Origin of the sequence: Faecalibacterium sp. Marseille-P9312 (assembly GCF_902497445.1) — a bacterium.
Classification (GTDB): Bacteria; Bacillota; Clostridia; order Oscillospirales; family Ruminococcaceae; genus Faecalibacterium; species Faecalibacterium longum.
This window is the reverse complement of record NZ_CABVEW010000004.1, coordinates 168,730-209,994: the sequence shown is the minus strand read 5'-3', so window position 1 is coordinate 209,994 and position 41,265 is coordinate 168,730. Positions and strand designations below refer to the sequence as shown.

33 protein-coding genes, 3 tRNA genes and 1 rRNA gene are annotated in these 41,265 nt (G+C 59.3%); 22 read left to right on the top strand and 15 right to left on the bottom strand.

All coding sequences use genetic code 11. From position 1 onward, the window contains the following. The first annotated feature begins 173 nt into the window (after positions 1-173). The 14 genes from rrf (at position 174) to F3G95_RS04735 (ending at position 17,595) form a co-directional block, all read left to right on the top strand. Positions 174-290 (top strand): 5S ribosomal RNA (rrf, locus tag F3G95_RS04800). A gap of 39 nt (positions 291-329) precedes the next feature. Beyond that, positions 330-405: transfer RNA gene (locus F3G95_RS04795), tRNA-Lys, on the top strand. Positions 406-894: 489 nt separating this feature from the next. Beyond that, positions 895-2,541 carry an efflux RND transporter periplasmic adaptor subunit gene (locus F3G95_RS04790; RefSeq protein ID WP_149794052.1) on the top strand — a complete coding sequence of 549 codons (1,647 nt, stop codon included), beginning with the start codon at positions 895-897 and terminating at the stop codon, positions 2,539-2,541. Continuing rightward, entirely contained in the window at positions 2,538-3,296 is a 759-nt protein-coding gene (locus tag F3G95_RS04785) for an ABC transporter ATP-binding protein (protein ID WP_149794051.1), read from the top strand. The genes F3G95_RS04790 and F3G95_RS04785 overlap by 4 nt, the downstream gene beginning before the upstream one ends. Next, entirely contained in the window at positions 3,293-4,495 is a 1,203-nt protein-coding gene (locus F3G95_RS04780; protein WP_015564573.1) for an ABC transporter permease, read from the top strand. The genes F3G95_RS04785 and F3G95_RS04780 overlap by 4 nt, the downstream gene beginning before the upstream one ends. Positions 4,496-4,505: 10 nt before the next feature. Beyond that, positions 4,506-6,647 (top strand): S-layer homology domain-containing protein, encoded by a 2,142-nt coding sequence (locus tag F3G95_RS04775; RefSeq protein WP_149794050.1) that lies wholly within the window; start codon positions 4,506-4,508, stop codon positions 6,645-6,647. A 132-nt stretch (positions 6,648-6,779) separates the two neighbouring features. Next, positions 6,780-7,034, top strand: coding sequence for a type II toxin-antitoxin system prevent-host-death family antitoxin (locus F3G95_RS04770; protein ID WP_149794049.1), 255 nt, complete (start codon positions 6,780-6,782; stop codon positions 7,032-7,034). Next, positions 7,027-7,359, top strand: coding sequence for a type II toxin-antitoxin system RelE/ParE family toxin (locus F3G95_RS04765; protein ID WP_149794048.1), 333 nt, complete (start codon positions 7,027-7,029; stop codon positions 7,357-7,359). The genes F3G95_RS04770 and F3G95_RS04765 overlap by 8 nt, the downstream gene beginning before the upstream one ends. A 112-nt stretch (positions 7,360-7,471) precedes the next feature. Further along, entirely contained in the window at positions 7,472-8,182 is a 711-nt protein-coding gene (locus tag F3G95_RS04760) for a LytTR family DNA-binding domain-containing protein (RefSeq protein WP_149794047.1), read from the top strand. After that, entirely contained in the window at positions 8,179-9,462 is a 1,284-nt protein-coding gene (locus tag F3G95_RS04755) for an ATP-binding protein (RefSeq protein WP_149794046.1), read from the top strand. Before F3G95_RS04760 ends, F3G95_RS04755 begins: the two co-directional genes overlap by 4 nt. A 345-nt stretch (positions 9,463-9,807) precedes the next feature. Beyond that, positions 9,808-12,756, top strand: a complete 2,949-nt coding sequence (locus F3G95_RS04750; RefSeq protein WP_149794045.1) for a glycoside hydrolase family 3 N-terminal domain-containing protein — start codon at positions 9,808-9,810, stop codon at positions 12,754-12,756. 105 nt (positions 12,757-12,861) lie between these two features. Further along, positions 12,862-15,285 carry a glycoside hydrolase family 3 C-terminal domain-containing protein gene (locus tag F3G95_RS04745; RefSeq protein WP_149794044.1) on the top strand — a complete coding sequence of 808 codons (2,424 nt, stop codon included), beginning with the start codon at positions 12,862-12,864 and terminating at the stop codon, positions 15,283-15,285. Between the two features lie 13 nt (positions 15,286-15,298). Further along, positions 15,299-15,850, top strand: coding sequence for a GtrA family protein (locus tag F3G95_RS04740; protein WP_149794043.1), 552 nt, complete (start codon positions 15,299-15,301; stop codon positions 15,848-15,850). Positions 15,851-16,077: 227 nt separating this feature from the next. Beyond that, the gene (locus F3G95_RS04735; protein WP_149794042.1) at positions 16,078-17,595 is read left to right on the top strand and encodes a sodium/proline symporter; all 1,518 of its coding nucleotides are present in this window, start codon (positions 16,078-16,080) and stop codon (positions 17,593-17,595) included. A 430-nt stretch (positions 17,596-18,025) separates the two neighbouring features. On the opposite strand, the gene F3G95_RS04730 is transcribed toward F3G95_RS04735, so the two are convergent. Further along, entirely contained in the window at positions 18,026-19,654 is a 1,629-nt protein-coding gene (locus tag F3G95_RS04730; RefSeq protein WP_149794041.1) for an ABC transporter ATP-binding protein, read from the bottom strand. Between the two features lie 188 nt (positions 19,655-19,842). After that, positions 19,843-21,447, bottom strand: coding sequence for a phosphoenolpyruvate carboxykinase (ATP) (gene pckA, locus F3G95_RS04725; protein ID WP_149794040.1), 1,605 nt, complete (start codon positions 21,445-21,447; stop codon positions 19,843-19,845). A 491-nt stretch (positions 21,448-21,938) separates the two neighbouring features. On the opposite strand from pckA, the gene F3G95_RS04720 reads away from it, so the two are divergent. From F3G95_RS04720 to F3G95_RS04700, 5 genes are all read left to right on the top strand, one after another. After that, complete coding sequence (locus F3G95_RS04720) at positions 21,939-22,562, top strand: hypothetical protein (RefSeq protein ID WP_149794039.1); 624 nt, start codon at positions 21,939-21,941, stop codon at positions 22,560-22,562. 105 nt (positions 22,563-22,667) lie between these two features. Beyond that, positions 22,668-22,742 (top strand) — tRNA-Glu (locus F3G95_RS04715). 39 nt (positions 22,743-22,781) lie between these two features. After that, positions 22,782-22,858, top strand: a tRNA-Asn gene (locus F3G95_RS04710). A 267-nt stretch (positions 22,859-23,125) separates the two neighbouring features. Continuing rightward, complete coding sequence (trpS, locus tag F3G95_RS04705; RefSeq protein ID WP_149794038.1) at positions 23,126-24,187, top strand: tryptophan--tRNA ligase; 1,062 nt, start codon at positions 23,126-23,128, stop codon at positions 24,185-24,187. 89 nt (positions 24,188-24,276) lie between these two features. Next, positions 24,277-24,819 carry a hypothetical protein gene (locus F3G95_RS04700; protein WP_149794037.1) on the top strand — a complete coding sequence of 181 codons (543 nt, stop codon included), beginning with the start codon at positions 24,277-24,279 and terminating at the stop codon, positions 24,817-24,819. 50 nt (positions 24,820-24,869) lie between these two features. On the opposite strand, the gene F3G95_RS13740 is transcribed toward F3G95_RS04700, so the two are convergent. Both F3G95_RS13740 and thrS read right to left on the bottom strand, forming a co-directional pair. Continuing rightward, complete coding sequence (locus tag F3G95_RS13740; RefSeq protein WP_188117509.1) at positions 24,870-25,013, bottom strand: hypothetical protein; 144 nt, start codon at positions 25,011-25,013, stop codon at positions 24,870-24,872. Between the two features lie 5 nt (positions 25,014-25,018). Further along, positions 25,019-26,803 carry a threonine--tRNA ligase gene (thrS, locus tag F3G95_RS04695; protein WP_149794036.1) on the bottom strand — a complete coding sequence of 595 codons (1,785 nt, stop codon included), beginning with the start codon at positions 26,801-26,803 and terminating at the stop codon, positions 25,019-25,021. Positions 26,804-27,366: 563 nt separating this feature from the next. On the opposite strand from thrS, the gene F3G95_RS14040 reads away from it, so the two are divergent. Beyond that, a complete protein-coding gene (locus F3G95_RS14040; protein ID WP_256276003.1) occupies positions 27,367-27,489 on the top strand; it encodes a hypothetical protein in 123 nt (40 codons plus the stop codon). A 143-nt stretch (positions 27,490-27,632) separates the two neighbouring features. Here the strand turns inward: F3G95_RS14040 and F3G95_RS04690 are convergent, their stop codons facing one another. The 7 genes from F3G95_RS04690 to F3G95_RS04660 all read right to left on the bottom strand — a co-directional run bounded on the left by F3G95_RS04690 (position 27,633) and on the right by F3G95_RS04660 (position 34,970). Continuing rightward, positions 27,633-28,901: a chloride channel protein gene (locus F3G95_RS04690; protein WP_149794035.1), complete on the bottom strand. Its 1,269-nt coding sequence runs from the start codon at positions 28,899-28,901 to the stop codon at positions 27,633-27,635. A 198-nt stretch (positions 28,902-29,099) separates the two neighbouring features. After that, positions 29,100-30,842, bottom strand: a complete 1,743-nt coding sequence (locus tag F3G95_RS04685) for an ammonium transporter (RefSeq protein WP_149794034.1) — start codon at positions 30,840-30,842, stop codon at positions 29,100-29,102. A 314-nt stretch (positions 30,843-31,156) separates the two neighbouring features. Further along, positions 31,157-31,543 carry a DUF1622 domain-containing protein gene (locus F3G95_RS04680; RefSeq protein ID WP_243130267.1) on the bottom strand — a complete coding sequence of 129 codons (387 nt, stop codon included), beginning with the start codon at positions 31,541-31,543 and terminating at the stop codon, positions 31,157-31,159. Next, positions 31,540-32,178, bottom strand: a complete 639-nt coding sequence (locus tag F3G95_RS04675; RefSeq protein WP_149794033.1) for an RpiB/LacA/LacB family sugar-phosphate isomerase — start codon at positions 32,176-32,178, stop codon at positions 31,540-31,542. The genes F3G95_RS04680 and F3G95_RS04675 overlap by 4 nt, the downstream gene beginning before the upstream one ends. Before the next feature lie 139 nt (positions 32,179-32,317). Then, entirely contained in the window at positions 32,318-33,127 is an 810-nt protein-coding gene (locus tag F3G95_RS04670; RefSeq protein WP_149794032.1) for a gluconate 5-dehydrogenase, read from the bottom strand. 273 nt (positions 33,128-33,400) lie between these two features. After that, positions 33,401-34,174, bottom strand: coding sequence for an SDR family oxidoreductase (locus F3G95_RS04665; RefSeq protein ID WP_149794031.1), 774 nt, complete (start codon positions 34,172-34,174; stop codon positions 33,401-33,403). A gap of 265 nt (positions 34,175-34,439) precedes the next feature. Then, positions 34,440-34,970 (bottom strand): hypothetical protein, encoded by a 531-nt coding sequence (locus F3G95_RS04660; protein ID WP_149794030.1) that lies wholly within the window; start codon positions 34,968-34,970, stop codon positions 34,440-34,442. A 279-nt stretch (positions 34,971-35,249) separates the two neighbouring features. Between F3G95_RS04660 and F3G95_RS04655 the strand changes: the two genes are divergently transcribed. Beyond that, a complete protein-coding gene (locus F3G95_RS04655) occupies positions 35,250-36,170 on the top strand; it encodes a sugar phosphate nucleotidyltransferase (RefSeq protein ID WP_149794029.1) in 921 nt (306 codons plus the stop codon). A 51-nt stretch (positions 36,171-36,221) separates the two neighbouring features. On the opposite strand, the gene F3G95_RS04650 is transcribed toward F3G95_RS04655, so the two are convergent. Genes F3G95_RS04650 through F3G95_RS04635 form a run of 4 tightly spaced genes read right to left on the bottom strand, consistent with a single transcriptional unit; the run spans position 36,222 to position 39,474 of the window. Further along, on the bottom strand, positions 36,222-37,298 hold the full coding sequence (locus F3G95_RS04650; RefSeq protein WP_149794028.1) for a putative ABC transporter permease: 1,077 nt from the start codon (positions 37,296-37,298) through the stop codon (positions 36,222-36,224). A gap of 14 nt (positions 37,299-37,312) precedes the next feature. Beyond that, entirely contained in the window at positions 37,313-37,492 is a 180-nt protein-coding gene (locus tag F3G95_RS04645; RefSeq protein ID WP_015564550.1) for a DUF6472 family protein, read from the bottom strand. Further along, positions 37,485-38,252 (bottom strand): tRNA (guanosine(46)-N7)-methyltransferase TrmB, encoded by a 768-nt coding sequence (trmB, locus tag F3G95_RS04640; RefSeq protein ID WP_149794027.1) that lies wholly within the window; start codon positions 38,250-38,252, stop codon positions 37,485-37,487. Before trmB ends, F3G95_RS04645 begins: the two co-directional genes overlap by 8 nt. A gap of 37 nt (positions 38,253-38,289) precedes the next feature. After that, positions 38,290-39,474 (bottom strand): alanine--tRNA ligase-related protein, encoded by a 1,185-nt coding sequence (locus tag F3G95_RS04635; RefSeq protein ID WP_149794026.1) that lies wholly within the window; start codon positions 39,472-39,474, stop codon positions 38,290-38,292. 149 nt (positions 39,475-39,623) lie between these two features. Here F3G95_RS04635 and malQ point away from each other — a divergent pair, with 149 nt between their 5' ends. Further along, positions 39,624-41,201, top strand: coding sequence for a 4-alpha-glucanotransferase (gene malQ / locus F3G95_RS04630; RefSeq protein WP_149794025.1), 1,578 nt, complete (start codon positions 39,624-39,626; stop codon positions 41,199-41,201). The last annotated feature ends 64 nt before the right edge of the window (positions 41,202-41,265 follow it).

Genomic DNA, 41,265 nt, shown 5'->3' with positions numbered 1-41,265 from the left:
AAGTGGAGTGATCCATTCAGCAAGCGTGTACTAATAGGTCGAGGGCTTGACCACAATTCGCTTGAGTATCTCAAGTCAACGAGAAGTAGCAGTGATTATTCAGTTTTGAAGGCACGTCCTTCTGAAACACTAGACAAAGTAAATCAGAAATGATATACTTAGCTAGTCATATGGTCGGTGACGATGACGGTGAGGTTCCACCTGTTCCCATTCCGAACACAGCAGTTAAGCTCACTCGTGCCCAAGATAGTTAGCTGGAAACGGCTTGTGAAAATAGGTAGTCGCCGACTCATAGTTGTCAGGATGAAGAAACCGCATCTTGACAATATGCACCTCTAGCTCAGTTGGTAGAGCAACTGACTCTTAATCAGTGGGCCCAGGGTTCGAGTCCCTGGAGGTGCACCACAAAGAGCACCAGGCAGAAATGCTTGGTGCTTTTTCTTTTGTTTTTTCAGAAAGTAAAAAGACTTCCGCCTGAGGGTCATTCTCAAAGCGGAAGTCTTTTTCTGTTTGTTGCTCCATCGTGCCGTCACCGCCCATCAGAGCCGGCATCTCACGGAGCGTCAGGTTATTTCTGACGGTATCCCAAAAGCCGCTGCACAAAGGGCCGGAGCGAGTGGATGAGCTCTTCATCCGAAAGCTCTGTCTGATGTTCCGGCTTCCAGACACAGAGATGATGGAAAAATTTTCAAAAAAGTTGCAAATTTTGCAGGAAAAATTTCTTGTAGTCCGTTTTGTTAGGTGGTATCATTATAACGGTTTGCGCCGCTAACCCGGGGCAGCATCTCGCAGACAGGACGTTTTTGGCGGATGCTGTGGGGGAAAGCGCAGAACGAATGAAAACAGGCAGAAAGAACTTTTCTTTTTCATGAAACACAGGAGGTCAGGCTTTTCATGCTAGGTTTCAACAAGAAGACACAGGACGCTTCTCCGCAGGAGAATACCGGCGGAGAAAATAAGGTGCTCCACTTTATCAAGACCCACAAAAAGCGCTGCATCGCGGTGGTCGCAGCCGCAGCGGTGCTGGTGGCGGTCATCGTGCCGCGCAGGAGCCGCAGTGCGTCGGCAGACCTTGCCTACACGCAGGAGAAGCTGGGACGCCGCGACATCGTGAACGTCTACGACGGCAACGGCACCATCAACGCCGCCGATTCCTACACCGTCAAGTCCCTCGTCACCGGCACGGTGCTCACCGCCGACTTTGAGCTGGGCGACAGCATCGAGAAGGGCGATATTCTTTACACCATCGACATTTCGGATGTGGAAAACAACCTCGCGAGCGCACAGCTCTCGGTGGAGCAGGCACAGCGCAATTACGATGACGCTGCGGATATGCAGAACGTCCGCACCAGGATCAGCGGCGAGGTCAGCTCCTTTGCAGTCGCCGCAGGCGACGCCGTGCAGGCTGGTCAGACTGTGGCCACCATCCGCGACACCTCCGTGATGCTGCTGGCCGTGGATTTCCCTGCCGCAGAGGCCCAGAGCTTTGTCGCCGGTCAGGCCGCACAGGTCATGCCGGACACCACCTTTGAGACGCTGAACGGCACCATCCGCTCCGTTTCCGGTGCAGACCCTGCCGGCGACGCCAGCCTGATGACCTGCACCGTCACCATCGCTGTTCCCAACGCGGGCAGCCTGACCACCGCACAGGCCGCTGTGGCACAGGTGAACGGCGTCAGCTCCCTCAACTCCGCACACTTTACTTACCAGCGCGAGGAGACTGTCGCGGCAGCTGCCTCCGGCACCGTGTCTGAACTCTGCGTCAAGGAGGGCAGCACCGTCCGTCAGGATGACGTCATCCTCCGCATTACCGGCAAGGATCTGGACAAGCAGACCAAAAACGCCGCTGACAACCTGCGCTCTGCCGAGCTGCAGATGTCTTCTGCCGAGAAGACCATCAGCCACTATACCATCGACGCCCCGATCAGCGGCACCATCGTGGATAAGAAGGTCAAGGCCGGCGACAAGCTCAGCGCCAACGACACCGCCATGCAGAACCTCTGCACCATCTACGATATGAGCCATCTGGAAATGAAGCTCAACGTGGACGAGCTGAAGATCCGCTCCCTCAAGGTCGGCCAGGAGGTGGACATCACCGCCGACGCCGTCCCGGGTGAGACTTACAAGGGCGTCATCAGCAGCATCCTCGTGGCGGGCACTACCGCCAACGGCTCCACCAGCTACCCCGTCACCGTCCGCATCGACGACATGGGCGAGCTGCTGCCTGGAATGAACGCCACTGCGAAGATCACCACCGCCAGCGTCAAGAATGTTCTGGCCCTGCCCAACGCCGCCCTCGTCCGGGGCAGCTATGTGCTGGTGACCAAGGATTCGCCCAGCGCTGCCAATGCTGAGACTTCCATGACCGCTCCCGACGGCTTCGTCTACGTCAAGGTGACCACCGGCATCAGCGATGACGATTACATCGAAGTGAAGAGCGGCCTGCAGGAGGGCGATACCATCGCTTACGACAACTCCAGCGTCAGCGCGACCGACTTCTACAGCAACACGATGGCCTCCGCCGAAGGAGATGACGAATGAGCACGCTGATAGAATTTGATGAGGTCTGCAAGTATTACCAGATGGGTGATACCCTCGTAAAGGCCGCCGACCACGTCTCTTTCAAAATCAACAAGGGCGAGTTCGTGGCCATCGTCGGCCAGTCCGGTTCTGGTAAATCCACTTGTATGAACATCATCGGCTGTCTGGACGTGCCTACCGAAGGCACTTATCTGCTGGACGGCAGGGATGTCGGCAAGATGAGCCGCCGTGAGCTGGCAAGCATCCGGAACGAGAAGCTGGGCTTCATCTTCCAGCAGTACAACCTGCTGCCGAAGCTGACCCTTCTGGAGAACGTGGAAGTTCCCCTTGTGTATGCGGGCATCCCCGCCGCACAGCGCCACGCGACGGCAAAGGCTGCCCTTGAGCGGGTGGGTCTGGGCAATAAGCTCAAAAACCTGCCCAACCAGCTTTCCGGCGGTCAGCAGCAGCGTGTGTCCATTGCCCGTGCGCTGGCCCGCGGCCCGGCGGTCATCCTGGCCGACGAGCCGACCGGTGCATTGGACTCCCACACCAGCCGCGAAGTTCTGGGAATGCTCCAGGAACTGCACAAGCAGGGCAATACCGTCGTCCTCATCACCCACGACAACTCCATTGCTGTGCAGGCCGAGCGCATCATCCGCCTCGAAGATGGCCGCGTCGTCTACGACGGCGACGCCCACGCACCCGAGGCAGTCGTTCAGCCGAACTTCATGATGGCAGAGCTGAAAGCCGGAGAGGAGGGGACGCAGGCATGATAAAGGAGACCTTCAAACAGGCCGTCCAGAACGTCTTGAGCAACAAAGTCCGCACCTTCCTCACCATGCTGGGCATCATCATCGGCGTCATGGCCGTCATCGTCATCGTCGGCCTCGGCAACGGCATGACCCACATGATGCAGGACTTCTACTCCGACATGGGCAGCGATATTCTGGCCGTCAACATCATGACCGCCAGCACCCGCTCGGTGGAAGTGAACGATGTGTACAGGATCATCAATGAAAAGCCCGAGTATTATAAGGGTCTTTCGCCGATTGCCAGCGCCGGCAGCGACACGCTGCGGGTGGCGGGCGAGAAGTACCGCCGCACCTACATCAGCGGCGTCAACGAAGATTACACGACCATCAACAACTACAAGGTGGCCAAGGGCCGGGGCATCCAGTACACCGATTTGATAGACAACAAGAATATCTGTGTCATCGGCGACTATGTGGACCGCAGGATCTTCGGCGGCAACGGCCTCGGCAGCACCCTCAAGGTAGGCGCCAGCGAGTACCGCATCGTGGGCGTGCTGGAGGGCCGCTCCAGACCCGCCGCCCAGTACGAGGGCGGCAACGACGACATTGTTCTTATCCCCTATACCACCCTGATGAGCGTCAACAACACCAGCAGTGTCAGCCAGTACTATGTGGTCCTGCAGGACGCGGACCACTCGGATGAGGCACAGGAGTATATGCAAAAAAGCATCAAGAAGCTGGTCAGCAAGGACGACTATGTCTACGTCCAGAGCCTGAGTGCGGCAATGGCGCAGATGTCCTCCATGATCAACGTCATGGTGGGCGTCCTGACGGCCATTGCAGGCATCTCGCTGCTGGTCGGCGGCATCGGCATCATGAACATCATGCTGGTGTCCGTCACCGAGCGCACCCGTGAGATCGGTATCCGCAAGGCACTGGGCGCACAGGAGAGCACCATCCTGACCCAGTTCGTCGTGGAGGCCGGCGTCACGTCGGCGCTGGGCGGCTGCCTCGGCATCGTGCTGGGCTATGTCGTGTCGGCCATTATCAACCAGATCCTTCCGTATATCCTGACGGATATTACCCTGAACGTCACCCCCTCGGCGGGCGCAGCAGCCATCGCCGTGGGCATCTCCTGCGGCATCGGTGTCCTGTTCGGCTTCCTGCCGGCCCGCCGTGCCGCCAGCCTGAACCCCATCGAAGCACTCAGATATGATTAAGGAGTTTACCATGAAAAAACGATTCCTCGCATTCCTGCTGGCTGTCTGCGTGGCTGTTTCTATGCTGGTGCTGCCCGCCTCTGCGGTCGGCTCCAACGCGGCAGTCCAGACGGCGACGGCACTGGGCGGTCTGACCGCCGAGCAGGCCGGTTCTCTGGGTGCGCCCCTCACTCGTGGGCAGGCGGCCCGCCTCCTCACCGCATTCTCTGCTTACCGCGATACCACCACGGCACAGGGCCGCACCGGCCGCCTCTACAGCGATGTAGACAGCGACTCTCCCTATGCGGTCTACATCCGCACCGCTGTCCAGAACGGCTGGATGACCGGCTACTCCGACGGCAGCTTCCGCCCGGATAACACTGTCACGCTGGAAGAAGCCTGCACCATGGCGCTGCGCCTGCTGGGCTATGATGTGGCAAAGCTGGGCGGTACCTTCCCCACAGCTCAGCTCAGCAAGGCCGGCGCGCTGGGCCTGCGCAATGAGATCAATGCCCGTCAGGGCGAGACTCTGACCCTCGAGCAGGGTACCATGCTCTTCTACAACGCCCTCACCGCCATGAACGGCAGCGGTCAGGTCTACGCTTCCACCCTGGGCTTTGCCGTGAACAATGGCCAGGTGGACATCTCTTCGGTCCTGCTGGACAACGTCAAGGGTCCCTTCGTGGCAGATGCCTCCACCGTCCTGCCCTTCGCCCCGGCGGCCATCTACCGCAACGACGAAGTCACCACCTCTGCGGCCCTCTCTCCCTATGATGTCTACTATTATAACGAGAGCGCCCGCACCGTCTGGCTCTACAACAAGCGCGCCGCAGGCCGCGTGACGGCTGTCTCGCCCTCGGCCAGCGCTCCGACCTCTGTGACCGTGGCCGGCGTCACCTACACCATCGCCTCGCCCTCTGTGGCCTACCAGCTGTCCTCCCTGTCCGGCGGCGGCGTGGGTCAGGTGGTCACTCTGCTGCTGGGCATGAACGATGCAGCCGTCTCCGTCCTCACCGGCGACGCGGCAGACGCTGTGTTCTACGGCGTGGTCCAGTCCTCATCCCGCACCCTCGTGGAGACGAACAGCGCTGAGGTGCAGCAGGCTGTCTCGGTCATGTGTACCGACGGCACCGCCCGCACCGTCAATGTGAACAATAAGCTCAATTTCCCGGCCGGCAAGCTGGTGGAGATCAGCGTGGACGGTGACGGCGAACGCGTCCAGTCCATCTCGCCCCGCTCGACCAGCGGCACCGTCAGCGCCGACGGCACCGCGCTGGGCGACACCCCGTTTGCAGACAACGTGCAGATCATCGATACGACGTCGGAGGGTGTGGCTGGGGCAGTTCGCCCCAGCCGCCTATCGGGGGTAACTCTGAGCGAAAGCGACGTCCGCTACTACACCACCAATTCTGCGGGCCAGATCGACCGGGTCATCCTCGACGATGTGACCGGTGACCTGTGGGAGTACGCTGCGCTGGATTCTGTCCGCCGCCTGACGGACGAAGCCGCCAAGAAGATCGACAAAAAGATCAGCGACAAGGCACAGGACGCCGCAAGAGAGGCCGCAGGCCTCCCCGCTGGGACCACCACCAAGGCAGCCAAGACCGATGAGGAGACCTTCCAGGATGTGAAGAACATCCTTTTCCCCAGCACCAGCGATGTGCTCTACGGCCTCATCGACGGCAGCGTCGTCAGCTCTACCTGGAACACCCTTACCGGCAAGACGGACCAGCTGTTCAGCTATGTGCTCCGCCGCACCGGCGACAGCGTGGGCGGTACACTGGGCGACTTCCTCAACTATCTGGGCGAGGGCGCGACCTACGTCTGCTACTCCGGCGGCAAGCAGGTGGCCTACAGCACCGCCACCAAGTACCCCATTATCGCAGGCGGCATCGCCATCGGCCGTTCTGCCGACGGCAAGACCATCAACCGGATGCTCCAGCTCTCGCCGGTAGTCATCGATAAGCTGGGCGCAGCTTCGGTCATGAGCGGCGACAAGCGCTATGAGACCGCCGACGATATGCAGGTGTATCTGTGGTCGAACGGCCAGTATTTCGCCACCTCGCTGCCCAAGATCAACACCGAGGATTATAAGCTCATCGGCTGGTACGACAACTTCGGCTGCTCCGGCGGCAGGAAGATCCGTATCCTTGTGGCCGTCAAGACGAACTGAGCCTGAAATTTTCCAATCACAGAACAGCAGCCTCGCGGCAGATGAAGCGGGGCTGCTGTTTTATTACGCTGCAAATTTGCTGTTGAATTTTACAGCGCATCTGTTATACTAGACTTGAAAGGAGCTGATCTTATGCCGAACATCAAACCTATTTCCGATTTGAGAAACTATACCGAGGTGCTGCGGGATGTCGAGGAAGGGGCACCGGTCTTTCTGACCAAGAATGGCCGCGGCCGGTACGCTATCGTGGATATGCACGATTATGAAAAGGCACAGGCTACCATCCGGCTCATGAACGAAATTGCCAAGGGCCGCCGTTCAGGGGAGACGGAAGGTTGGCTGACGCTGGAGGCCGTAGAGAAAAATCTCGGAATTGCCGATGAATAAAGTGATAGTAGCACCGAAAGCACAAGGTGATCTTTTAGAGATTCGGGATTATATTTCGGATGAGTTGCAAAATACAGCTGCGGCTAAAAAGGCAGTGGCTAAAATTACAAAGAAAATTCGGATATTGCAGGAACATGCATTGATGGGAGCACCGTTAGCCTCCGTCTCCGACGCAAACAGTGACGAGAGGTTTCTGGTCAGCGGAAGCTATCTGATCTTCTACCATGTGAATGGCAGTGATGTGTTCATCGACCGTGTGCTTTACGGGTGCAGAGACTATCTGCGGGTGCTGTTTGGAGACAGCATCAAAGAGGAAACCGAATAAGCTGTCGGGAGGCCCCGCTTTGCGGGGCCTCCTTTCGTTCTCCTATTTGCCACACGCCCTATTTCGTGTTACAATAAAAACCAGAAAAATTGCGGAAAAAGGAGGTGCGGCAATGATACGCATTGCTCTGGTCGAGGACGAGGCAGAGGTGCGGGCGCAGCTGCAGGGCTATGTGCAGCGGCACACCCGGCAGTACGGCACCGAGTTCGCGGTGACGGAGTTCGCCGACGGCATGGAGCTGCTGGATGATTACCGCCCGGTGTACGACATCCTGTTTCTGGACGTGGAGATGAAGCATCTGGACGGAATGGAGACGGCCCGGCGGGTGCGGGAGCTGGACAAGGACGTCATCATCGTTTTTATCACGAATATGGCGCAGTACGCCATCGGCGGGTACGCCGTGGGCGCGCTGGACTATGTGCTCAAGCCGGTGCCTTATTTTGCGTTTTCGCAGCAGCTGCGCAAGGCCGAAGAACAGCTGCGCCGCCGCGCACGGCATTATCTGGCTCTGCCGGTGGAGGGCGGGATGCGGCGGCTGGATTCGTCCCTCATCTATTATCTGGAAAGCGAGGGGCACCGCGTCCATTTTTATACCGAAGAGGGCGATTTCGTGGCGGCAGGCACCCTGAAAGCCTTTGAAGAAAAGCTGGCCGAGAGGCCCTTTGCCCGCTGCAACAGCGGCTACCTTGTCAATCTGGCACAGGTGAAGAGCGTGCAGCAGGGGATGGTGCAGGTGGGAGCCTACGAATTGCAGGTCAGCCGCCCCCGGCGGAAAGCCTTCCTCGCGGCGCTGGCCGACCACATCGGGGGTGAGGGTGCATGACGGCACTGCCCAACATCCCGCGCCTGTATACGGCGCTGGCCGAGTGTCTGGCCGTGGGCATCTACGCCCTGCCGCTGGGCATCCGCTTCGGCAAAACGGCCACCATCGCTGCCAGTGCGGCATGGGCGCTGGCCCTGAGTGCTTTTTTGCAGGCCACGGGCAGAGTTCCGCTGGCGTGGTGGATCCCCTGCATGGCGGCAGCTGTGGGGATACAGTATTTATACCTCTGGGTCACCCGCACCATCTCCCTGCTGGAAGCGGGCTATGTCTGCGCCCGGGCCTTCGTTCTGGCAGAGCTGGCGGCCAGCGCCGAGTGGCAGCTGCACTGCTTCCTCTGGCCTCAGCGCAGCGGGGCCGACGGCCTGTCACTGCTGCTTCTGGTGGTGGTCTATGGCGGCGTTTTCGGCTGCATCTGGGTGCTGGAGCATAAGCACAAAAGTCCCAAGGGCCATATCGTCATCAGCGGAAAAGCGGCCCTCGTGGCCGTCGTCATGGCGGCGATGGTCTTCGCGGTGAGCAACCTGCTGTTCTTGGGCGACCGCGAGGTGGACATGAGCGTCTACTACATCCGCACGCTGGTGGACATCTGCGGCGTGCTCATCCTGACGGTCCAGCACGAACAGCTGCGGGAGGCGGCGCTCCACAGCGAGCTTGCCGCCATGGACGAGGTGCTCCACCGCCAGTACGAGCAGTACAAGCGGAGCAAGGAGGGCATCCGGCTCATCAACAGCCGCTATCATGAGTTGAAAATTCAAATCGCGGACATCCGCGCCGAGCGCGACCGGGCCAAGCAGGACGCGGCTCTGGCCCGGATGGAGAGCGGCCTCCGGCAGTATGAAGCCGAGAACAAGACCGGCAACCCGGTATTGGATACCCTATTGACCGCCAAAAGCATGGACTGCCAGCAGCGCGGCATCAACATGACCAGCGTGGCCGACGGCAGCCAGCTGGGCTTTCTGAGCACGCGGGAGCTGTGTACCCTCGTGGGCGCGCCGCTGGACAACGCCATCGAGAGCGTGCTGGCCGAGCCTGACCCCGAAAAGCGTCTGCTGCGGGTGGCCATCTATAACCAGAGCGGCTGCGTGATGCTCCGCTTCGAGAACTACTGCGCCCAGCCCGTGGAGCTGGGCGCGGACGGTCTGCCCGTCCACAACGCCCACGGCGGCTACGACCTGCAGGGCGTGCAGGCGGCCGCCCGGCGCCACGACGGCACCATGACCCTTCATTGGGCCGACGGCTGGTTCACCCTGCGGATCTTGCTGCCGGTCCCGGAAAAGTAAAGGGACTCCTTCAGTCACCTGCGATGACAGCTCCCTCAGGGAGGGAGCCTTTGGTAGAGAGCGAAACATTGTCCTCTTTGCCAAGGGCCGCCTCTTTGAGGGGGCTGCCGCGTCAGCGGCTGGGGGAGTTTTTGCTTTTGGCATGATGCACAATAAAACCGCGCTCGAAATTGTGGATTAGCACAATAAAATTTGAAACCAAATTGAAACTTCTGCAAAACATGCCTCCAAAATGACAGATTGTGAAGATGTTTGTGAATTTTCTTTGAATCCATTTATAATAGTGGCAATGCTCCGGGAGCTGTACCCGGAAAATATGGATTCAGAATAAGGAGGAAGAAAATTATGTTGTCCATCAATATGGATGATGTAATGCAGGTAGTTTCGAACATTCAGAACTATCTGATTGCATTCGGCGTCGTCCTCGTACTCGCGCTCCTCGTGATGTTCGCGGTGCGGAAGATGCCCAAAGCGAAAAAGAAGATGATCCGTGCGCAGTCCGGCCTCGCCATTCTGCTGGCGCTGGCGATTGTCGTCAACCTCATCTGCACCGGCCCCATGTCCACCATGCTGGACCTGGTCTCCGGCGAAGGTTCCATCAGTGAGGAGACTTCCGCAGAGGCCACCGAGCTGGTCAATGAGATCACCCAGGAAGGCGTCGTTCTGGCTCAGAACGATGACAACATCCTGCCTGTGGCTTCCGGCTCCAAGCTGAACGTCTTCGGCTGGGCTTCCACCAGCCCCTGCTACGGCGGCACCGGTTCCGGCGCTCTGAACGACGCTTACCCTGTCACCGACCTGCTCACCGGTCTGCATGATGCAGGCATCGAGACCAACGACGAGCTGAGCAAGTTCTACACCGATTACTGCTCCACCCGCCCCAGCGTCGGCATGGCACAGCAGGACTGGACCCTGCCCGAGCCGAATGTCAGCCTGTACACCGACGAGATGATGGCAAACGCCAAGGCATACTCTGACACTGCCATGGTGGTCATCACCCGCGTCGGCGGCGAGGGCGCAGACCTTCCCACCGATATGTCTGCTGTCGTGGACGGCAGCTGGGTCCGTCGTGTGGCAGATTACCGTGGTTCTCAGCGCGGTACCGGCTACTACAACGGCACTTACGATGACACCCTGAACGAGGGCAATGACTGGGATAAGGGCGACCACTTCCTGCAGCTGTCCAACCGCGAGGAAGAGCTCATCGACCTCGTCACTTCCAACTTCGACAACGTCATCGTCGTTTACAACGGCGCAAACGCTTTCGAGATGGACTGGGTCAAGAACTACCCCCAGATCAAGGGCGTCCTGCTCTGCCCCGGCACCGGTCAGTCCGGCTTTGAGGGCTTTGGCCGCGTGGTCGCCGGTGAGGTCAACCCCTCCGGCCGTACCGCTGACACCTATGCTGCTGACCTGACCGCTTCTCCGTGGTGGAACAACTTCGGTGACTTCAAGTACACCAACGCCACCGAGCTGGATTCCGATTCCAGCTTCTTCGACCCCGCAGGCGCTACTGCATCCTTCGTCAACTACGCTGAGGGCATCTATGTCGGCTACAAGTTCTATGAGACTGCTGCCGATGAAGGCCTCATCGACTACGACAAGGAAGTTGTCTATCCCTTTGGCTACGGCCTGAGCTACACCACCTTCACCCAGAAGATGAGCGACATCACCAGCGACGGCAGCAGCCTGAAGTTCTCTGTCACCGTCACCAATACCGGCTCTGCTGCCGGCAAGGATGTCGTGGAGATCTATAACGATCCTCCGTACACCAACGGCGGCATTGAGAAGGCTTCCGCAAACCTGCTGGACTTCGCCAAGACCAGCGAGCTTGCCCCCGGCGAGAGCGAGACCATCGACTTCACCATCCCGGTCGAGGATCTGGCTTCCTACGATTACAAGAACAACGGCTGCTATGTGCTGGAGGCTGGCGATTACATCATCAGCACCAACTCTGACTCCCACAATGTTCTGGATTCCAAGACCTACACTGTCGCCTCCGACATCGTTTACAACGAGTCCAACAAGCGCGAGAGCGACGCTGTTGCAGCGACCAATCAGTTCGATTTCGCAGAGGGCGAGATCACCTATCTGTCCCGTGCGGACGGTTTTGCAAACTATGCTGAGGCCACTGCCGCTCCTGCTGATTACAACATGAGCGATGAGGTCAAGGCTGTCTTCGACAACGCACACACCTACACTGAGGTCAACTACGAGAAGGACGATGACCCCAACGCAGAGGACATCACCACCGGCGCAAAGAACGGCCTCAAGCTGGCTGACCTGCGCGGCGTGGATTACAACGATTCCAAGTGGGATGACCTGCTGGATGAGATGAGCATCGACGACCTGCAGCAGACCATCGGCTTCGGCGGCTATCAGACTGCAGCTGTGGACAGCATCGGCAAGGTGCGCACCAACGACTGTGACGGCCCTGCGTCCATCAACAACAACTTCACTGGCGTCGGCTCTGTCGGTTTCCCGGCTGCTACCCTCATCGGCATGACTTGGAGCAAAGATCTGGCACACGACTTCGGCGACAGCATCGGCAAGATGGCCAACGAGATGAACACTTCCGGCTGGTATGGCCCGGCAATGAACATCCACCGCACCGCTTTTGCAGGCCGTAACTTCGAGTACTACTCGGAGGACGGTGTCCTGTCCGGTGCTATGGCCGCAAACGCCATCGCAGGCGCACAGGAGCACGGCGTCTACGCTTACATGAAGCACTTCGCCCTGAACGATCAGGAAGGCAACCGTACTTCTATGCTGGCTACCTGGTCCAACGAGCAGGCTATCCGCGAGATCTACCTCAAGCCCTTCGAGATGTCTGTCAAGGATGCTGACTGCCACGCTGTCATGTCTTCCTTCAACTACATCGGCAGCCGCTGGGCTGGCGGCTGCAAGGAGCTGCTGCAGAACGTCCTGCGCGGTGAGTGGGGCTTCCTCGGCTTCGTCGAGACCGACTACTTCGGTGTCTACGGCTACATGACCGCTGATCAGGGCGTCCGCAACGGCAGCGACCTGATGCTCTGCACCACCGGCAACGATTACAACAAGATGACTGTTCTGACCAACAGCAGCAAGCAGGCAATGCGCACCTCTGCCAAGAACATCCTCTACACCGTGGTCAACAGCCGCGCTTATGAGGCTGAGAACCTGAACCCCGGCATGGCAAAGTGGAAGATCGTCCTGATCGGCGCTGACGTCGTGGCCGCGCTGCTCATCGTTGGCCTGGAGTACACCGCCATCAAGAACTACAAGAAGCGCAAGGAAGAGGAAGAAGAAGTCTAAACCGGATCCTCTCTCCATGCAGCACCTGAACTGAACCAACGGCAAAGGCCCGCTGCACCAGACAGCGGGCCTTTGCCCTGCTCAGGATAAAATGAGGAAAATGCGATGAAGCATACCGACATCATCCAGAAACTGAACTTAGAGCAAAAATGCGCTCTGCTCTCGGGCGAGACTGTCTTTACCACCCGCGCTCTGCCGGGCAAGGGCATCCCGGCCATCACCCTTTCGGACGGCCCCAATGGTGTCCGCAAGCAGGCCGGCGCCGCCGACCATCTGGGCCTCAACCCCAGCGTTCCGGCAACCTGCTTCCCGACCTCTTCCGCCACGGCGTGCAGCTGGGATGAGAAGCTGGGCGAAGCCGTGGGTGAGGCACTGGGCGAGGAAGCCGCCGCACAGGAAGTGGCTGTCCTGCTCGGCCCCGGCCTGAACATCCAGCGCAGCCCCCTCTGCGGCCGCGACTTCGAGTATTTCTCGGAAGACCCCATCCTCGCGGGCAGGATGGCCGCTGCCTATGTGCGCGGCATCCAGAAAAACGGCATCTCTGCCTGCCCCAAGCACTTTGCGGTCAACAGTCAGGAGCTGCGCCGCATGGCCAGCGACTCGGTGCTCGATGAGCGCACCCTGCGGGAGCTGTATCTGACCGGCTTCGAGATCGTGGTGAAAGAGGCAAAGCCCAAGACCATCATGACCTCCTACAACCTCATCAACGGCACCTATGCCAACGAGAATGCCCACCTGCTGCAGGACATTCTGCGGAAGGACTGGGGCTTCGACGGGGCCGTCGTCACCGACTGGGGCGGCTCCAATGACCACGCCCTCGGCGTGAAGAACGGCTCCACCCTCGAAATGCCCTGTCCCGGCGGCGACTCCATCCGGGAGCTGATGAAGGCCGTACAGGACGGCAAAATTTCCGAGGCCGACGTGGACGCCCGCCTCGACGAGATGCTGGAACTGGTGCTCTCCACCCACGCTGCGGTGGAAAAAGCGCCCCGCACCTTCGACGCTGCCGCGCACCATAAGCTTGCCCGCCGCGCGGCCGCAGAGAGCATCGTCCTGCTCAGGAACGAGGGCGGCATCCTGCCGCTCAAGCCCAATGAGAAGCTGGCCGTCATCGGCGACTTTGCCGAGACGCCCCGCTATCAGGGCGCAGGCTCCAGCGCCGTCAACGCCCTGCAGGTGGACACCCTGCTGGACTGCATCAAGGCCGACGACAGCGGCATCACCTTCGTGGGCTATGCCTCCGGTTTCGAGCGTCAGGGTGCAGCTAACGCCGAGAAGCTGGAAGAGGCTGTGGCCCTCGCAAAGAAGGCTGACACCGTTCTGCTCTGCCTCGGCCTCGATGAGCTGCGGGAGAGTGAGGGCCTTGACCGCTCTGACATGAAGCTGGCCGAGAACCAGCAGCAGCTTCTGGCCGCTGTGGCTGCCGTCAACCCGAACGTCGTCGTTCTGCTGAGCGCCGGTGCGCCGGTAGAGACGCCGTGGGTCGGCCAGTGCAGGGCGCTGGTCTACGGCGCACTGGGCGGACAGGCAGGCGCAGGCGCGGCGGCAGACATCCTCACCGGCAAGCTCTGCCCCTGCGGCAAGCTGTCCCAGACCTGGGCGCAGGCTCACGACGATACCCCCGCCAAGGCGAACTTCGGCGGCGAGGGCCGGAACGTGGAGTACCGCGAGGGCCTGTATGTGGGCTACCGGTACTATCAGACCGCCGGTGTGCCGGTGGCGTTCCCCTTCGGCTACGGCCTGAGCTACACCACCTTCGCGTACAGTGATCTGAAGGCAGACGAGAAGGGCGTGACCCTTACCGTCACCAACACCGGCAGCTGTGCCGGTGCCGAGATCATCCAGATCTACGTCGCAAAGCAGGACGCCAAAGTCTTCCGCCCGGCGCAGGAGCTGAAGGGCTTTGCAAAGGTATTCCTGAAAGCAGGCGAGAGCAGGACGGTGAGCATCGCTCTGGACGACAAGGCGTTCCGCTACTGGAACGTCAAGACTGACCGCTGGGAAGTCGAAGGCGGAAGCTATCAGCTCCGCGTGGGTGCATCCAGCGAGGACATCCGGCTGACAGCGGAAGTCTCCGTCAAGGGGACCAACGCTCCCGACCCCTACGAGGGTCTCGACCTGCTCCACTACGTCTCCGGTCAGATCACCTATGTGACCGACGCCGAGTTCGAGGCTCTGCTGGGCCATCCGATCCCGGAGGATGTCGTCCGCATCGACCGGAACATGACGCTGGGCGAGATGGACCATGGCCGCAGTCCGCTGGGCTGGGTGGCACAGAAGGTGCTGCGCTGCCGTCTGGACAGCAGCTTTGCAAAAGGCACCCCCGACCTGAACACCGTGTTCCAGTATAATATGCCGTTGCGCGCGCTGGCCAAGATGACCAACGGCATGGTGAGCATGGGCATGGTGGACGGCCTCGTCTGGGAGCTGAAAGGCTTTTGGCTCGTGGGCATCCTCCGGGTCATCTATGAGTTCGTCAAGAATCTCATCCTGAACAGCCAGATGGAAAACCGGCTCAAAAACAGCTGAAAGGAATAAGGCCATGAATTTCTGGAATAACTTTGCCGCAAAGCATCCGGCCGCGGCCAAATGGGTGCGGGAGGGCGGACTGTTCGTCATCGTGTCCAACCTCATCACCGTGTTCAAATACCTGCTTCTGCAGTTCCTGCCCAAGGCGTTTGCAAGCCTGCCGGTGGTGGACTTCGGCTGGCCGGGCATCGACATCACCCTGTTCGGCGAGACCTTCAAGTGGAATATCCTCGGCTATGACGCGGCCCACGGCGGCCTGCCCTACTTCTGCGCCTACATGGTGGCCATGGTCATCGGCGAGTGCATCAATTTCCCCATCCAGCGCAGCCTCGTCTTCCGCAGCAAGGGCAGCCTCGCCAAGCAGATCGGCTGGTATCTGCTGGCTTTCTGCCTCATCACCTGCATCGTCAACTCCATCAACTGCATCTGGGTGGCTGTGGCCGGTCTGCTGGTGCCTGATTTCATCTACAACATCGGCACCACGGTGCTCAACGGCGGCATCTCGATGGTCATCTTCTTCTTCGTGAATAAGATCATCTTCCCCGAAGGCGAAGCCGCAAAATAATCTGTCATCTTCTTTGTTTTCATCATTTTCTTCATCCGAACCAACAGGCCGTTCTCCTCCGGAGGACGGCCTGTTGGCATATTGAGCGGTTTTGGACGCTGCAAAGGACGAAATTTCGGTCATAGGGGAAGAATCTGCCCAAGGGTCTTGCACTTTGACGCTTTACTGTGGTAAAATCGGGCCATGCTTTTATCATAGAGGAAAAAAGCACCAAAGGGGGAACGTATATGAGTGAGATCTGTATCATCGTCACCATCGTCGTCTATCTTGCGGCCATGCTTCTGGTGGGTTTCGCCTACAGCAAGACCAACAACGACAGCACCGACTTCTACCTTGGCGGCCGGAAGATGGGGCCGCTGGTCACGGCCATGAGTGCCGAGGCCAGCGATATGTCCAGCTGGCTGCTGATGGGTATGCCGGGTCTGGCCTACCTGACAGGCATCGCCTCGCCGGGCTGGACGGCCATCGGCCTTGCGCTGGGTACCTGGCTCAACTGGCTCATCGTGGCCCGGCGGCTCCGCCGCTATTCGGCCAACCTCGACGCCATCACGGTACCGCAGTTCCTGTCGCTTCGCTTCCATGACCAGCGCAACCTGCTGAACGCTCTGGGCGCAGTCATCATCATCGTCTTCTTTGTGCCGTATACGGCCTCGGGCTTTGCGGCCTGCGGCAAGCTGTTCCACAGCCTCTTCGGCGTAGATTACATGGCGGCAATGCTGGTGTCGGCCCTCGTCATCGTGGGCTATACCATCCTGGGCGGCTTCCGCGCCGTCACCACCACCGACCTCATCCAGTCGATGGTCATGTCGCTGGCCCTCATCGCGGTGCTGGGCTACGGCATCGTTGTGGCCGGCGGCTGGGGTGCTGTGGTGGAGAACGCCCAGAGCCTTTCCGGCTACCTGACCATGACAGCCAGCCACGACGCCGTGACCGGCGGGGCCGCATCCTACAGCCTGCTGGACATCGTCTCCACCATGGCGTGGGGTCTCGGCTACTTCGGTATGCCCCACATCCTGCTCCGCTTCATGGCCATCGAGGACGAGAAGAAGCTGGTGCTCAGCCGCCGCATCGCCACCGTCTGGGTGGTCATCGCCATGGCGGCGTCCATCGTCATCGGCATGGTGGGCCTCGGCATGACCAGGGTCGGTGCGCTGGAATTCCTCAGCGGCTCGTCCAGTGAGACCCTCATCGTCCGCATCGCCAGCCTCATCAGCCAGCACGGTGTGCTGGCAGCAGTCCTGGCCGGACTCATCCTTGCAGGCATCCTGGCGGCTACGATGTCCACGGCGGACAGCCAGATGCTGGCCGCTGCGTCCAGCGTGTCCCAGAACATTTTGCAGGAGTTCGGCCACCTCAAGCTGAGCGAGAAGCAGAGCCTCTTCGCAGCCCGCCTGACCATCATCTGCGTCAGCGTGGTGGGCGTGGTGCTGGCCCGCGACCCGGATTCCAGCGTTTTTGGCATCGTCAGCTTTGCGTGGGCCGGTTTCGGCGGCTCCTTCGGCGCTGTCGTCCTCTGCGCCCTGTTCTGGAAGCGCTGCAACTGGCAGGGTGCGCTGGCCGGTATGCTCTCCGGCGGCCTGATGGTCTTCGTCTGGAAGTACATCGTCAGCCCGCTGGGCGGCGTCTTCGGCATCTATGAGCTTCTGCCCGCCTTCCTCGTCTCGCTGGCCGTCTGCGCGGTGGTCAGCCTCGTGACCCCGGCTCCCACGGAAGATATTCTGGCCGAGTTCGACGCGGCAAAATAAGAACACCGCTTGACAAAAAGCGGCGATGCTACTATACTAAAATCAAAGGAAAGGCACTGGCCGCAAAATGGTCAGCTCCTTACCGGCAGTGAATCAAAAAAGATTGACCCTCGTGCTTGGTAGGCGTCTGAGATGGTCAATCTTTTTTGTTGTCGTCATGTTCTTTGTTAGAAAGCTTCATAACGATGTCAAAAGAGCCCTTCATCACGTCCCAGAGGAGCGTGAGCAGGAGTAAAACTTCTGATAGAGTCATGAATATCCCTCCTTTCGCCTCAGTGCGACGGGAGGGCTTTCTTTTTAAGTAAGCCGATACAAAAAGATGCCTTTCCCGACGCATAGCCGGGAAGGAGACTGACCATCTGCATTTGCAGCGCAGTGCCTTTGTGCCGCCCGAAAGCGGCACTCTTAGAATATCATAAAAATTGACAAATTACAACAAATTAGAAACGCTTCCGTGCTCCACCCGGTATACCTTGTCAAACTGTTTCATGAACGCCCCCGAGACGTCGTGGGTGATGGCCACCACCATGCAGGGGAGAGCGAGCAGATTTTCCATGACCTGTCCGCTGGTGTCGGGGTCGAGGCTGGCGGTGATCTCGTCGGCGATGATGAGGTCGTACCGGCGAAGCGCCAGCCGTGCGATGCCGATGCGCTGGCGCTGCCCGCCCGAGAGATTCTTGCCGTTCTCGCTGATGAGGGTGTCGAGGCCGTCGGGCAGGGTGCTCACCCAGTCGGTGAGGCCCGCCGTCCCGATGGCGTGGGAAAGCTGAGCCTCGGGGAAGTCCGCGCCGAGGCAGATGTTGCTGCGGAGGGTGTCATTGAAGAGATAGGTTGTCTGGGCAATGTAGCCTACCCGCTGGTAGAGGCTCTGACGGTCGATGTCCCGCAGCTGCTGGCCGTTGAAGAGGATGCTGCCAGTATAGTCTGGGTAGTACTGGAACAGCAGCTTTGCCAGTGTAGACTTGCCGCAGCCGCTCTCGCCCACGAGGACGGCCTTTTCCTGCCCGGAGACCGTCAGCCGGACGCCGCGCAGCACCGGTGCAGCGGCTCCGGGGTAGGCAAAGCCGGTGTCCTTGCACTCAATGTGCTCGAGTTTATCGATGGCCCGGCCCGCAGAGACTTTTTCCGGGCCGGACATGGCTGCTTCCAGCCGCTGACGAATGCCCTTCGAAGATCTGACCTTGGCCCAGCACTGGGCGATCTGATTACAGGGCGTGATGACGAAGTTCGCCATGCTGGCGGCGGTGGAGACGGTGCCCATCGTCAGCCGCCCGTCGAAAGCGAGAAAAAGGCCCACCAGCATGACGATGGGGAAGATGAGGTTGCTGATGAGAGAGGTGTTGACCACCATGGCGTTGAGGCTCTGCTGGTAGGCCTGCTCGCTGTCGCGGGCCTGCCGGGCAGCATCCCGGTGGCGGGCGGCATAGGCGTCCTCCCGCAGAAAGCCCCGGATGACCTCGAACCCGCCCAGAAGCTCCTTGAGCTGCTGGGTGTAGCCCGCCATCTGGAGCGAAAAAGCGTCTCGGGAGGCTTTGAGCCGCTCATTCATCTTCCGGGGCAGGACCAGCGGCGGCACGGTCACAAGCAGGATGGCCGCCAGCATCACCGGGCTGATGTAAAGGTACATCCCCAGCGCACAGAGCATGATGCCGCCCCAGAATGCGATGTTGAAGAGGGACATATAATAGTCGTCGTAGAGGGTACGCAGGTCGGTGGTCAGCAGGGAGAGATAGGCTGCGTCGCCCTCCCGCTGATATTGGGACACCGGGCGGCGCAGCACCCGCTCCATGACCTGTCCCCGTACCTGCTCCACGGCACCGCAGGCGAGTTTTGTAAAGGAGCGGCGGCTCAGCCGTTCGAAAAACCAGCTGGTGAAGGTGATGAGGAACACCAGCCCCATATAGCCCAGCGCCTCCTGCTTGCTCTTGGAGTCGATGAGCCACTTGAGTTGGAAGTTTTTCAGCGGCGCGAAAAAGGATACCGCCGCTGTAAAGAGCGCGAAGAGCATGAGCTTCACCCAGTGGTGCTTGAAGTAGTCGTTGACCGTCTGATTATTCATAAGCAATACCCCTTATATGTCCCGAAAGGCTTCCTGCCGCGGTGCAGAATTTGGACTAAGTATAACATGGTTCCGCAAAAAAAAAATAGGTTTCGCCATTTTTTCGGGACATAAAAATCCCCCTGCCCGGGACTCCTTAGAGTTCGGGCAGGGGGCTTGAAGCTCTTTATGTAAGAGGTGCTGTCAGCTTACAGCTGGGGGCCGGCGGAGACCAGAGCCTTGCCGTGCTCGTTGCCCTCGTACTTTGCGAAGTTCTTGATGAAGCGGCCAGCCAGATCCTTGGCCTTCTCTTCCCACTGAGCGGCATCTGCGTAAGTGTCGCGGGGGTCGAGGATGGCGGGGTCAACACCGGGCAGAGCAGTGGGGACCTCGAAATCGAAGTAGGGGATCTTCTTGGTGGGAGCCTCGTTGATGGCACCGCTCAGGATGGCGTCGATGATGCCGCGGGTATCCTTGATGGAGATGCGCTTGCCGGTGCCGTTCCAGCCGGTGTTGACCAGATAAGCCTTGGCGCCGCTCTTCTGCATCTTCTTGACCAGCTCCTCAGCGTACTTGGTGGGGTGCAGCTCCAGGAAGGCCTGACCGAAGCAGGCGGAGAAGGTGGGGGTGGGCTCGGTGATGCCGCGCTCGGTGCCGGCCAGCTTTGCGGTAAAGCCGGACAGGAAGTAGTACTGGGTCTGCTCCGGAGTCAGGATGGAGACGGGAGGCAGGACGCCGAATGCATCAGCAGACAGGAAGATGACATTCTTGGCTGCGGGTGCAGAAGAGATGGGGCGGACGATGTTCTGGATGTGGTCGATGGGGTAGGAGACGCGGGTGTTCTCGGTCACGCTCTTGTCGGCGAAATCGATGTGGCCCTCAGCGTCCAGAGTGACGTTCTCCAGCAGAGCGTTGCGCTTGATGGCGTTGTAGATGTCGGGCTCAGAGTCCTTGTCCAGGTTGATGACCTTAGCGTAGCAGCCGCCCTCGAAGTTGAAGACGCCGTTGTCGTCCCAGCCGTGCTCGTCATCGCCGATGAGCAGACGCTTCGGGTCGGTGGACAGGGTGGTCTTGCCGGTGCCGGACAGACCGAAGAAGATGGCAGTGTTCTTGCCCTCCTTATCGGTGTTGGCAGAGCAGTGCATGGAAGCGATGCCCTTCAGCGGCAGGAAGTAGTTCATCATGGAGAACATACCCTTCTTCATCTCGCCGCCGTACCAGGTGTTGACGATGACCTGCTCCTTGCTGGTGATGTTGAACAGCACAGCAGTCTCGGAGTTCAGGCCCAGCTCCTTGTAGTTCTCGACCTTAGCCTTGGAAGCGTTGTAGACAACGAAATCAGGCTCGAAGTTCTCCCGCTCCTCAGCGGTGGGCTTGATGAACATATTGGTGACGAAATGTGCCTGCCAGGCCACTTCCATGATGAAGCGGACGGCCATGCGGGTGTCCTTGTTGGCGCCGCAGAAAGCATCCACGACGTACAGGCGCTTGTTGGAGAGCTCCTTCTTGGCGATCTCCTTCACAGCTTCCCAGGCTTCCTGAGAAGCGGGGTGGTTGTCGTTCTTGTACTCGTCGCTGGTCCACCACACGGTGTCCTTGGAGTTCTCATCCATGACGATGAACTTATCCTTGGGGGAGCGGCCGGTGTAGATGCCGGTCATGACGTTGACAGCGCCCAGCTCGCTGACCTGGCCCTTCTCGTAGCCTTCCAGTTCGGGCTTGGTCTCCTCGTCGAACAGCTGCTCGTAAGAGGGGTTGTACACGATCTCGGTCGTGCCGGTGATACCATACTTGCTCAGATCCAACTTTGCCATGATACTTATACCTCTTCTTTCGTTCAGGTCATCGCCCAGACACCAGCGGTAAGCTGTCCTCAGCCAAAAGGACACCGCAAAAGGACGACGAAAAGAAATACAGATGCGTATTCTCCTGTATATCATTATACATAAATTGGGGCCGAAATCAACCGGCGGGGCGGTTTTCTTCGGGTAAAAGCAACAAATCTTATTAAGAATCCGGGGTATTTGAGACAGTTTCGTAAAAATCCTGGCCCGTTTGCCTGCACAAATTAAAGATTTTATGCCAAAAACAGATCTTTGATAAAATTTTGTCGATTTGGGATACAAGGAGCGGAAAACAGGAGAGAAGAGGCTGCAATTTTGAGCCGCGAAAAAACGTATTATAAGTAGAGACACAAAATATTTGTGGATATTTTGCGATTTATCTGGAAAAAACGCACAACTTATGATATACTGAGCCAATCTGATCCGCGGTCATGAGCCGCCAGCATGGAGAAACAACGACGATGAAGACGCTTTACATATTTCTTACCCGCTCCGGCACCCTGCTCTCGAACCTCGTGTACAGCCTGACCGGTGCGCAGTACACCCACATCTCCCTCGCCTTCGACGAGGACCTGAGCACCCTCTACAGCTCTACCCGCAAGAATGGTTATACCATGTTCCCCGCAGGTCCCAGCCGGGAGTACCTGAACCGGGGCGTGTTTCTTATGCGGGAGAACATCCCCTGCGCCCTCTACGCGCTGGAAGTGACGGACGAAGCCTACACCCGCGCCAAGCGCCGCACCCAGCACATGATGCACCACGGGGAGCTCTACCGCTTCAATTCGCTGGGTCTGCTGCTCTGCTGGATGCATATCCGCTGGCAGCGCCGCCGGCATTATTTCTGCTCCCAGTTCGTCAGTGAGGTGCTCCAGAAGAGCGGTGCGCTGGAGCTGCCAAAGCCCAGCACCCTCATGCACCCCAGCGATTACGCCGAGCTGCCCGAGCTGCGCTGCCTCTACCGCGGTACGCTGGCCGGCCTGCCCCAGCGCCAGAACATGGAGCTGGGCGAGGTGGAGAGCGTCATGGGTCTTTACCTGAACGTCCTTCTGGGGGCTGTGAAGGGCAGAGTGCGTCGGCTGTTCTGATTTTTTGAAAAATTTGCTGAAAAAATTGAAAATGCCTGTTGACAAAGCGGGTGCGCTGTGCTAAAATAACCGAGTCGGGAACAACACCCGATGCAATGGTAGTATGGCCCGTTGGTCAAGCGGTTAAGACAGAGGCCTCTCACGCCTTTAACATCGGTTCGATTCCGGTACGGGTCACCATTTTAGTAGTAAAACGGCTCTGCGCCGTTTTATATAGATGCCTCTTTAGCTCAGTCGGTTAGAGCACCTGACTGTTAATCAGGGTGTCGCCTGTTCGAGTCAGGCAAGAGGCGCCAGTAAAGCGATGGAAGTTTTCCATCGCTTTTTCTTTTTTGTCCGTTCCGGTGCGGCTTTTGTTGACAGGGAAAGCGGCGGGGGATATACTTATAAAAACTGAACCTCTCAGGCCGCCTGCGGCGTCCAGCTCTCCGGATAGGAGAGCCCTTGGCAAAGCCGAAAACTTACCCTTTTCGCCAGAGCCTCCCCTATCAAGGGAGGTGGCACAGCGTCAGCTGTGACGGAGAGGTTGAGGAAAAATGCGCCTGATGAAAAAGGAGAAAAGTATGAAACAGATCATTCTGACGGGCGACCGCCCGACGGGCCGGCTCCATGTCGGCCACTATGTCGGCTCTCTGAAGGAGCGTGTCCGGCTGCAGAACTCGGGCAAATTCGACGAGATCTATATCATGATCGCTGACGCACAGGCCCTCACCGACAACGCCGACAACCCGGAGAAGGTGCGCCAGAACGTCCTGCAGGTCGCTCTGGACTATCTGGCCGTGGGCATCGACCCCGCCAAGGCACACATCTTCATCCAGTCCATGGTGCCGGAGCTGACCGAGCTGAGTTTCTATTATATGAACCTCGTCACCGTCTCCCGCCTGCAGCGCAACCCCACCGTCAAGGCCGAGATCCAGCAGAAGAATTTCGAGTCCAGCATTCCGGTGGGCTTCTTCACTTACCCCATCAGCCAGGCTGCGGACATCACCGCCTTCAAGGCTACTACCGTCCCCGCAGGCGAGGACCAGCGCCCCATGATCGAGCAGTGCTGCGAGATCGTCCATAAGTTCAACGCCGTCTACGGTGAGACTCTGGTGGAGCCGGAGATCGTTCTGCCCCAGAACAGCGCCTGCCTGCGCCTGCCCGGCACCGACGGCAAGGCCAAGATGAGCAAGAGCCTCGGCAACTGCATCTACCTCTCCGACGAGCCCGAGGACATCAAGAAGAAGATCATGTCCATGTACACCGACCCGAACCACCTGCGCGTGCAGGACCCCGGCAAGGTGGAGGGCAACCCCGTCTTCATCTATCTGGATGCATTCAGCCGCCCGGAGCACTTTGCCGAGTTCCTGCCCGAGTACCAGAACCTCGACGAGCTGAAGGCACACTATCAGCGCGGCGGTCTGGGCGATGTGAAGGTGAAGAAGTTCCTGAACAGCGTCATGCAGGCCGAGCTGGAGCCCATCCGCAACCGTCGCAAGGAGTGGGAGCAGCGCCTGCCCGAGGTCGTGGAAATTCTGAAGGAAGGCAGCGCCGTGGCCGAAAAGACCGCCGCTGCCACCCTCGCCGAAGTGCGTAAGTCCATGAAAATCGATTACTTCACGGATGATAACCTGTTGAAATAACAAAGCGTAAACGAAAATGCCCTTGCAGAACGCTAAAATAGCTTCGGCAGGGGCATTTTTCATAAGAATTGCGAGCCGGTGACGAGAGAATGACTGGATATAAAAAGTATTTCGACGCGTATTGTAGGGAGCATGGGCTGAATCTGTATTTGTCCTTTGAGATGCCTGCCGGATACAAAACAGCAAAGGGAACATTTGACGCTTCCAGCAGGACTGTGTTTATAAATGCAGAGGGGCTGGACAAAGAGCCTGAGTACGAAAGAATGTTCTATCTTTTTCATGAGCTGCGGCACGCATCCCAGTATCTTGAACCGGAGCGATTTAATGAGACGATAAATCGAAGCGTTCAGTATATCATCATGTTCGACGGGACTTGCTATAAACTGGTGGAAAATCATTATCTGAAATGTAAATTAGAAGGTAGCGAAGGATATTTTACAAGCCTGTATCTTGGACAACCGAATGAAGTCGATGCGAATACATTTGCCTATGAGCAGACCCGAAAAATCTGCGGGGATTCGGCAGGACTAAAAGAGCTGTTTGATTTCTGGATGCCGCGTCAGGCGATTCTGAACGGTACATATGATAGGATTTTTTCGCTGATTGACGAGAAAACCAAAGGGATGACCTGATTCCAAGGCACAAAAATGCCGCTCTCCTATCAAGGGAAGAGCGGCATTTGTTATTTCCTTAAATCTTCAAAAAGTTCATCCAAATCGGTGTAGTGCTTTACATTGGGGTCCTTCGCAATGCGTTCAGCCTCCAACATGGCGGCAATCGTTTCCTCATTCGGACACTCGACTTCATCAATATAATCAGGAATCATATCACTTACAGGCTGCGGTTCTTGATCTCAGAAGTGACCTTTGCGATGAACTCGTCCACTTCCATCGTGGTGGTCTCGCCCTTGCGATCACGGACGGAGACGTTGCCGGCCTCGGCTTCCTTGGCGCCCAGGACCAGCATATAAGGCACGCGGTCCACCTGCTGTGCGGCGCGGATCTTGTAGCCGATCTTCTGGTTGTCGTCGTCCAGAGCCACACGGATACCGGCCTCCACCAGCTTCTCGGTGATGGCCTCGGAATACTCGAGGGTCTTCTCGGAGACGGGCAGAACCTTGACCTGAACAGGAGCCAGCCAGGTGGGGAACTTGCCCTTGGTCTCCTCGATGAGGTAGGCCATGAAGCGGTCGAGAGAACCGAGGATCGCACGGTGCAGGACAACGGGGGTCTTCTCGGTGCCGTCCTTGTCCACATAGGTCAGGTGGAACTTTGCGGGCAGGCAGAAGTCCAGCTGGCAGGTGGACAGGGTGTACTCAGCGCCGACAGCGGGCTTGACGTTGACGTCCAGCTTGGGGCCGTAGAAAGCAGCCTCGCCGATCTCCTCGGTGAAGTGGATGCCCAGCTCGGTCAGGACCTCGCGCAGAGCGTTCTCAGCGTGGTTCCACATGGCGTCGTCGTCGTGATACTTCTTCTTGTCGGCAGGGTCACGCAGGGACAGAACGCAGCGGTAGTCGGTGATGTTGAAGTCCTTGTAGGTCTCGAAGATGAGGTTGCAGACATCAGCGACTTCGCTCTTGATCTGCTCCGGAGTGCAGAACAGGTGAGCGTCGTTCTGGCAGAAGTGACGGCCGCGCTCGATGCCCTTCAGGGTGCCGGAGGACTCGTAACGGAAATCGTGGGCGATCTCGCCGATGCGCATGGGCAGGTCGCGGTAGGAGTGGGGACGGTTTGCGTAGATCATCATGTGATGGGGGCAGTTCATCGGGCGCAGGACGTAGCTCTCGCCCTCCATCTCCATGGCGGGGAACATATTCTCGCGGTAGTGGTCCCAGTGGCCGGAAGTCTTGTACAGATTCACGGTGCCGATGCAGGGAGTCATGACGTGCAGGTAGCCGCGGGCGCGCTCCTTCTCCTTGATATAGTTCTCCAGCTCCTGCCAGACCGTGTAGCCTGCGGGCAGGAACATGGGCAGACCGCGGCCGACCAGGTCGTCGGTCATGAACAGGCCCATCTCCTTGCCGATCTTGCGGTGGTCGCGCTCACGGGCCTCCTGCTGCTCCTTCTCCCAGGCGTCCAGCTCCTCCTGATTGTGGAAAGCCACGCCGTTGATACGGGTCAGCATCTTGTTCTCTTTGTCGTTCTTCCAGTATGCGCCGGACTGCTGGGTGATCTTGAAGGCCTTCAGAGCCTTGGTGTAGGTCAGGTGAGGTCCGATGCACATATCGACGTACTCGCCCTGCTGGAAGAAGCTGAACTCGGTCTCGTCGGCCAGGTCAGCCATGTGCTCGACCTTATAGTTCTCGTGGCGCTCTTCCATCAGCTTGACGGCCTCTGCGCGGGGCAGGATGAAGGGCTTGATGGCCAGATTCTCTTTGGTGATCTTGCGCATCTCCTTCTCGATGTTGGCCAGGTCTTCGTCGGTCAGCTTGGTGTCGCCGAGGTCAACGTCGTAGTAGAAGCCGTTCTCGGTGGCGGGGCCGAAGGCGAAGTCAGCCTCCGGGTAGAGGCGCTTGATGGCCTGAGCCATAACGTGGGCTGCGGTGTGACGGATGACGTGCAGTTCCTGGTCCTGCGGGCATTCGTCCACATGACCGTCCTTATAGATGATCTTCATGGTGTTACTCCTTCTTGACATGAAAAATGCGTTTGGTATAACAAAAAAGACGCTTCACCCCGCATTTGCTCTACGGGATGAAGCGCCTTTGAAAGACCCAACTGCGTTCCACGGTTCCACCCGAATTGCGTGCTGCTGCACGCCACTCGCTGTGCTGTAACGGGCGCACCCGGCAGAGGTTCGCCTCTGCACTCTGCGGTGGTAGAAGTCCGGCACATGGCAGGCTGCTTGCAGCGCGTCCTTCCGGACGGCAGCCCTCTCTGCGGCATGGAGAACGGGACTTCGGTTTGTCCGCATCATCGTTTTTACACAGGATGAAACTACAGATGATTGTAGCACGGGGCGCAGAAAAAATCAAGGGCTGGCCTGCAGAAATTTAAACTGGACAATTCTTGCACTTTTAGGCGAAATATGGTATCGTATAGATGCCGCCTCTGGCGGCAAGGCGCTGACCACAAACACAGGCGGCTGTCCCTTACCGGTACCTGAGTGCCGGGTAAGGCGATTTTCTTGCAGATTCGTGCTCCCCCGGACGCTCAAGGGCGGAAAGGGGGGATAAGACCATGAGTATTTTGGAATTTACCGCGTTGCTCTCGCTTCTTGGCGGTGCAATTTATGTGACGTTTCAAATCACTTGGACTGTATCTCACAGCGACGATAAAGACAAGAAAAATGACCGCCTCTGAGTTCCCCAACTAGACCGGTCATTTTTTCTTGACTTATTATGGTGAGGGACCAGCCGTTTGCGGGCCAGCGCCTTTTCTATTTGTAGTATAACCAGAAATATCGGATTTGTCAAGGAACGGAGCGACGCGCTGCCGTTCCTTTTTTATTTTCTGAGCCGCTTCCCCCAGCTCTCCGTATACTCCGACAGCAGCTTCTCCGTCACAAAGAGCTGGCTGCTGTAGAGGCCGTGGGTGCCGGAGAGCATATAGCAGACGCCGCAGCCCAGCGCGATCAGCTCCAGCCCCACGCCGCCGAACAGCTCATAGGCCAGCAGGATGGAGGGGATAAGCGTATTGGTTGCGCCGCAGAACACCGAGACGAGGCCCACGGCGGCGGAGAACCCGGCGGGCAGGCCCAGCAGCGGGCCGAATGCACAGCCGAAGGTCGCACCGATGTAGAAGCTGGGGACGACCTCGCCGCCCTTGAAGCCCGCCGAGAGGGTCAGGGCGGTCAGCAGTATCTTGCAGATAAAGTCCCACGGCAGGGCCTGTCCCTGCTCCACGGCGGCAGTGATGACGCCCATGCCCGCGCCGTTGTAGCGGCCCACGCCCATCAGGTAGGAGAGGGCCACCACGGCAACACCGCCCACGACGGCACGCACCCAGGGGTTTGGCAGGCGGCGGGGCATTTCGTGCTCCATGGTGTGGAGAAGCCAGCAGAATGCCCGGGCCACCAGCGCACAGGCAACACCCAGCACAGCCACCAGCAGAGTAGAATCAATGGAAAGCGCCGGTGCGGTCAGCTCAAAATGGGTAGGAGAGATGCCGCAGGCCAGCGAGACGCCGTAGGCGATGAGGGCAGCGGCGAAGCCGGGAACAAAGGCCACCGAGAACGCGAGGCCCACGTCCTCCACCATGATGCCGAAGAGGGTCGCCGACAGCGGCGTGCCGAACAGTGCCGAGAAGAACGCAGCCATGCCGCAGGCCGTGGCCGTGCGGCGGTCGTGGTCGGAGAAGCGGAAGAGCTTTGCGATGTTGTAGCCGATGCTTCCGCCCATCTGCAAAGCCGCGCCCTCGCGTCCGGCCGAGCCGCCGCAGAGGTGGGTGAGCACCGTGCCGAAGAAGATGGCCGGCACCAGCAGCGGGCTGACGCTTTCGCCGCTGTGGACGGCGCGGATGACGTTGTTCGTCCCCATCCCTTCGCAGCCCGTCACCTTATAAAGTGCCACGATGGCAAGACCTGCCACCGGCAGCAGCCAGAGCAGCCAGATGTGCTCGGCCCGCCACTCGGTGACGTGCTCCACGGCCAGGTGGAACGCTGTGCCGACGGCACCGCAGACGAGGCCGGTGGGAACGGCCAACAGCAGCCAGCGGGCCAGAATGGCCGCGACGGCTCGGAAGGAATAAAGCTCCTTTTTCAAAAATTCTTTCATGATAACACTCCTGTGTTTTTATATCCTGCCCACAAAGATAGCACGACGGACGGGCGCTGTCAAGAAACGCCAAAGCCCCGCTCCCTTGTGCGAAGGAGCGGGGCTTTGAGCTGTGTTTGGAATTATCAGAAAAAAGGAAAAAGGAGAACAATATATCCACGCCGTCTCGGCGGGATAGCGCTGAAATCAGGGGGACGCTTACTCCACGTCCTGCAGGGCGGCAAAGTCCTCTTCGCCGGTGCGGATCTTGACCACGCGGGTCACGTTGTAGACGAAGATCTTGCCGTCGCCGATGTGGCCGGTGTAAAGTGCCTTCTTGGCGGCCTCCACCACGGAATCGACCGAGATCTTGGAGACGATGACCTCGACCTTGATCTTCGGCAGGAGGGTGCTGTCCACAGGCACACCACGGTATTTTTCAGTGGTGCCTTTCTGGATGCCGCAGCCCATGACCTGGGTGACCGTCATGCCGGTGACGCCCAGATCGTTGAGGGCGCTCTTGAGCTGGTCGAACTTGGAGAGCTTTGCAATGATGGACACTTTGTGCATCCCGGTGTCGTAGATGCCGTCGTGGATGACAGCAGGCTCACGCACCACAGGCACAGCGGCGTCCATCTGCTTTGCAGAAGCTTTGGAAGCGTCGTCCTCGCCGAGGTCGGTGTTCTCGTTGGGGACCATGGCGGCAGAGTTTGCATCGGAGATGGCGAAACCGGCATAAGCGGAAGCCAGACCGTGCTCGTGGATGTCCAGACCGTCGATCTCCACCTCAGCGGGAACGCGGAGGCCGATGGTCTTGTCGATGAGCTTGAAGATGACGAACATGACGACCAGAACATAGGCGTCCACCACGATGAGGCCCAGCAGCTGGATGCCCAGCTGGCTCAGACCGCCGCCGTAGAACAGGCCCTTGCCGACACCGTTTCCGCCGTCGGAGAAGAGGCCCACGGCAATGGTACCCCAGACGCCGTTTGCAAAGTGGACGGAGACCGCGCCCACAGGGTCGTCGATCTTCGCAATGTTATCGAAGAACTCGACGCTCAGCACCACGAGGATGCCGGCGACAAAGCCGATGATGAAAGCACCAAAGGGCGAAACGGTGTCGCAGCCTGCGGTGATGGCCACCAGACCAGCCAGAGAGCCGTTGAGCGTCATGGAGACGTCGGGCTTGCCGTAGCGCTTCCAGGTAAAGAGCATGGTCACGCAGGTAGAAACTGCTGCCGCAAGGTTGGTGTTGAAGCAGACCAGACCGGTCAGGGTCATGGTCTCATCGGTGGAAAGGCTCAGGGAAGAGCCGCCGTTGAAGCCGAACCAGCAGAACCAGAGGATGAACACGCCCAGAGCACCGGCGGTCAGGTTGTGGCCGGGGATGGCGTGGGGCTTGCCGTCCTTGTCGTACTTGCCGATGCGGGGACCCAGCAGGGCCGCGCCCAGCATGGCGATGACGCCGCCGACGTTGTGGACTGCTGCAGAACCGGCAAAGTCGTGGAAGCCCATGCTCTGGAGCCAGCCGCCGCCCCACATCCAGTGGCCGCAGATGGGGTAGACCACCAGCGAAATGGCTGCGGAGTAGACGCAGTAGGCTTTGAAGTTGGTGCGCTCGGCCATGGAGCCGGAGACGATGGTGGCTGCTGTTGCGCAGAAGACAGTCTGAAACACGATGTACACCCACAGCGGGATGTCGAGGCCCAGATGAGAATAATCACCCTGAATGAAGGGGTCGAACCCGCCGATGAGAGCGCCGGTGCCGCCGAACATCAGGCCGAAGCCGATGAGCCAGTAGCAGGGCGTGCCGATACAAAAATCCATCATGTTTTTCATGAGGATATTGCCGGTGTTCTTGGCGCGGGTGAAGCCTGCCTCGCAGAGCGCGAAGCCGGCCTGCATGAAGTAGACGAGGAACGCTCCTACGAGCGTCCAACAGGTGTTGACGGAGCTGAACATGACGCAGATACCTCCCCAATGATCTGGCTGCCGGGTGCCAGCCCGGCGGCGCGTACACTCCGGCTGCTGCACCCCTCTATCTGCGCAGCAGCGCGGAAAATCCGGAAAAGGAAGCCCTCTATTTCTCCCTTGGCCGCAGGGGATACACTTCCCCCGGAAACACAAAAGGCGCTGGCGGATCTTTCATCCGTCAGCGCCTTTGCTTTCGATGGCAAGAGTATAAGGCGGTTTGGTCAAAGTGTCAAGAGCTGGATGCTATTTTTGACGTTCTGCACAAACCGGAAAAGAATGGGCAAAGAAAACTTTGGCAGGCATCATTTTTCCCCCTTGTGGGCTGCCCGCATTTCGACATGGAGCAGCAGGCTCATCAGAGCGCGCAGCGCGAAAGTCGCCGCCAGCGGGATGACCGACTCGAGGTTCTGCAGAAGGAAGGTCTTGGCGATCTCTGCCGACATGAGAAATTCCAATGCCGTCGTCAGGCCGGTGCTCATCTCGTGGTGGAAGTCGTACCGGTCGCGGAAAAAGGTCGCCCGCACATAGTGGTAGGTGGCCTTGACAAGACTCGTCACGATGATGAACAGGCCGATGACCTCCGCCAGCCCCGCGATGAGGGGGACTGCCGATTCCAGAAAGCCCTCCAGCAGGTGGGCGAGGTTCTCGTTCAGGTGATACAGGGCTGTCATGCTCTGGTCACCGCTCAAGCCAGCAGGCTCTTGATATAAGCGGCCAGCTCCTCGTCCCTGCAGGAGGCGAAGAACAGCTCGCCGAACTTCTCACCGGCGATGGCACCCTTCAGCAGGTCCTGATCGATGCTCTTGAGGCACTCGATGAGGGGCTTAAAAGTGGCGGCGCGGACGCCGTCGAGGATCTTCTTGTTGCGCTGCTCGGGCTCGACGCGCTCCTTGGGGTAGCCCTGACCGTGGCCGAAGCCGAACAGCTTCTCAAAGCAGTACTCGAGGTTCAGCTCACCGCCCCAGCCGAAGCCCTTGGCGAAAGGCATGGCCACGGCATTGCCGTCGTTGACGTGGGCGAAGGTGTAGGCGTCCACGGGGTCCTCCACATGGCCGCAGATGACGCCGGGGAAGCTGTTCAGGGCCAGCATGGCGCCCTCGCCGGTGCCGCAGCCGGTGATGACGTAGTCGGCAGCGCCGCTGTTGAGCAGGACGGCGGCGAGGATGCCGCACTGCACATAGGTCAGCGGTGCGGCGTCATCGGCAGCGTACATGCCGTAGTTGACCACCTCGTGGCCCATCGGCTCTACGACCTTCTTCAGAGCGGCCTCGATGATGCCGTTCTTTGCGGCCTGACTGTTCTCGTTGATAAGTGCGATCTTCATGGGAAAGTCCTCCTGTTTTTATTATTATGACCAGTGTAGCAGATTCCGGGAAAAAAGTCGATATGGGAAACAAAAGAGCGCCGCGCCCGGCACCCGGAAGGCAGCGGACACGGCGCAAAAATGCCGGATATGGAAAAACTTACTGCGGCTGCTTGCCGATGTAAGCCAGGATGCCGCCGTCAACGTACAGGATGAGGCCGTTGACGAAGTCGGAAGCGGCAGAAGCCAGGAAGACAGCGGGTCCGCCCAGATCCTCAGCCTCGCCCCAGCGGCCTGCGGGGGTCTTGGCGACGATGAAGCTGTCGAAGGGATGACGGCTGCCGTCGGGCTGACGCTCGCGCAGAGGTGCGGTCTGCGGGGTAGCGATGTAGCCGGGTCCGATGCCGTTGCACTGGATGTTGTACTCGCCGTACTCGGAGGCGATGTTCTTGGTCAGCATCTTCAGGCCGCCCTTGGCTGCAGCGTAGGCGGAGACGGTCTCACGGCCCAGCTCGCTCATCATGGAGCAGATGTTGATGATCTTGCCGCCGCCCTGAGCGATCATGTCGGGGATGACAGCCTTGGCGACGATGAACGGAGCGTTCAGGTCAACATCGATGACCTGACGGAACTGAGCAGCGGTCATCTCGGTCATGGGGATGCGCTTGATGATGCCGGCGTTGTTGACCAGAATGTTGATATGGCCGACTTCCTCGGTGATCTTTGCGACCATGGCGTTCACGGCGTCCTCATCGGTGACGTCGCAGACATAGCCGTGAGCCTTGATGCCAGCTTCTTCATAAGCGGCGATGCCCTTATCGACCAGCTCCTGCTTGATGTCGTTGAAGACGATGGTAGCGCCGTTTGCGGCCATTGCCTTGGCGATCGCCATGCCGATGCCGTAAGATGCGCCGGTGATGAGCGCGACCTTGCCGGTCAGGTCAAAGGATTTGGGAGTACACTGTGCCATAATTAAGTCCTCCAATCAGAATTTTGCTTTGCGGGGCGCTGCGCTGCCGGACGATACCTGTAGTCCAACTGCCGCCACGGGAAGCAGCGATTTGGACTGTCCGGCCCTGCACCCTCTTGTATACTAGAGTAGCATTCTTTATTCCGACTGTCAAGGTGTTTTCTTGGCACAATTACTGCAAATTTTTTCTCATTTTGTTGCGTTTTCGTGAAATCGTCATAAAAACGGGTTTTGCAAAGGCCGGGATTGCTGCTTGTTGCACACAATAGCCCTTCAGCCCAGTTTTTTCTTCTGCTGGTGGGCCATGATGGGCATTAAGATCGCCATCGGCATGAACCGCTGGGCCGTCGTCGCCGCCCGCATGAGGGCCGACGGGACGATGATGGTCTTGTGGTGCAGCATCCCCCGCATGGCCTCCTCGACGCACAGCTCCGGGCTGATGCCCCGCAGTGCGAACACCACATCGGCCCGCTCGTTGAACTCGGTGTCCACCGGGCCGGGGCAGAGGGCGCAGACGTAGACCGGGCTGTGCTGCTGGCGCAGTTCTTCGGCCACGCCCCGGGTCAGGCTGACAACGTACGCTTTGGTGGCGTAGTAGCCCGCCATATAGGGTCCGCCCGGCAGCAGCCCGGCGGAGGACGCCACGTTGAGCACGGTGCCGAAGCCCTGCGCCTCCATCTTTTTCACGGCGAACTTGAACAGCTGGTGCATGGCCAGCACATTGACCTTCGCCATGGAGAGCTCTTTCTCGCCGCTGGTCTCAAGAAAGCTGCCGCAGACGCCGAAGCCGGCGTTGTTGATGAAAAGATCGATGCGCTCGTCCGTCAGCGCCTCGCAGAGACGGGTGCACTCGCTCTCCTGCTCCAAATCAGCAGGCAGGATGCGGCAGAAGGTACTGTATTTCGCGGTGAGCTCTGCGGCCAGAGCTTCGAGTCGGTCGGTGCGGCGGGCGGTGAGGATGAGCCGGAAGCCGAGGCGGGCATACCGGCGGGCAAACTCCCGGCCAATGCCGGAAGAAGCTCCGGTTATCCATACAGTTTTGGACATAAATTACTCCTTGTAAAATCCGGAAGCCTTATCGATGGCTTCCAGCTCGTCAGCGGTGAAGGTGGTGTTGTTCAGGGCAGCGGTGGTAGGGCAGGGTGGAGCAGCGTGCAGGAGATGCAGCATACATGGCGGGAAACTTCCTTTCTCTTATTTTACCCCATTGTAGCACGGAAAAACGGCAGAATCCACATAAAAGTGCAGCGCCCCGGCATCTTTGCTGCCGGGGCGCTGTGAGAAAAAAGAAGAAAAGATGAGAAACTCAGATTCAGGCGTCAGCCTTGACGTCGTTCTTGATGCTCCGGGCGGCCAGATAACGGGCCGGCTTCATGAGCAGCACGCAGCCGCCGTTGAAGACCAGAGAGCCGACGATGTACACCCCGAAGAAGAGGGGCAGATTCGCTGCAAAAGCTGCGCTGTCGATGCAGGCGACGGTCAGGTAGGCAAAGCCCACATTGTTCAGCACCTTGGGGGCGTAGGGGTGCAGGATGATGAGGATGAAGAGCACCACGCCCAGCGGCAGCAGCAGGCCCAGCATCCCGCCCAGAACAGGCGTCAGCGCACCGATGGCCAGCATCGCCAGCACCGTGAGCACCATGCCCACGAGGCCGCCCAGCTCCACGCTGATAAAGCGGTCTTTGATGTCGCCCTCCATCGTAAAGAGCATGATGTTGCTCAAAAAGATGAGCCAGCTGTACTCAAACTCGATGGCGTGGAAAAAGGCGTTGGCGATCAGGATCCACGCTACCATCATCAGGCGGAAGTAGAGCAGGAAACGCTTGGTCACAGTTTCGTTCATGAAAAAAACTCACTTTCCAGAAGCTGCTTTCATAAGCGGGGTGCAATGCTTGTGAAAACGGCTTCTTAGCTTCGGCCTGCAAAAGCGGCTGGCCGGTCGTTTTTGTGTCGGATGAGGTTATTATACCCTGTCTGAAAGCAAAAGGCAATATTTGCTTGCTGATATATGCAATAAAAACTTGCCGAGTTTCAAAAAACAGCTTCGTCTTGTTGTCCGGCATGGTTTGGAGTATAATAAAACCGTAAAAGAAAAACACCCTTTTCAAGGAGGAGATAAAACATGAACAAACCGGTCCTGGTGGTCATGGCTGCCGGCATGGGCAGCCGCTACGGCGGCATGAAGCAGATCGATCCGGTGGGTCCCTGCGGTCAGGTCATCGTGGATTATTCCCTGTACGACGCCCGCCGCGCAGGCTTCGAGACGGTCATCTTCGTCATCAAGCACGAGATCGAAGAGGCTTTCAAAGCCGCCATCGGCGACCGCGTGTCCAGGGTGATGGACGTGAAGTACGCCTTCCAGCAGCTGGACGAGCTGCCCGAGGGCTACACCATCCCCGAGGGCCGCGTGAAGCCCTGGGGTACCTGCCACGCGGTGCTGGCCGCAAAACCCTACATCCACGGCCCCTTCGCCGTCATCAATGCCGACGACTACTACGGCCCCGAGGCGTTCAAGGTCATCTACGATCACCTCTCCACTCACACCGACGGCGAGGTCTACGACTACTGTATGGTGAGCTACCTGCTCAAGAACACCGTTTCCGAAAATGGCAGCGTCGCCCGCGGCGTCTGCGCCCTCAACGAGGACAGCACCCTCCACAGCGTCACCGAGCGCACCCGCATCGAGACCTATGAGGGCGGCATCCACTACACCGAGGACGGCGGCGAGAGCTGGACGGACCTGCCCGGCGAGACGCCCGTGAGCATGAACCTCTGGGGCTTCGGCGAGAGCTTCGTGAAGGAAGCCGACCGACGTTTTGCCCGCTGGCTGGACGAGAATCTGGAAAAGAACCCGCTCAAGTGCGAGTATTTCCTGCCGCTGGTGGTCAGTGAGCTCATCGGCGAAAAGAAAGCCGCCGTCAAGGTGCTGCGCAGCACCGATAAGTGGTATGGCGTCACCTACCGCGAGGATAAGCCCGTGGTGGTGGAAGCCATCGCCAAAAAGACGGCCGACGGCCTTTACCCGGAAGATCTCTGGGCTTGAGCTGCATAAAAAATACGGCTGGGACAGCGTCCCAGCCGTATTTTTTTATCTTTACTGGATGCCGAATCCGTTGAAGGAGTCGGGATATTCGTCCTCGAGCTGCTCGAGCAGGCTGCTGAGGGAGCGGTTGTTCTGACCGTGCTTCAGCTTGGGGTAGGCGCGGAGCATACGGCCCTTGCCCAGCAGATGGGTGCCGCGGCGGGTGTGGGCCTGCATGACCTGCGCACGGGCGGCCAGCTCTTCCTTGAGCTGTTCCAGCTGCAGGAATGCGGTGGTCTGCTCGGCCTTGCCCTGCGCGGCCAGCTTGACGGCCTTGGCCGCTTCGGCGGCGTTGAGGCGGGCAGTCTGGGAGGCGCGGCGTGCGGCCTCCATGGCCTCGTCGGCGCGGGCGCGCATGGTGGAAGCGGCCTCACGGGGCGACAGCTTGTCGTAGCTGTCCCGGGCCTCGGCGGCGGCCAGCTTGAGCTGCAGGCGGCTCTCGTCCATCTTCTGGTCCATGTCCAGCGCGGTGGTGCCAAGGAGCTCGGTCATGGCGTCGCTGACAGCATGCATACTGTCGGCCACCTTCTCGAGAGCGTCCAGCTCCCGGGCGAGGTCGGAGGCGGCGATGGCGGTAGCCACCACGTCGGCGGCATACACCGCGTAGAGCAGACACATCAGCACAAAGCCCACCAGCGGCGGAATGATGTTCACCAGCGCGGCAATGGTGGGATGGATGACCTTGACCATCACCATGGCCCCCAAGCCCCACATCAGCGAGAACTCAAGACAGACATAGCCGCCGATGTTGAAGGGCTTGTCGGTGTAGTCCCACCACCGGGTGCGGTAGAGCTTATACAGCGCCCATCCGCCCACCAGCTCCAAGGCACTGGGCAGGATGACGCCGCCGAGATACAGCAGCAACAGGTCATCTTCCAGCGGTGTGAGGCAGAAGAGCACCAGGATCATGCCGAAGCCGTAGATAGGGCAGACCGGGCCGTTCAGGAAGCCCCGGTTCACCAGCTGGCCGGTGGTGGCGGCGGCATACACCACCTCGACGCACCAGCCCAGACAGGAGTAGATGAGGAAAAACGCAAGGATATGATAAAGCGAGAAACCGCAGACTGTCGTATTGAGAAAAAACGACAAGGGGACACCTCCAGTCAGTTCTGTTTGCGGACGATCTTATATTCATCGCCCGGCTCAAAGTAAGGGCAGGCCGAAGTGGTATGGGAGAGATAGCGGGCCATCTCGTCCTCATCCAGTGCGCCGCCCTCGGCGCAGTACCAGCTGCCATATTCGTCCTGCTGGTTGTTCAGGCAGTATTCACAAGGGTCAGACATTGCCTTCACCCTCGGCCTTGGCCGAAGCTTCGGCCTCCGCCTGCGCGGCCAGCTTCTTGAGCACCTTCGGCTCCACCCAGGTCACGGAGTCGTCGCCGGCCTTCTTGCGGGCGATGAGGGCCTTGATCTTAATGCCCATCTCGGTGAACATCCCCTCATGCTCGGTGCGGATGTTCCACTCCGGCTCGTTCTCGTGGAGGTCGTAAGTCTGCCAGACGATGTCGTAGCCGGAAGCGGGGAAGTAGGTCAGGCTGTCGCGGAACAGGTCATCGTCGTCGGTCTTGAAGTAGATCTCGCCGCCGTCCTTGAGGAAATCGCGGTACTGGATGAGCTGGCGGGGGTAGGTGAGGCGGTGCTTGTTGGAGGAAGCGTTCTTGCTCCACGGGTTGCAGAAGTTGATGTAGATGCGGCTGACGGTGTCCTCCGGGGTGATGACGCCCTTGATGCGCTCGATGTCGGTGCTCATGATCTTGACATTGTCGATGGGGCGGCCTGCCTCGGCGTAAGCGGCTTCGATCTTGCGCTTTGCGAGGATGAGCACCTTGTCGGTGATGTCGATGCCCAGATAGTTATTCTCGGGGTGGGCAGAGGCCAGCTGGGAGATGAAGCCGCCCTTGCCGCAGCCCAGCTCCAGCACGAAAGGCTGCTCCGGGCGGGCATACTGGCTGTGCCACTTGCCGCCCCAGATAAGGGGCTCGTGGACGTGGAAATCGGCGGCCATCAGTTCGTCGTGGGCGTAGGGCTTGAAACGCATTCTCATAAGATAGTATTCTCCTTGTGACGTGAAAAGTTTGTACTTACAGATCTTTCTTCAAAAATTCCTCCACCTGCTCCGGCGTGGCGGCGCAGCTGCCCTGGCAGATACCGGGCTTGCCGCCGCCGCGTCCGTTCAGGGCGGCGTTGAGGGCTTTGGTCAGGGCGCGGACGTCGCCGCCGGAGCGCGCGATGCAGTAGCCGGTGCCCTTCTCGCTGGGCGTCAGAGCGGCGCAGAGACCGGTGGTGGCCTCGCTCAACCGTGCGGCCAGACGGTGCAGACCGTCCGGGTCGAGGCCGGGAACGGTGCGGATGGCCGTCTCGTCGGGGCCAAGCTGTGCGGCCAGTGCGTCGAAGAGCTGACTGCACAGGCCGAAGTGGGCAAATTTCAGGGCCGTGTACTCGTCGTACACCCGGTGGACCGCCACGGCGGTCTGGTCGGCCTTGGCCGAGAGCAGTGCGCCGATGTCGGCCTGACGGCTCCGCATGGCCTGCGCTTCCCGCAGGGCGCGTCCGCCGCAGACGACGCTGAGCCGGACACCGCCCTTGTAGTTCTCAGAGGTGAGGATCTTGATCTGTCCCACCTGTCCGGTGGCGGCGGTGTGGGTGCCGCAGCAGGCGCAGACGTCCGCGCCCGGGATGGTCACGATGCGCACCTGCCCGGCGATCTCTTTTTTGCTGCGGTAGGTCAGCGCCGCCAGCTCTTCGGGGGTGGGGTAGGTGATGAGCACCGGCACATTCTCCCAGATGATGCGGTTGGCGGCAAGCTCTGCCTTCCGCAGGCCCTCGGCGGAGATAGGGACGCTGGTGTCCATCCGCACGGCGTCGGAGCCGATATGGAAGCCCACGTTCTCCGCCCCGAACATCTGGTGCAGGATGCCGGAGAGGATGTGCTCGCCGGTGTGTTGCTGCATCTTGTCGAAGCGCCACTCCCAGTCGATGGTGCCGGTGACGGCGGCACCGGGCTGTGCGGTCTCGGGCAGGGCATCCACCGTGTGCCAGATGATGCCGTTCGTCTCGTGGACGTCGGTGACATGGAGCACCGTGCCGTCGGCGAGGGTCAGCGTGCCTCTGTCGGCGGGCTGACCGCCCCCTTCGGGGTAGAACACCGTGCCGTCCAGCGCGATGCGCCCGCCGCCCGTTTTTGCGTCCGCCTCTGCGGCCAGGATGACCCCGGCGGCAGTCTTGCGGAAGGCGTCGTTCTCAAAATATTTTTCCGTGCGCTGCATGGCACGATACCTCCTGCAATAAAAACGATATTATCCCACTATAAAACTAAGTATACCACGTTTTTTGCCTGTGGAAAATAGTCTTCGCTTATGTTATGATAGGAAACAGCAGAAACCCAAACGGAATATAAAGCGAGGAAGGTATCATCATGCGTGAAAGTGGAATCCTGATGCCGGTGTCCAGCCTGCCCGGCCCCTATGGTATTGGCTGCTTTGGCGCCGAAGCGCTCAAGTTCGTGGATTTTCTGGCCGCTGCGGGCCAGCACATCTGGCAGCTGCTGCCCCTCAGCCCCACCGGCTACGGCGACAGCCCCTACCAGAGCTGCTCTGCCTTTGCGGGCAACCCCTACTTCATCGACCTCGACGCTCTCAAGGCCGACGGCCTGCTGACCGCCGCCCAGCTCAAGGCGGAAAAGTGGGGCGATGACCCGCTTTCGGTGGACTACGGTACTCTCTACACCAGCCGCTATAAAGTGCTGCGCACCGCCTACGCCGCATGGCGCGAGAAGTACGCCGGCCTCCACGGCTGCGCCCACTACTACCCCGACGACTACTACGCTTTCGCCCTTGCCAACGACAGCTGGCTGAATGATTACGCCCTCTACATGGCCCTCAAGACCGCCAACGGCATGAAGAGCTGGACTGAGTGGCCCCGGGAGTACCGCCTGCGGGACGCTGCCGCGCTGGCAAAGTTCGCAGCAGAGCAGGAAGAGGAGATCGGCTTCTGGAAGTTCCTGCAGTACGAGTTTGCCACCCAGTGGAAAAAGGTCAAGGACTACGCCAACAAAAAGGGCGTGAAAATTCTGGGCGACATCCCGATCTACGTCTCTGCCGACTCGGTGGATGCATGGGTGGGCGGCGAGCTCTTCGAGCTGGACGCGCAGGGAGGCTTTGCCCGCGTGGCCGGCTGTCCGCCGGATTATTTCTCCGCAGACGGCCAGCTCTGGGGCAACCCGTTGTATAACTGGCCGTATCATAAACAGACGGGATACGCCTGGTGGATCCGGCGCGTCCGCCACGCCCTCGGCATCTACGACCTGCTCCGCATCGACCACTTCCGCGGCTTCGACACCTACTGGGCCATCCCGGCGGGCAGCTCTACCGCCTGCACCGGCAAGTGGGAGATCGGCCCCCGGATGGACTTGTTCCGCGCACTGGAAGCTGCCCTCGGTAAGCTGCCCATCATCGCGGAAGATCTGGGCGAGCTGTTCCCCAGCGTCCGCGAGCTTCTGGCCGACAGCACCTTCCCGGGCATGAAAGTTTTGCAGTTCGCTTTCGGCGGCGGCGACAACGAGTATCTGCCCCACAACCACGTCAAGAACAGCGTGGTCTACCCGGGTACCCACGACAACACCACCCTCACCGACTGGTGGGAGAACGCCGCCACCGGAAAGGAGAAGGCCAACGCCGCCGCTTATCTCCACCTGACCCCCTGCAAGCCCACCGCGAAGGAAGTGGCCGCCGTCAAGCCGGACGCTGCCCGCATCGCGCTGCTGCGTGCGGCCCTCGGCTCTGTGGCTGACCGGGCCATCATCCCCATGTCCGACTGGCTGGGTCTGGGCGCAGAAGCCCATCTGAACACCCCCGGCAAGCTGGGCGGCAACTGGACCTGGCGTGCCGCAGAGGGCTTCGACGCAGAGCCTCTGGCCAGCCGTATCCAGGCCGAGTGCGAGGTCTACTGCCGCGCCAAGGAGCCGGTCGAAAAAGAGGCAAAAACCTCAATTTGACGGAAATGTAAAAAATCTTTTTGAAAATTGTGCGTTTTGCTGGTAAGCGCCCCGCCGTCGTGGT

What these genes read in the sequence shown, in the direction of transcription:
- malQ (WP_149794025.1), top strand. Translation starts at nt 39,624, where the DNA reads ATGCGTGAAAGTGGAATCCTGATGCCGGTGTCCAGCCTGCCCGGCCCC.
- F3G95_RS04690 (WP_149794035.1), bottom strand. Translation starts at nt 28,901, where the DNA reads ATGAAAGAATTTTTGAAAAAGGAGCTTTATTCCTTCCGAGCCGTCGCG.
- pckA (WP_149794040.1), bottom strand. Translation starts at nt 21,447, where the DNA reads ATGGCAAAGTTGGATCTGAGCAAGTATGGTATCACCGGCACGACCGAG.
- F3G95_RS04770 (WP_149794049.1), top strand. Translation starts at nt 6,780, where the DNA reads ATGCCGAACATCAAACCTATTTCCGATTTGAGAAACTATACCGAGGTG.
- F3G95_RS04685 (WP_149794034.1), bottom strand. Translation starts at nt 30,842, where the DNA reads ATGTTCAGCTCCGTCAACACCTGTTGGACGCTCGTAGGAGCGTTCCTC.
- F3G95_RS04735 (WP_149794042.1), top strand. Translation starts at nt 16,078, where the DNA reads ATGAGTGAGATCTGTATCATCGTCACCATCGTCGTCTATCTTGCGGCC.
- F3G95_RS04645 (WP_015564550.1), bottom strand. Translation starts at nt 37,492, where the DNA reads ATGTCTGACCCTTGTGAATACTGCCTGAACAACCAGCAGGACGAATAT.
- F3G95_RS04760 (WP_149794047.1), top strand. Translation starts at nt 7,472, where the DNA reads ATGATACGCATTGCTCTGGTCGAGGACGAGGCAGAGGTGCGGGCGCAG.
- F3G95_RS13740 (WP_188117509.1), bottom strand. Translation starts at nt 25,013, where the DNA reads ATGATTCCTGATTATATTGATGAAGTCGAGTGTCCGAATGAGGAAACG.
- F3G95_RS04730 (WP_149794041.1), bottom strand. Translation starts at nt 19,654, where the DNA reads ATGAATAATCAGACGGTCAACGACTACTTCAAGCACCACTGGGTGAAG.
- F3G95_RS04635 (WP_149794026.1), bottom strand. Translation starts at nt 39,474, where the DNA reads ATGCAGCGCACGGAAAAATATTTTGAGAACGACGCCTTCCGCAAGACT.
- F3G95_RS04665 (WP_149794031.1), bottom strand. Translation starts at nt 34,174, where the DNA reads ATGTCCAAAACTGTATGGATAACCGGAGCTTCTTCCGGCATTGGCCGG.
- F3G95_RS04720 (WP_149794039.1), top strand. Translation starts at nt 21,939, where the DNA reads ATGAAGACGCTTTACATATTTCTTACCCGCTCCGGCACCCTGCTCTCG.
- F3G95_RS04700 (WP_149794037.1), top strand. Translation starts at nt 24,277, where the DNA reads ATGACTGGATATAAAAAGTATTTCGACGCGTATTGTAGGGAGCATGGG.
- F3G95_RS04775 (WP_149794050.1), top strand. Translation starts at nt 4,506, where the DNA reads ATGAAAAAACGATTCCTCGCATTCCTGCTGGCTGTCTGCGTGGCTGTT.
- trmB (WP_149794027.1), bottom strand. Translation starts at nt 38,252, where the DNA reads ATGAGAATGCGTTTCAAGCCCTACGCCCACGACGAACTGATGGCCGCC.
- F3G95_RS04675 (WP_149794033.1), bottom strand. Translation starts at nt 32,178, where the DNA reads ATGAAGATCGCACTTATCAACGAGAACAGTCAGGCCGCAAAGAACGGC.
- F3G95_RS14040 (WP_256276003.1), top strand. Translation starts at nt 27,367, where the DNA reads ATGAGTATTTTGGAATTTACCGCGTTGCTCTCGCTTCTTGGCGGTGCA.
- F3G95_RS04765 (WP_149794048.1), top strand. Translation starts at nt 7,027, where the DNA reads ATGAATAAAGTGATAGTAGCACCGAAAGCACAAGGTGATCTTTTAGAG.
- F3G95_RS04655 (WP_149794029.1), top strand. Translation starts at nt 35,250, where the DNA reads ATGAACAAACCGGTCCTGGTGGTCATGGCTGCCGGCATGGGCAGCCGC.
- thrS (WP_149794036.1), bottom strand. Translation starts at nt 26,803, where the DNA reads ATGAAGATCATCTATAAGGACGGTCATGTGGACGAATGCCCGCAGGAC.
- F3G95_RS04790 (WP_149794052.1), top strand. Translation starts at nt 895, where the DNA reads ATGCTAGGTTTCAACAAGAAGACACAGGACGCTTCTCCGCAGGAGAAT.
- F3G95_RS04755 (WP_149794046.1), top strand. Translation starts at nt 8,179, where the DNA reads ATGACGGCACTGCCCAACATCCCGCGCCTGTATACGGCGCTGGCCGAG.
- F3G95_RS04745 (WP_149794044.1), top strand. Translation starts at nt 12,862, where the DNA reads ATGAAGCATACCGACATCATCCAGAAACTGAACTTAGAGCAAAAATGC.
- F3G95_RS04670 (WP_149794032.1), bottom strand. Translation starts at nt 33,127, where the DNA reads ATGGCACAGTGTACTCCCAAATCCTTTGACCTGACCGGCAAGGTCGCG.
- F3G95_RS04740 (WP_149794043.1), top strand. Translation starts at nt 15,299, where the DNA reads ATGAATTTCTGGAATAACTTTGCCGCAAAGCATCCGGCCGCGGCCAAA.
- F3G95_RS04780 (WP_015564573.1), top strand. Translation starts at nt 3,293, where the DNA reads ATGATAAAGGAGACCTTCAAACAGGCCGTCCAGAACGTCTTGAGCAAC.
- F3G95_RS04660 (WP_149794030.1), bottom strand. Translation starts at nt 34,970, where the DNA reads ATGAACGAAACTGTGACCAAGCGTTTCCTGCTCTACTTCCGCCTGATG.
- trpS (WP_149794038.1), top strand. Translation starts at nt 23,126, where the DNA reads ATGAAACAGATCATTCTGACGGGCGACCGCCCGACGGGCCGGCTCCAT.
- F3G95_RS04750 (WP_149794045.1), top strand. Translation starts at nt 9,808, where the DNA reads ATGTTGTCCATCAATATGGATGATGTAATGCAGGTAGTTTCGAACATT.
- F3G95_RS04785 (WP_149794051.1), top strand. Translation starts at nt 2,538, where the DNA reads ATGAGCACGCTGATAGAATTTGATGAGGTCTGCAAGTATTACCAGATG.